Genomic DNA, 57,671 nt, shown 5'->3' on the forward strand with positions numbered 1-57,671 from the left:
ACAGCTATTTTTATTAAATGGTAAAATGACCATTTCAAATAGTAACCCTTCTGGTTTATGCATTACTATTATCATTCCTATGAAAGGAGACGATTCCTATAAACATTTTATTAATAGATGATCATGCTTTGTTTGCTAAAAGCTTGGAAATAGCCTTAGAAGATTATCCTGAAATAGATGAATTCCGTTCATTACAAAATGTTGAAAATGTCGTTACAATTATCAACCAGTTTAAACCAGATATTATTTTATTAGATATTAATTTAAGCAATATAAGTAGTGAAGATGGTTTAGAAATAGCAAAAATAATATTGGATAGTAAATGTGATACAAAAATTGTTATATTAACCGGTTATGATTTACCTGTTTACCAGTATGAAGCTCAAAAACTAGGTGTAAGTGGTTTTATTAATAAAAATATTTTACCTGAAGTATTGGTGAAAGTACTGCACGATATTAATAAAGGCGCATCTCATTTTCCAACCCCTACAGAAACAATTGAAGAATTGACTCATAGTGAAAAACAAATTTTACAATTACTATGCGATGGCTATAAGCGCAAAGAAATCGCTTCTATGTTATACGCTAGCGAACGTACAATTTCTAATCACATTCAACACATATTTGATAAATTAAATGTTTCATCTTCCTTGGAAGCTGTCACAAAGGGAATAAAGTTAGGTTATATTCAGCCAAATTATTAAACATAGAAAATGAACATATAAAAGAAAGAGCCTACTCGTATGAATTGGCTCTTTCTCTTTTACAATATCTACAAAAATATGATTAAGCGAATAAAAAATCACTTCCAAACAACACCTCGCCTCTCATATTCCATTCGATATTCAACAGCGGCTGCAATTTTAGAACTTGCGAACTTTTCCGTAATCCAAAGTCCTAAATCAATTCCTGAAGTAACTCCTCTTGCAGTTATAATATCGCCTTGATCCACAATTCTGTAAGGAAGAAGTTCCGCTCCATATTTACTCATTTCACTCTGCGCCAAATGATGCATTGTTGCCTTTTTATCATTCAATATACAGGACGCGGCTAGTAGCATACCTCCTGTACAAACTCCCGCAACAATCGTTCCTTCATTGTGCATCTCTTTAATCATTTTAGTCAAAGTACCAAGCCCTGCTTGTTTTCGTGCTCCATGCTCTGCTTTATGATTCCAGCCACCACCAGGTACAATTAACAAATCTGGACGATTATTCATTCGTAAAAAATCATGTGATTTAACTGTAACTCCAAACGAAGTAGTAACTTCTTGTTTTCGTTCACTTGAAACGAATTCAACCGTAAATGGAGCTCCTTCTTCTATTGCTCTTTTCAGTACTTCAAAAGGTGCAAAAGAGACGAGCTCTCCGAATCCATCAAACAAAACAATTTGTATTTTCATTTTTAGAACACCTCATATGGTTTCTTATTTGAATCCCAAATTAGGAGAATACATGTTATATACAAATTAATAATGAAGATAGTCTTTCTCCCCTCACTCTATAAACTTCCAAATGTTCTTCTAATTCCCTCTCATCACTTATTACACTTAGCGTTTTCTTCACAAAATTCCAATTCAAACTACCAGATAGCCAAAGTAATGAAGATAGTCTTTTATAATCATTTGATGTTACAATATTATGAGCCTTATATCCTTCTAAAAATTCACTAGCAACACTTGAACATACTTCATGCGAATGTATTCCTTCTGTTCGAGAATACCACTTTAGTAAAAAGGCTAGTCCTTCAATACGATCAACATATCCAATCGATTCGACATCTACAATTCCTTTTACCTGCTCACTTGAGTCCCATAAAACATTCAAAGGATTTAAATCTGTCTGTACGATAAACTTTAATTCACTCGTATATGCACACTCTATATGATATGTAGCTAGATTTATATACTCCCGTAATTCTTTGCATGCACTTGCCTTACTTTCTAACATATGAATAAACTGGGCATACCCATCCAAATGTGATTTCTTTTGAAAAATCGAGCTTTGAAATGCGCAAGATATGTCATGAATCTTTCTTGATTCCTTTCCAAAGGCTTTTGCGATAGCTTCTGTACAATGTGTAATATGTTCTCCCTCAATCCAATTAGACAAGACAAATCGGTATTGTTCCTCATTCCAAGCGACAAGTGTAAATGGCTCTCCTGCCCTATTCTTATTTATCTGCATAAAAGGAATTCCATGTTCGCGTACATAATACGTAAACCATACTTGCTCTATCAGTTGTTCGTTTGATAACGCTCCAAAAGCTGGATTGATTGTTCGCTTGCTATTTATAAATCTTGCGGAATATCGCTTTCCATTTACGATAATTTTATAGTGTAAATCTGTATGCCAACTATTATTATGTAATTCTTCTTCCACTGCTAATGTATGAATTTCTTTAAAATAATTTATTAATACGTCTTTTATTATGTGTTTCATCCTATTCTCCTTACATGTAAAAATCCTCGATGATAGGTTTGTAAAATACACTTAATTTACTCAAAAGGAAAATAATATCCTACGTAATTAAACACATTTGTAAACCCTACATTTTCCACAACTGCGATAGAAGACTTGTTCAATTCCATACAGTCCCAATATGGAGTAATGTCATTCTCCAAACAATCTTTCACAAAACTATGAGCTATCGTTTGAGCTAATTTTCTCCCCTGGTGCTCTTCTATTGTTTCAATATCTATACAGTGTATATTTTCAAATACAAATCCTGAAAAACAAACACTCACAATTAGATCACCATAAACAATGCAATAACCGATTCCTTCATTGAAAAAACAATCTGGTGAAGACCAAAACTCTAAAATTTTTGATTGTAAAAAATCAATGTTCTTAAATGTGTTATTATTATTTTCATAGAGAGCTTTACTCATTTTTAGCACAGTATATCCCTGTTCAAATTTAGGCTCATGATGATTTTTATAATCCTCTTTTCTTAGCATATACACTCTTTGATTCCAACTCTTTAAGTTACGGTGCTGAAATATTCTTTCAATTGTTTTGTTCCACTTTGAATGATTACCGATTCCTTCAAAACAATTTAGTCCAACCTTTTTCGCCTCAGGTTTTATTACATTATTAATAAGATGATTCATTTCTTTATTAAACTCTTCATTTTCAGCATTTCCAATAAAAAAGAAGCCATCATTATTGCCTAACCAAATAAGCCCCGAATTAGGGGAAGATATGTTATCTACAAATATACGACCAGGATTCACCCCTGCAATTACAGCTTTGACTTCTAATTGACCTCGTTCATTTATTAAACTACTACATTTATAAAAATCATTCTTGCTTAATTCAGAAATCATAAGTTAAACCACCTTTCCTAAACCAATCTATTCTAACTTTATCATTCCGTCAGAATATTCTCTATTTAATTTAGTGTTTTTTGTAAATCAATGTAGTCTATGTATAAAAAGAGTCAATCTCCTATGCAACAGAAGATTGACTCTTTCCTTTATTTATAAAAATTGTTTCATACATTGAAGCTCAGACTACTCTTTTTCCTACCAGATCATCAAATCCCAAATAAACATGTGAGGGTATAGTTGGGAACATATAATCGGTATGACGAAAAAGAGCACCTATTATTACATCATCCTTATTTAAAACTCAACCAAGCATCCGCCCAGTCCGCATGATCATTTCCGTTACCGTTACCTGCATCATCAACGACTAGTTTTAATTCTTTTTTACCTGTAAGGTCAACATCAACAAATTTTGCTGGCGTATTATAGTACATTGTACCGCTATTAAATACTTCGGCCCCATCAAGTAGCACTTTAAATACGACTGAACCGCCTTTACCACCAGGCTCCTGGTCGATTCCTACGTATGAATGAAATCGTTTGTAAGTTGAATTTGATATGTCGTACGTAATTTCTGACTTCGAATGCGTTCCGATTCCTTTTTTGTACGTAATCGGCCCTGTCGTTCCGAGTAATGAAATTGGATTTTTGTCGGTACTTTTATCCTTTTGAACCGTTGCCCAGCCAGCAGTTGCTTTTACCCATGAAATGTCACTAAGGTAGATGCCGCCGGAAGCAACTTGCACTTTCGTTGATGTTACCACCGCATTCCCCAATTTTACAGAAACTTCAACTTCTTTTACTCCTTTAAACTGGGATGGTGGCGTGATAACAAACGAATATGTTTCCTCTCCTCCTGCCGATAATTGAAAGTCTGTCGCTAATGGCTGTGCATTCCAGCCTTCTGGTAATTGTAATTCAATTTTTCCAGGTGTAACTTTTTCCTTTATTTCATTTTGGACCTTTACCTTTAATGTAGTCGAACCACCTTCACTACTAATTGGATATGGGTCAACATTTGCCGAAATTAGCTTTACTGCTGGCGTTACTTCTATTTGATTGGATTTACTAATCGTCCCGCTATCTGTAGTTACCTCCGCTTCAATGGAATACTTATTAGCAACTACATCAATAGGGACAGATAAATCTGCCTCAATTGTTTTCGATTTCCCTGGTTCAACGCCTTCAAAAGCTACTTGAATTGGCTTCACATTCCAGCTCTCTGGAGCCTTTACAACCACTTCTCCAGATGAAGATTTCAACGTACCAAAGTTTGATAAGTTTGCCTTTACCTTAACTGTATTTCCTGCTGTTACACTGCTGGGAGATTCTAGATCGAAACTAAGCATAGACTCAATTTTATACTTTTTACCTGCTTCCGTTTTAAATGAAATCGTATCGCCATCCTTCGTAAATGGCACCGGTGTATTCGTACCGACTCTTGTCACAGTAAACGATGTATTGAATATCGGACTTTTTAACTTTACATCGTTTCCATGATCAGAAGTCACCTGAATAACTGTAGGCGTGCCATTTTTCCAATCCGCATCAATCGTAAATGCACCGCGTGCTCTTAATCCTTTATAAGAACCGTCTTTCCAAGCCTTCGGAAGTGCAGGCAATAGTTGAATGGAGTCGGTATGGCTTTGAATTAACATTTCAGCAATTCCTGATGTTGCGCCAAAATTCCCATCAATTTGAAACGGCGGATGGGTATCAAATAAGTTGCTGAGCGTACTTCCAGTAAGTTGCCCTTGCAGGATTTTATACGCATGGTCACCATCTAACAAACGTGCCCATAAGTTAATTTTATTCGCTTTACTCCAGCCTGTTCCCTCGTCACCACGATGGTTTAAAGTAACTTTAGCTGCCTCTAGCCATTCTGGTGTATTGTGATTAATCATACTTCCCGGATATAGCGCAACTAACTGGGATATATGCCTATGCGTTTCGCCAGGGTCATCTATATCGTCCTTCCACTCTTGCACCTGACCATATCTACCAATTTGAATTGGCGGGAATAATTTATCCCTTTTCGCCTTTAACTCATCCCGAAATACATTATCAACCTGTAAAACTTCACTCGCTTCAATTACATTAGAGAACAATTCATATACTAACTGTTGGTCAAAGGCACATCCATTAGAAATGCCACCAAGCTCTGGAGACCAGCACGGAGAAACAACTAACTTCTTATTTTGATCTTCTACTAAAAACTTACTATGAAACACTGCCGCTTCTTTCAGTATCGGATAAATCTTTTCTTGTAAGTATTGTTTATCATCCGTAAACTTGTAATGCTCCCAAAGGTTTTGACCAATAAAGGCATTCGCACTAGGTGCCCATCCCCAGCCTAATCCCCATCCAGGCGCAGTAAATCCAAATGGATTATTCATCGTGTTAACGGTCCACCCGCCGCCTGTAACACCAAAATGTTTTTCTGCTGAAACCCTTCCCGGTTCTCTCAATGAATCAACATAATCCATTAATGGCTCAGCTGTTTCAGATAGATTTGTCACTTCTGCAGGCCAATAATTCATTTGCAAATTAATATTAAAATGATAATCACTTTCCCACGGTGGTGTGTTCGAATTATTCCATACTCCTTGTAAATTTGCAGGAAGCGTTCCTGGTCTTGAAGAAGAAATAAGCAAATATCTTCCATATTGGAAGAATAGTTCTTCTAAATACTTACTGTTTTCTTTACTGTAAGATGCTAGTAATTCATTTGTTGGAACGGATGGTTTTTCTCCTCCTAAATTTAAAGAAACACGATTAAATAAAGAGTAATAGTCTTTTATATGTGTATATTTTAAAACCTCATAACTCTTGTTAGAAATAGCGGACATAATTTTTTCAACCTTTTGATGTGGATCTTCCCCCTTATAACTCGGGTACTTATTTTCATAATCAGTAGCTGCAGTCATAATAATTGTTAAACTATCTGCATTTGCTACTTTAATTTTCCCATTCTCTGCTGTTAATGTACCGCCTTCATTTAGTACTTTAAATTCCGATTCATATTTCATTCCATTATTCGCTATTTGTCCTTTTATCGTGATTTTGTTATCTTTGGACGTTACTTGCCCTCCCTGTGCACTCGTTGGTCTAACATCTAATGAAAGCTGTTTCGATTCACTAGCAGTTAAACGCATGACCATAACGCGATCAGGGTAACTTGCAAAATATTCCCTATTATATTGAACACCTTTATAGTTATAGGACACCGTAGAAATTCCCTCATTTAAATTTAATTCCCTGCGATAATTGGAAAATGAAGACCCATCTGGCATATTAAAATCTAAGTATATGTCCCCGAAATTTTGATAGGAACCAAAGCCTTTTTGGAGACCTGTGAGAAATTGCGTAGATTCCCTTTCTGCTCCTGATTTATCACCTTTTGATAACTTTTCTCTAATGCTACCTAAGTGACTCGCTGCCCCATCACGATTCCCGTACGTATACTCACTTGTACTGCTTGGTCCGCCAGTCCAAAGCGTTTTTTCATTAAACTGAATACGTTCTTGTTGGACTCCACCAAAGACCATTCCACCCATATAGCCATTACCGATTGGCAATGCTTGTTTTTCCCAATCTTTTGCTGGCTCATTGTACCAAAGTGATAGTTTCTTTCCCTCTGGTTTTGGATTTTCAATCGTAATAGGTGCTGTTGCTTTTGCTTTACTAAACTCTCCAGTGCTTCCTAAAGAAAATAATAAAGTACTAAAAAGCAATCCCCCTGTTAATACGTTTCTCAGTTTCAAATTTCCATCCCCTTTTGAAAAGCGAATGTAAAATGTCCCCTTCTGCACATTGACTTCTTTTATTCTCTCCTTGAAATTCGCTATTCTTTTATATGGAAGTATAAGAGGCAAAAAACATTTTCCTCTTATACTTCTTTTGAAATACCTTTTCACAAACGTAATAGTTATCTAGTAAATGCTGCTGTTACACCACCATCAACTGTAATCATACATCCCGTTGTTTTATCTGCCTTTGAGGAGGCAAAGAAAGCAATCGATTCAGCAATATCCCTCGAATAAATATTAACTAATAATGTTGTACGTTTACGGTAATGTTCCTCTAATTGATCAGGTTCGATACCATATGCTGCGGCACGTTCTTCGCGCCACTTTGAACCCCAAATAGCTGATCCTTGCAACACCGCATCGGGAAGAACTGAATTTACACGTATGCCATACTCACCGCCTTCAGCTGCAATACATCTCGCTAAATGCGTTTCGAGTGCTTTTACAGAACTGTATGCCGAAGCATTTTTTCCGGCATATACAGAATTTTTCGAGCCGACAAATACCATATTCCCGCCAATGCCTTGCTGTTTCATTTGCTTGAACGCTTCACGTGCCACTAAAAAGTAGCCTGTTCCAAGTACGTTCATATTTAAATTCCATTCTTGAAGTGTCGTTTCATCAAATGGACTAGACGTCGCAAGTCCTGCATTATTCACGATACTATCAACGCCTCCGTAAGTAAGAGCTGCCTTTTCAAATGCCGCCTTTACTTCTTCTTCTTTTGTTACATCCATTTTCACAGCAGTAGCGCGACCTTCGCCGTACTTCTCGTTAATTTCAGCCGCAACTTTTTCTGCCCCTTCAAAATTCAAGTCAGCAAGCACGACATGCGCACCTTCTGAAACGAGGCAGCGTCCCGTTTCACTTCCAATTCCGCCAGCACCACCTGTAATAAAAACAACTTTGCGAGAAAATTCCGCTTCAGCCGGTGCTAACGATAATTTATACAGCTCTAGCGGCCAGTACTCCACATTGTAAGATTCATTTTCATTTAAAGAAACGAAACGTCCGAGCGTTGTAGCACCTTTCATTACCGAAATTGCCCTATGATACAGCGCACCACTTACTTTTGACATTGCCACATTTTTACCGGTATTCACCATACCGATACCAGGAATTAAAATAACGCGAGGTGCAGATTCAAACATTTTGTCTCCTTCGTATTTGTTACGTTCAAAGTAAGCTTTATACTCATCTTTAAAGTTTGTAACACCAGATTTAATACTCTCTATTAATCCGTCTACGTTTTTTGTTTGCGGATCCCAATCAATATAAAGAGGACTGCGCTTTGTATGAACTAAATGATCCGGACAAGCTGCTCCAACTTGCGAAAGCTCTCGTGCATCGTGGCTGTTTACAAATTGAAGTACTTCATCTGTATCATCATAAGATAATAACATTTTCTTTTCGTCGCTAACTGCCCCGCGAATAATCGGCATTACTTTTGCAAGAATGCTTCTACGCTCTTCTACTGAGAGTGTTTCGTATTTTTCACCTCCGAATACAGTATTTTCATTCACTCGTTCATTGATGTATTGTTCTGCCTCATTAATAACTGCAATTGTTCTTTCATAGCTTTCCTTCGCCGTATCTCCCCAAACGACTAGGCCATGTTTTTCCATTAACACGAGTTCAGCATTTGGATTATTTTTCACACCTTCTGCAATCATTTTAGATAACGTAAATCCAGGACGCACATACGGAACCCAAACGAAACGATTGCCGTAAATCTCCTCCGCAATTTGTCTTCCATTATGTGCGCAGCAAAGACTAATAATGGCATCTGGATGTGTATGATCCACATGTTTAAACGGTAAAAATGCGTGTAATAATGTTTCGATAGATGCACGTGGATGCTTACTGTCAATCATACAATGAGCTAAATACTCTACCATTTCTTCATCTGACATTTCTTCACGCTCCATTAATAAGCGAATGTCTTCCATTCTTAAACCTGTAAAATTTTGTGCTTTCATCGTTGCTAAATCGGATCCACTTCCCTTAACCCACATCACTTCTATATTGCGGCCGCGGAAATCTTTTTCAAATGTCTTTACCGATGTGTTTCCGCCTCCCCAATTACATACAGCACGGTCTGTTCCAATTACATTTGAACGATATACTAATTCGTCTACTCCTTGCGATAATTGTGATGCCTTTGTTTCATTCCATAAACTGTTAACCATCTTTTTACCCCCGTTGTTTTTTTATTGTTCTATTATTTCGGATACGAAAATAGTGTGTATCCGTATGTTCAAGAGTTTCCTATTACTTGCGATTTTTTTAAACACTACAATTGTTACACTTTCATTCCAATGCGAAAAAATATGCTCTATAGTAACCCCCCGACGTACGATCAGGGGGATTTTTCACTTACTGATATAATGGACCAAAGTTTTGGCAGGCACGGTAATCTGCAGCTTCTGGATCTTTTGTTCCGAACATCCCCCATGCACTCGGTCTGAAGATGTCCTCTTCTTTGACGTTATGCATATTCACAGGAATTCGGAGCATGGAAGCAAGAGTAATTAAATCACTGCCAATGTGGCCGTAGCTTATTACACAGTGATTAGCACCCCAATTATTCATTACTGTGTAAACATCTTGAAAGGCACCTTCTCCCGTTAAATTTGGCACAAACCAAGTTGTTGGCCAAGTTGGATCTGTTCTCCCATCCAATACGTCGTGAACCTCTTCTGGTATTTCAACCGTATAGCCTTCTGCAATTTGTAAAACTGGTCCTAATCCTTTCACGAGGTTGAGACGAGCTGCTGTTACAGGCATATTTCCTTTTGTTAAGAAATCGCTCGAGAACCCGCCCCCGCGGAAATATCCTGTTGAAGCTGGTCGCCAGGAAGTAGCTGCCAAACATTTTTGCGCTTCTTCCTCTGTAATTTCCCAAAATGGTTTTATAGCAGGCTTTCCATCTTTCGTTTGTTGTCCTGTCCCGTCAAGTGCAGCTGAACCGGAGTTAATCATATGAATAAATCCATTTGCCGCCAATCCTTCAGGTTTATGTCCTGTCACGCGTTCTACTGCCTCTGGGCTCCAATACGTTCTTACATCTGCAAAAACTTGAGCTGTATTTGTTAATAAATGACCAAATAGCATCGTAACTCCATTTAAACTATCATTTTCAGTAGCCATAATGTATGGCGGGCGAATTCCGTTCCAATCAAATGAGGAATTTAAAATCGTCTCCGTAAAATCACCATTCGGGAAATGATCCGTCCATTGACGCTGGCCTTGGAAACCTGCGGAAATAGCGTTATGCCCTAGCGCTTCTTCACCATAACCAAGTTCCTCTAGTTTCGGATTTCCAACCATGAGATCTCTTGCAATTAACGTCATTTTCACACTAGTTTCCCAGTCTTTATTCTTTTGCTCCCTTGATCGTTGCATCTCTTCCGCATTATTATCTGGACCTTCTGGGCAATACTCCTTCACCCAGTTTAAAGCTCTTTCATATTCTTCCTTATCATAAATCTCTTCATCTATCCTTCTGACAAATTCGGTCATATCAATATATTCATTTCTCATTCCTAAATAATCTTGGAAAAACTCGGGGTTAACGGTACTACCGGCAATCCCCATAGATACAGATCCCATCGAAAGATACGATTTTCCTTTTAAAGTAGCAACGACAAGACCAGACTTTGCAAATTGAAGTAATTTTCCCTGCACATCTTCAGGAATAGATGTATCACTTAAATCTTGCACATCTTTCCCGTATATGCCGAAAGCCGGAATACCCTTTTGATTGTGGGCAGCTAAGACAGCTGCAAGATACACTGCCCCTGGACGTTCTGTTCCATTAAATCCCCATACTGCTTTTGGAATGTCTGGATTCATATCCATCGTTTCAGAACCATAGCACCAGCATGGTGTAACAGTAATAGAAACACCAACTCCCTCTATCGCAAATTTTTCAGCCGCTTTGGCCGCTTCAGCCACACCGCCAATACATGTATCAGCGATGACACATTCTACTGCCTCTCCATTGTAATGACGTAAATTTTCAGTTAATAAATTCGCTACCGATTTTGCAAGATTCATCGTCATATCTTCAAGAGATTCACGTACACCATTTCTTCTGCCATCAATCGTTGGCCTAATTCCAATTTTCGGTAATGTATTATAAAATCTATTATGAACTGTTTTCATTTTAAAGCTCCCTTCTTACTACATTGTTATCGATTATTTCAAGAAAACGGCCGTATGCTTCTTGCCATTCTAATTGATTTTGAGGTTGATAATGTTTAACAGGAAACGAGTTTTCAACAACCTCTCTACCTTCCTTTAAATCCTTTATTTTTCCTAGCGCAATCCATTGCGATAATGCATTTCCAATTGCACTCGCTTCAACCGGCCCCGCTACAACAGGGCGGTTAGTCGCATTTGCGGTAAATTGACAAAACAGATCATTTTGAATACCACCGCCGCCCATGTGGATAACTTCTATTGACTTTCCAGTTAACACTTCCAGCTTCTCTAACACCCATCTGTACTTGAATGAAAGACTCTCCAAAATACAGCGGAGGAAACTTCCTTCCGTTTCAGGCGGCTGTTGACCGCTCTTTATACAGAAATCAAGGATTTGTTTTGGCATATTTTCCGGATTGAAGAAAGAAGGATCATCTGGGTCTATGAAATGTGCAAATGGTTTTGTATTTCGAATGAACGCTGCTTCTTCTTCGTAAGTAAAAAGCTTGCCTTCTTTTGCCCAAGTCCCCCTACATTCTTGAATGAGCCATAATCCCATAATATTTTTAAGTAGCCGAAACTCGCCATCTGCCGTTCCTTCATTTGTAAAGCCCCATTCCAAAGCCTGTTCATTTATTACTGGATCCTTTACTTGGATTCCCATTAAAATCCATGTACCACAACTCATAAAAACAGAATATTCAGACTTTATAGGTAATGCGGCAAGAGCGCAGGCTGTATCATGCCCTGTACCAGCAATAACTTTAACAGGCTTCATGCCAAATTCGTTATGAATGGAAGGAAGCGTCGGTCCGAGAGTTGTTCCTGGCATTACAATATGTGCCATCATTTCTGTAGGCAAGCTCAACTTTGTCATGAGGGCATTATCCCAATTACGCTCGTGAATGTTAAATAACGATGTCGTTGTACTAATCGTATATTCATTCGCCTTTACACCTGAAAATAAATAGCTCAGCAAGTTTGGCGTTAATAATAGCGTTTTTGCCTTTTCCATTAAATTTTGGTTATGCTTTTTTATAGCATGAAGCTGGCAAATCGTATTAATTGCTGCTGGCGTGACTCCCGTTCGAGAGAACAAAACATCCCTCGGAATGACTTCCGTAATTTCTTTTAAGCTATCATTTGTATGCGGATCTCTATAAGAATAAGGATTGCTAAGCAATTCCCCTGTTGCAGAAAGAAGTCCGAAATCAACGCCCCACGTATCGATAGATAAACTTTCGATCGACTTATGACCGTTTCGAATACTTTTCCCTATTCCATTCTTCATTTCTTGGAAGATCCTTAAAATATCCCAATAATAATGACCTGTTGCGTAAATAGGGCGATTGGAGAACCGGTGAACTTCTTCCAGATAAAGGCGTTTCCCATCAAATCCACTTACCATTAAACGCCCATTAGATGCACCTAAATCAAAAGCCCAAACTTTTTCCATTCCTTCACACCCCTCGGAAACACTTCAATTACTCCCCATCTTTTAGTAGTTGTAATCTATATTTCTCAGAAGATAGATTTCTTAATTCGTGACATTCTTCCTCTGTCAAAATTCTTGGCACGCCCACCGTCGATGCAATCGTATATACTTTGGCTGCTTCTTCTAGAATTTGCATGAGAAAATATGCTTCTTTCATTGTTTTACCAACCGTAAGTACCCCGTGATTCCTCATTACGACTACATCATTTTCTTCAATCACATTTGATACAGCAGTAGCCAATACTTCTGTAGTCGGAATCATATATTCAAGATAAGATACGCTTTTGATCATTGCTGGAAAATCTGGGAATAGACTCGGAATGGTATGACCGGTACATGATACACCTACCGAATAACTTGGATGAGCATGTAAAACAGCTGTTATATCAGGACGTTTACGAAAACATTCCAGATGCATTAATATTTCAGAAGATGGTTTTAAATCATCCAATATCTCACCAGTTTCAATATTGACACGTACCCACTCGTGGTCTTCTATCTCTTGCAAATCAAAACCGCTAGGAGAGATATACATCATATTTCCGTCTCTCATACTTAAATTTCCACCTGCTCCTACTACAAGACCCGTTTGGACAATCTTATTTGCATATACTTTCAAATCATTTATTACACTCGACAATAGTATGCACCTCAGTTTCTCTCTTATTTGCACCGCTAGTTTCGCTTTAAATTTTATTGATATAGAACTTCCTTAATTTTTGGATCATCAATGTTCTTTTTATCGTACCAATAGAAACCAGTGTCAATTGTTTTGGATACTTGTTTCCCATCTAGGTTCTCAACAGCTGCTTTAACAGTTTCATAACCAATTCCAATTGGATTTTGCGTAATCGCACCTGCCATTACTCCGCTCTTAATCGCATCAATTTGTAGTTTTCCAGAGTCAAAGCCAACTACTACTACACTCTTTTTGTTCAATTCTTTAACAGCATTTACTACCCCTATCGCAGAACCTTCATTTGTACCGAAAATACCTTTTACATTTGGGTGCGCTTGCATAATTGCCTTAGCAGCGTCAGTCGATTTTAATTGATCGCCGCTACCATATTGAATATCGACAAGTTTGATGTTCGGATACTTTGATTTGATTGTATTTACAAAGCCATCTCGGCGTTCAACACCTGTTTTACTTGTCTGGTCGTGAGCAACTACTGCTACTTCTCCTTTTTCACCAATTAATCCAGCCATTTTCTCAGCTGCAAGAGCTGCTGCCGCTTTATTATCTGTTGCTGCTGTTGCAACAGGTATATCTCCCTCAACACCTGAGTCAAATGCAACAACCGGAATCTTTTTGTTTTTTGCTTGTTCTAATAAAGGAAGAGCTGCCTTAGAGTCTAATGCCGCAAACCCAATCGCATCTGGTTTTTTATCAAGTGTGCTACGGAGCATTTCAACTTGTTTATCCACCTGCGCTTCCGTTTCAGGACCTACAAATGTAATATTCACCTTATACTCATCTGCTGCTTGCTCAGCCCCTTTTTTAACTGCCTGCCAAAACTGATGCTGGAAACCTTTTGAAATAATCGCAACATAGCGCTTGCCGTCATCTTTTGCAGGAGCATCACTATCCTTACTTCCCGTGCTTGCATTATTTGAAGAACACGCTCCCATAAACATTGAGATTGCGAGAATTGATGATAAAACGATGCCCTTTTTTGCTTTTTTCATCCAAAACTCCCCCTATATATTGTTTTATTTAAAAACAGTATCGCAGTTAATTCTTTGCTTTTTTGTTTCGTAACACATCTGCGTAAACTGCCAATAAGATAACCGCTCCAACAACTACTGTTTGCCACTCTTGCGGTACGGAAAGGATTTGAAGACCATTTGTTAACACACTCATAATCAATGCACCGATAACAGTACCAAGAATTGTTCCTTTACCACCACTTAAAGAAGTTCCTCCGATAACGACTGCTGCGATTGCTTCCAATTCATATCCCGCTCCTAAAGCTGGCTGGGCAGAATTTAGACGAGATGCCATTATGATCCCTGCAACACCAGTAAAAACACCTGCAAGCATGTAGATAATGATTTTCCACTTATCAACATTCACTCCTGAAAGCCTAGTTGCTTCTTCATTGCTTCCTAGTGCAAATGTATACCTTCCGATAATCGTTTTATTTAAAATTAAGCTTGCGAAAATAGCCATTCCAAAAAAGATGAAAACAGCATTCGGAATAGCAAAGCCAGGGATAATAGAACCCATCGCAATTTTGTTAAAGCTTGGTATAGAAGTGAAATAAATTGGAGTGGCTTTCGAAATAACAAGTGCCAATCCTTTCGCGATCATCATCATCGCTAACGTTGCAATAAATGGCGGAATCTTCAATTTTGCAATTGCAGCTCCAGAAATTAAACCTACTACGGCACCTATTAAAATACCTCCGAGTACAGCTACCCAAACTGGTAAACCTAAGTTGACAGCAAACACACCTGTCATAACCGAAGACAAGGTTAGTACGGTTCCACAGGATAAATCAATTCCACTTGTAACGATAATCATCGTTGCCCCTAAAGCAAGGATGCCTGTAACAGCTGTTGATAAAAAGATGCCTATAATATTATCAAATTGCAGAAAATTAGCTGAAGCAATTGAAAAAATGACAACAAGTACAATTAAACTTGCAAATGCTAGAAGCTGCTGAAGAGCATTTGTATTCATCCCTTTCCTCATCTTCCCTTTAACTGGAAGTTCGACTACCTTTTGTATTTCCATTCTTGTTCACTCCTTTATCATCCGTTAGTATCCATTACATAATACGTTTTGTTGCAAGAGTCATAATTGCTTCTTGTGATGCTTTTTCATCATTTTTCAATTCTCCTGTTATTTTGCCTTCACACATAACAATCACGCGGTGACTGATCCTTAAAATTTCAGGAAGCTCTGAGGAAATCATAATAATAGATTTTCCTTGCTGTGCTAAATCATGTAGTAACTTATAAATTTCGTCTTTTGCCCCAATATCAATCCCGCGAGTAGGCTCATCAAAGATTAAGATATCTGAATCTCTAGTCAACCACTTGCCTATAACAACTTTTTGCTGATTCCCTCCTGAAAGATTTTTCACTAATTGATTACCTGATGGTGTTTTTATTTTTAACCTCTTAATTAATTCCTCAGATTGTTGATCCACTTTCGATACATGCATCCAGCCGAAAGGTTTCACATAATCTTTCATCGATGCCATTGCAATATTTGTTTTTACATCCATCCCAACTAAAAGGCCAAACTGTTTTCGATCCTCAGATAAATATCCAATCCCATGTTGCACTGCATCGTAAGGATTTTTAATATTCTGTCTTTTTCCTTTAATAAAAATCTCCCCTGAATCTAGTGGGTCTGCCCCAAATATAGCACGGGCTACTTCTGTTCTTCCAGCCCCCATCAATCCAGCAAAGCCAACGATTTCCCCTTTATACAGTTCAAAACTTACATCCTTTATCGTGTTCCCTCTCTTTAAATTTTTTACTTCAAACACCTTTTCTCTCGATCTCTCTTTCATTTCTGGTTTTTGATTGTTATCAATTTTCCTTCCAACCATCATCGAGATAATTTGTTCAATCGTTGCATCCTTTGTATGCATCGTTCCTACATATGTACCGTCTCGCATAATCGATACACGGTCCGTAATTTTCTTTAGCTCTTCCATACGGTGAGAAATATAAACAATTCCTACACCGTCCTCCCGTAATTTCCGAATCATCACAAATAATGCATCGATTTCAGTATCCGTTAAAGCTGCTGTTGGCTCATCCATAATCAATACTTTTGAATCAAAGGATAGAGCCTTAGAGATTTCTACCATTTGTTGTTTCGCAACTGTTAAATTGCCTACCAATTCTCTTGGGTCTAGATGAATGTTTAACCTTTCAAATAGTTTTTTTGCTCTGTTATTTAGTTCTTTTTCATCTAAAAAAAGATTAAATAGCCCTTTAGGTTCTCTTCCAATAAAAATATTTTGGGCAACTGTTAAATGCGGAGCTAAATTAAGTTCCTGATGGATTATACTGATTCCAAGTCTTTGTGCTGCTTTTGTATCGGGAACCTCGATTTCTCTTCCTTCGTATGCAATCGTTCCAGTATCCCTTTGATAAATCCCTGTTAAAATTTTCATTAATGTAGACTTTCCGGCTCCATTCTCGCCTAGGAGCGCGTGAACTTCGCCTTTTTTCAATTCAAACCGCACATTAGAAAGCGCTTGCACCCCAGGGAACGCTTTACTAATTCCATCCATTTTCAGTAGCAATTCACTCATCCTATCACCTACTACCCTATCAATTTTTTATTCAAATACTATATTAGTTTCATCATGCGTTAATCTGTAACCACGCCCTTTTTTAAAATCATATTGGCATAGAGAGCACTTTCACTCGTTGCAACAATTGCATACGCCTTCTTTGCCCTCTCATAAAACGCAAAGCGGTCAATCATCTCAAACCCATCAAAATGAGTATCATATTTTTTAATTGTCGCATCATACGTTTCCCAAATGGAGGGGGATACATGATCCCCCTTTACAACCTTCATTAACGAAACAGAATGATTACTATACGTATCGAGTGGAAAGAATTGCAAAATTGCCTGTAATACTTCAAGAACCCCATGACCTTCACATCGAATGAGCTTCGTCCCGCAAGAGGCAGCAGGGAAATTGCCATCCGCTAAAACAATCTCATCCCCATGCCCCATTTCTAAAAGAACTTTCATTAAATCCGGACTAATTATTTTCGGTATTCCTTTTAGCATTTCTATCTCCCTTCCGATTTTTATCTTAACGAAAATACGTTTCAACTACTTACACTTTGTGCATCTATTAATAACTTTGGTGTAAATATTTCATGAAAGGGACCTTCTTCATTATTTAAGCGTTTCAGTAATATATCGCCTACCCTTTCTCCCATTTCATATGGTTTGTGAGCGACTGATATAATCCCAGGCGCTTGTAATAATTGTGCGGCTTCCACATCACCAAAAGAAGCGATCACGATGTCCTCTGGTACAGAGTAGCCTCTCCTCGTTAATTCAAGAAGAACACCAAATGCCATTTCATTGTTCAAAGATAGAATAGCTGACGGTTTCTCAGTGAAATTAAGAAAATAATCAACTGCTTTCATACCACCTTCTCTTGTGAAAGTGCTATTAAACGTATAGTTTTCATCTTCTTGAATCCCAAACTCTTCTAAAGCTTTCTGAAATCCTTCATAGCGCTCTTTACCTGTACTAACGTTTAACAATCCATTTACAAGACCAATCGACCGATGCCCCTGTTGTAAAAGATAGCTCGTTAATGTATAAGCACTTTCAAAATTACTTTCTACAACCGAATCTAATTTTGAATCTCCAATCTCAACAGTCCGATCAACTAAAACGATTGGTACACCAGCTTGATGAATACTTCTCACTCTTTCTTCACAACCTCCAGCAGTAGCCAATACAATCGCATCCACCCGCTGTTCCACTAATAGTTGCAACAATTTATCCTCTTTTTTAGGATTTTCATGACTGCTACAGAAAATAAGGTTATAGCCCTTTTGCTGTACAATATCTTCAATCGCCTTTGAAATTGTCATGTAATAATGGTTTGTAATATCCGGAATCACAACACCAATCGTGTATGTTTTATCTTGCTTTAAACTTCTAGCAATCGCATTTGGTTGATAATTCAATTTTTTCACAGCTAAATGAACACGATCTTTAATGTCGTCACTTACAAATCCACTTTCGTTTAACACACGAGATACTGTAGCTGTAGACACATTCGCTTCCAATGCAACATCTTTAATTGTAGACTTAGCCATTTCATCACTCTTTCTAAATTTTCAAGAAATCGTTTACTTCAGTTTTGTTTAAACCCTTATTTCATCCATGTAAACGATTACTTAGTAGTTTACATGGATAATAATAATTCAATTTTCAGAATATTTCAAGACTTTTTATAAACATTTTTTTCACAAAAATACACCTATTCATCAGATAACCTGAAAAACGTGAATGGACTCGTTTTTTTTCGTGATTAGATAGGCGTTTATTACACATTCCACTAATGTAATATCGTTCTATTTTGAAGTTTCATAGCACATAAAAAAAGAGCCAACTCATATGAGTTGGCTCTCCCCATTCCCTTGTACTCTATTTAACAATGAAAATCATTGATCTCCCTGATTAGTAATGAATCACTTTTACCATTTGTTGTACTAAATCCTTTTCCGTATGCTGAATTTCGTTTAGTTTATCGTTTAATTCAACATCATCAGTTTGCCACTTACCATTAGAAATTTGTAAAACTAATCCATCCTTTGTAACTAGTTTACTCCTTTCCGATAAGCGAACATTGCTACTTTGCGAATCACATAGTGCTGGAATACTCTCTATAACGACTTTATATATCGGGTTAATATGTTCTGCTCGCAAACTCACACCACTTAACTTTTCTATTAACAGTTGATCCTCATCCTCATAGGAAAATATCATTCTCTTCCCTGTTAATATAGTTGGGTATTTAACAAAATAATATTTCCAGTTTGTTGGATTCCATTTTTGTTCTTGAATTAAATTTCTCAATTTGTTCTCAACACTATCGTCTTCAATTGTTATTAATTTCTCTAGAAAATTTTCATAATGCACTTGTAAATTTGGATCGTAAGTCGTCCATATATATTCTTTTACTGTATCTCCCCCAAATATATACCGAGGTCCTAGATTTGTATAACCAATTTTATGCGCATAGTCTCCAATTGCTAAAAAAGCTCTTGAAACTAAAGATTGGTTTGTACTTAATAACTCTTGCATCACATCATACAATTTTTCAGGATATTTTTTAAAGATTGGTAGTACAACCATTAATGCACCTTTGAAGTATATATTATCCTCTAGCTTATATAACCACTCTTTCAAATCTGGTCTTTCAAGGATCAATTGAACTTTTTCTTGTTCATGTCTTAAACTAGCATCACTAATTTTTGAGAACATTTTTGGCGAAATATCTAAAATTGCTTCATACACTGGTTTTTCCGATTCCACTAAATAATCAATGAAATCAAATATAGTAGGAATTGTATCATAGCGCATGTTTGACGTGAACTTTCCATCTTTTGCTTGTCTAATTCGATTGACTATATTCCGAACAATTCTTAGTAATTCAATTGCATCATCCCTCTTATAAACTTTCGATTGGATGATCGCATATAAATAAATTCGTTCTGGCCATGTAAGGTTATCCTCTTCCACCAAAGCTTTAAAGTAATTTCTTTCATTTGTAAATAAATGAATTTGTTCGTGTATAGAAGAAAACTCGCTTTCAATCTGTTCTGCATCTTTCCATATCGTAAAGATGTCAAAGAGAAACGTAACACTTTCTTCCTCTTTATAAATGGTTTTCAATTCTTTAAAATTAGTATAATCTTTACTAAACGTATTAGGCGCAACTGTACCTATCCTTGAGATTTTGCTTGAAGAAATAAAATTAAATAATCTCAAAAATGGTTTATCTAATGTTTTCGAATCATCTAAATAAGGCCATAAGAAATCTGTCCATTCTTTATCTAATGTAAAAGAAAATTCTTTTGCCTTATCGTTATAACCTAGTACTTCTAATAGTTGTTCAAATTGCGCTCTAAAATTTTCAAAATCGCTTAAAGCTCGGCCGCGGGCATTCATTTTAATATATAATTCTTCACCTGATCCAATATTATTTAAATCTTTAAATGTGAAGAAAATTGGACATTCTTTTCCACATAATACTTCTAATAACCCATCCTCTACTTTATAAAACTCTTCATGAATTTTATCTAGCATTCGAAGCATACCTTCTACTGTAGGGTCAAACTTCCATTTATATTGATACCATTTTTGAGATTCAATCACTTTTGATAAAGGTTTATCATCATATTCAATTGAATTGCGAACTAAATAATATACAAAATCTTTAGCTGTTACCCTCGTTTCATAACTAAATTTTTCTAATATAGACTGCATATCACCACTTTCTTTCATATTCAAATACCAATGTAGCAAAAATAATGTGGTTAATCGTTGTTGACCATCTAGCGGCAGTAAACCCCTATTTCTTTCAATTGTTCCATATATAAAATCAAAATCTAAAGGTCTCCCTTCTAGTAAAGCTCCTTTCATATTTTCTATTAAATTTTCACGTACTAAAGTGGCTTTAGCATCCGTTCGTCCTTGCGCATAATCTCTCTGTATCATCGGAATTACTATTCCATATTTTTCAATTAATTGGGCAAATGTCATTATCAAAGCTGAACCACTCCTTTAGCTTGCAATATCAAATCACTGAATTCAGATTCAATTGCTCTTACATAAGCTTCACCATCTTCAAACGACCATAACTCATATTGCGTTACTTTATCGCTATAATACTTCATAAATGTATTACGAGTCGCTAAAGGAATATAAGCTCCTGATTTATCATAATCTATTAACCGTTTATATTTTACTGGATAGAAGTGATTGCTCAGACTACTATTTGTTCCTTGATCTAGTAATACTAAATTGTCTAAGCCATTGCTTTCACTTAAAAATTCACCTTTTGTTTCTTCCATTACCCTTTGAGAAATTCCATTAAATTTCTCTTCCGTCAACTCTTCTAATGAGACTGTTCTTAAATACTCTACGAGTGTTTTATAACGATCTAATCCTTCTAACAAGTTAATAGTTCCTTCTATCCAAACGCTCCACTGTTCCTTCGTATTTAATCCTTCTGTACTTTGAGCATGAATATGTTCTAAACTCCATTTACTTTCCAAGTAATATTCAAAAGGAAAATACGTATCGACATTCTTTTGCTTTAAAACAGTTAAAATGTTAAACAGTAATAACACTTTTCGGATTTCTGCTTTATCGTGATAATAATCAAGTTCCCTTAAATGAATAGATTCAATTTCTTTTGAAATCCTTTGTTTTAGTACGAGTTTAAAATGTTGTTTATCATCAATACTACTACTTCTATATAAATTAATATATTCAGTGATATTTTTATATTGAGTGAGATAACCTAACAAATGATAACATTCCCTATCTTCATACCATTCTTCAAGTAAAGCAAAATCCGCAATAATTTGGCGCCACACTGCTTGAATATCCTTTTCTTGTAATTTATAAAATGTATAATACGGATCTGGACTATGTGAACTTGCATGATTCGCCGCAATATCAAATAAAAATTCGATTCGATTTATGTAATTTTTCTTCTTGCCTAAAAATCTCCAAAAACGCTCATTTTGTAATCGATGCTCGATTTCATCCCATTGTGTTGAAATCATTGGTCTTTCATAAAAAGACGTTTTCAAAATTAAAGCAGCTTTTAATAACTCAGAATTCGTTAATTCAATCTTTCCACTATTTAATCGACTAAACACCTCACGTACTTCAACATCCTCTCCCACTTCATACCAAATTACTTTCACTTGTTCGCCTAGCATAATAGAAAATTTACTTTTAAAAGTACGCCCATTTTGGCGCTTTTGTTCAAACCATTCTTTTATAACTGTATAAGCCTCTTTAAAAAAGTGATAGTCAATATTTTTAATAGAAGTGTCTTCATTATAATTTTTAGCTATATTTTGAATAAACTCCGCACTATCTGGTCTTGTTGCATAAGTAATTGAAAAAGATTCTTCCTCTAAATATGCATGAATTAATGCAATTGTTGTTAAACGTTGTTGACCGTCTATTACTTCATAACCATCTTCATATTTTCGGATTACTAATGGCTGTAAACAATAAAACATATCTTCTTTTTGATTAAACTCCTTCATAAACTCTTCTAAATCATTTAATAAATTTTGAACTTGATTCTTCCCCCAGCGATAACCTCTTTGATACGAAGGAATAAAATACTGTTTATCTTCAACTAACTCATTGATGGACTTCAATTGAATATCTTCTATCATTACTTCACCTACCAACATAATTTTCCGAATCTTTCAAACAAGTAACTTTAAAATATATCTATCATTTTCATATGTTTTAAAATCACAAAATATCCCATATTTTCATTATACATTGAATAGAAAAAAAGATACTTTTTTATTTTGAAACGCCTAAATTAATTAGTATGTTCTTTCCTAAAAAACTCATAAAAAAGGAGTGGCTAAACCCACTCCTTTTAATGACCGATTCAAAAAATAATGAAACGACCTCAGCCCCATGGAAGATAGAACTAAAGCCGCTTAGGGTGTTTTTATTATTCCCCTTGTCTACTTGACAGGGACGTGTTCACACTAGAAGATTGACTCTTTCCTTTATTTACTCCCCTGTTTCAGAAAATCGCTTTATACGTTCACCAATTTCATCACGAACACGTTGAAATTCGGACCACTCTTTTCCTGCTGGATCATCAAATCCCCAATGAACACGATGCACATCCGGCGGAGTAGATGGGCATACAGCATCTGCATGACTACAAAGCGTAACGACTAAATCAGCACGATTTAAAATGTTTGCATCAATTATATCTGATGTTTGATTTGTTATGTCGATATTTACTTCGTTCATTGCTTTAATAGCATTTGGATTTACTCCATGTGCTTCGATTCCTGCAGAATATACATTCCACTTATCTCCTAAATATTGTTTGCCCCATGCTTCTGCCATTTGGCTTCGGCATGAATTTCCCGTACATAAAAAGTAGATTGTCTTTTTGTTCTCCATGTTGTTTTCCACCTTTATTTTTAAATTTAGACTGATTGATCATTAAAATATTTACGTTTAAACCAAAAAGCGACGTTTACAAGTGCAATCATGACAGGTACTTCAACTAAAGGACCGATAACAGCTGCAAATGCTGCGCCCGAATGAATACCAAACACACCAACTGCTACAGCAATCGCTAACTCGAAATTATTGCTACCTGCTGTAAATGCTAATGTTGTAGTCACCGGATAGTTTGCACCAATCTTTCTTCCCATAAAGAAAGAAACAAAAAACATTACAATAAAATAGATTAATAACGGAATCGCTATTCTTACTACATCTAATGGTACGCTAACAATCATTTCCCCTTTTAAGGAGAACATAACGATGATTGTAAATAGCAATGCAATCAATGTAAGTGGACTAATCTTAGGTATAAAAACCTTTTCATACCACTGTCTTCCTTTTAACTTAACTAGTACAAAGCGCGTCAACATACCTGCTATAAAAGGAATTCCCAAATAAATAAACACTGATTTTGCTACTTCTATCATTGTAATATCGACAATAGCCCCTTCAATCCCTAACCATTCTGGAATGACTGTTACAAATACGTATGCATAAACCGAGAAAAAGAGCATTTGGAATACCGAATTAAAAGCGACTAAACCTGCCGCATATTCTTTATCACCATCAGCTAGATCATTCCAAACAATGACCATTGCAATGCAACGTGCTAACCCAATCATAATGAGACCAACCATGTATTCTGGTTTATCAGGAAGAAAAATAATTGCTAACACAAACATAAGTACCGGACCAATAATCCAGTTTTGTACTAAAGATAGAACTAACACTTTAACATCTTTAAATACTCGGCCCATTTCCTCATAGCGAACTTTTGCTAATGGTGGATACATCATGACAATTAAACCAACAGCAAGCGGAATAGACGTCGTTCCAACCTGTAATGTATTCAGTCCGTCTACTACACTAGGGAATACAAATCCTAAACCAATCCCAACAGCCATCGCTAGAAAAATCCATAGTGTTAAATATCGGTCTAGAAAAGATAAACGTTTCATTTTATTTTCCATCTCCTATTAACAACAAGAATTTTTAGCTACCTCATTTGAAGTCGTGCAACAAGATGACTCTTCTATTTTATGAACATCACTATGTGCTTTCGTATAAAAGAATTCCCACTCATTCCCATCAGGATCCGTTACCCAAAACTTATCTTGAACCGCATAGCAACAAGTCGTATCCATCTCATCACGAGCGAAGAAACCTTCTTTTTCTAATCGTTCTTTATGTAATGTGATTTCTTCAGCTGTATCCACTTGGAAACCGAAATGATTTACCTGATTTCCCTTCACTTCATCTCGTACGTTCAGCGTAAAATTAAGCCCTGGCGTCTCTAATAAAAATTTTGCATAATCCGTTTTCACCTTAACTGGCGATACACCAAATACCTTTTCGTAAAACTCAATAGACTTCTCTAAATTCGTAACATTTATACCAACGTGAACATATCTCATACCTTATTCCTCCTCTTTATATGTCATTGATCAAGTTTTTTTGATTAATAGCGCAAAATTTTAACAACAGCTACCTTTTCCTGTTTTTCTAAAAATACAGCACAATTCTTCTGATAATAAATTATTTACTTCCGCATCATTTAAATCATAATAACTCCACGTACCTTTTGTTTCTTTTACAATTAAACCTGCATCTAATAAAATCTTTAAATGATAGGACAACTTAGATTGCGTCATTTCAAAAATCTCTGTTAAATCACATACACAAGTCTGGCCTCGCTGGCAAAGTTCATACATAATCTCTAATCGCTTTTGATCCGCCAACGCTTTAAACTTTTTCTCATATAACTTAAAATCCTGTGCCACTGTAGTTTCCTCTCCCTTCATCAATTTTTTTTGATATATATAGTATATACGCAGATGAGTTTTATATGCAACTAGTTCATCAAGTTTTTTTGATTTACAAAAAACTTCCTCGCATCCTATCTTTGTTACAATAAAAAAAGACCATAGCTTTTTCAACAATGAAAAACTACAGTTCTTTTTACAACTTGATAGTTATAATCTTCCCCAGTGGTGGAGTCTCTATAACTGTTTTAAATTTTAATTTGACCATTATAGAGTATTACCCCATCACCATCAATCTAAGAAAGACAAATACCCCCAAATGAGAAAAATCAATATAACTCTTCGGCAAATAAAGATAACTCTTGTTTTTTGGTGCATATTCATAAAAAGCACGTCACCCTTTCTCATTAACATAAGAGAATAGTAACGTGCTTTTAATTTCAAAAATAGTCTAAATCCTTAAGTTGATGGTTGTGGGTCGGGACCCCAATAAAAACGGTATCTAAGGTTGCATGAGATGTGTTAGTTCCATTCCAAAGGCCTCAGCCGACGATTAACTCAAGTATCGGTTTCGGATGACTCCCATGTGATGAAGTTCGTGTCCTGCGATGCCGTACGCGAGGGCGCGCGCCGTAATGCTTAGGTTGTTGGCTGTGCCCTTGCGGTTCCACGCCTCCGCTGGTAGCCCGCGCAGCAATGTAATCGTTGATTGTCGTACGGCCCGGTAGTCTTCGGCCAATTGTGCGGTTGTCCAGCTTCCGAAAGGAGGTATGAATAATTCCTGATCGAAACCGGTCAAAGGCGTCTGGTCCCCTCTTGCGAACCGGAGCAGGCGATAGGTCATGACACGTTCCGCGTCTGTAATGTGGCCCACGACTTCTTTCAGCGTCCATTTTCCTTCCGCATACCGATACGCGGCCTGGCTTTCGGTCAACGATGCCAAGAGCTCGGTCATTTGCTTTTCCTGGGCGAGCAGAATGTCGATGATATTACCGTCCGGCACCAAACGGATATATTCGCCGGAGCTCCCAGCGTATTCTTCTTCTGACGGTCTTTGATTCATACGTAGTCACCTCTTTATGTATATATAGAAAATTATAACACTCGTCTATGTCTAATTAATTCGCGAAATGATAACACTTCCCTTCTAATAATTGAGGATAAGCAACTATTTAGTCGGTCGCCACACTATCCTGATTCGTTAGCACAATAAGCAATGATGCATAAAAATTAGAAGTGATACAATGTTTCAAAGTTATTAATGTATATTAGATTATTCCGAAACATACATAAAATACATTTTGTCGAAACTATTAAAAAAGGAGAATTTCTCTAGCTAGAGAATTAATAATTGTGTTACCAATATGTAAAAATCTCAATTTAAAACTAAAGGAGAACAAAATGAGAAAAATCATTGTATCGATGTACCTCTCACTAGATGGTGTCATGGAAGAACCAGCTTGGACTGCTCCATATTTCAATGAAGAAGTAGCAAAATTTCAATCCGATTTACTGTTTGAAAGTGAAGCGCTTCTACTAGGGCGAGTAACCTATCAAGGTTTTGCAGCTGCCTGGCCTTCTATGACTGATGAAGAAGGTTTTGCTGATAAGATGAACAGCATGCCTAAATTTGTTGCCTCAACAACTTTGGAAAAAGCTGAATGGAATGCAAATCTTATCAAGGGTAATATTGTAGAAGAAATATCGAAACTGAAGGAACAACCCGGTCAGGACCTTTTAATCTATGGCAGTGGTGATCTTACACAAACATTAATGCAACATGACCTCATTGATGAATATCACTTTATAGTCAATCCCGTTATCGTAGGAAGCGGAAAGCGTCTCTTTAAAACCGGAAACGATACAAAGGCTTTAAAACTGATCGAAACAATAACGACCAGTTCAGGTGTCGTTATTCTTTCCTATCAGCCGGAGAAAAAAGAATAATTATTGATAAATTATATAAACCAAAAAACTCATCAGAATAAATCCTGTTGAGTTTTTTTATAAGATAATACATATATTAATTTATAAAAATCATACGGGTTAGTACTTTATCAGTCATACCTACATAGGCATCGGATATTCCATATGTTTGTCCTGTTTGGAGAGAGCTCATTAATACCTCCATATCTAGCTGTATATACTCTGTAGCTTTCTTTATTCTTTCATCCTGAAAATAATCAGGTTTGCAATTTTTACAGCCCATACAAAGACAAGGATCCAGAGAGTAATGATAATAATGCCTGTTATCCAATTCTTTGGTTTGCTTGTTATCTGTCTTTCCTCTACCTTTCTTTTACAATCCTCCAACACTTCTTTAGGAATCAGTTTTAATGCCAAGTATACACCTAATGGTACAAGAATCAAATCATCAAGATACCCCAAGATTGGAATGAAGTCTGGGATTAAATCTATAAGACTAAAAGCATACGCAACAACAAGCATTGTAAATAATTTAGCATACCAAGGGACTCTTTCATCTCGATATGCCAAATAAAGTACAAGAAGTTGTTTTTTTTTAGTTTCTAGCCCATTTTTTCATTTTTTGTATGATAGATATTTTTTCTTCTGTTTCTATCGGTTTATTTTGATTCAAATTATTCCTCTCCCATTTTATTACTACGTACACATCTTCTCAGAATTGTTCTTATTAACTGTATAATAATTACATAGCTACTATTGAGTCTAATACTTTATTTTAATAAAAACTATTTATAATATAAAACCTAATGATCAGTCTACATTTTATTAATCAATAAATTAGAAAGATAAGAGATAAGAAACACGTTTAAATCAACTAGGTTTAATCTAATTCAGTTTTTAAATGGGAACAAGCATGTGAGGGAGGGATCCCCAGATTTTCGTTCTGGGGTATTCTTTAATTTTAACCTGATAGACATAGGATATGTGTTGTTTTAAAGAAAATAGAAAAAGCGTATTTTGACTAGATAATCAAAATACACTTTTTTCTTTCTTTATTTATTTTGTAAAAGGTGTATAGGTTTAGCCGATAATGATTGTTTTGCTGCTATCCATACAACAATTATTGTTGTTATAACAGATAAAAGTATGCCTAAAATGGACCAAGTCATATCTATTTTCATCGGCATTTGGAATAAGAAGCGTAAAGTGATACCTGAAAAGGCTAGGGCAATTCCAGCGCCAACTAATCCAGCCGATAGGGAGATAATCGTGTTTTCTAATAAGATAGACTTCATCAAATTACTAGAAGACATACCAACTGTTTTCATAATAGCAACATCTCGTGTCTGTTGCATTAAGCGAATGACAACTTGATTTCCAATTGTAAGAACAGCTGTTAAAAATGCGAACAACGCTACAATTGAGAAGAAAGCACTTTGCATTTGAATAATATACTGAAGACTATCGATTGCTGTAGCGGCAATTGAATATGCCATTGCTGAACCAGGAAGTTTTTCATTTAATTCTGTTAATATAGTATTTGTTTTTTTAGGATCACTATCTAAGGAATAAGTAATTCGGCTTGGTTTCCCATATGTAGCTAATGTTTCAGTTGGAATACGGATGCCAACGGTTTTAACTACACCAGATTTAAAGAAACCTATAATTTCGCAGTTTACTAATTCATTTCCAATTTGAATGTCAACTGTATCACCGACTTTTACACCTAATTTCTTATAGCTGTCCAAAAGAATTGCTTTTTTCCCCTTTGCATCCGATAGAGCTAAATCACGCCCTTCAGATATCATATAGGATCTAGAGTTAAGAGAGGTATCTACCCCTTCTATTGAAATTTTAGTTGAGCTAAAAAATTTATCATCTTTTATATTTTTCATGAATATAGATGCTGCGTCCACTCCGTTAATATTTTGGAGTCTTCCATCTAATTGATAACCTTTTTTCGATCCTTTTATGTCCTTAATAGATTGTAGCTGCTTTTCAACGTTCCCTTCGTCATGAATGGAACTTGTAATAAGGATATTTCCCATTGCCTCTCTTTCCAATTGACCTTGAACTGACTCAATTAAATTGTCTGCAAATACATGACTAGAGACAACAGAAACAACACCAATAGTTAAGGTAACTGCCAATAAACCATTTCGTTTACTTGTAGTAGCCATGTTGTGTAAAGCAAGAAAGAGGCTTTGTGGCATTATGCTTTTCATGGCGCCAATTAATCTGAATAATAAAGAATATATAAACCCTATAAATCGGACAAAAGTAAAAATAAATAACAGAACTGCAGTTGTAAGTAAAAGAGCAAGAAACCACTTAAAGACTGCGTTGCCATTTGTATTTGTTGTGAAAGCTATATTGTAAACATAAATAGAAAGAATGCCACAAGTAAATATAAAAAGTTGAAATTTCTTTTTAAATGGTAAAGCATAATTCACACTTGTGTTCTCAGTATCACGTAACATTTGAAGTGGTGATACACACATTCCACTTTTTACTGGTATCCAAGAAGCTAAGAAGGTTACAATTAATCCCACAATAATTGTTGTAAAAATTACGGACCATGAAATTCCCCAATGTAGCGGTAGTGAAAGCACGTCTGCTAGATAGGACGTCAGCCAAACACTAGCTAATAAGCCGAGTACAATCCCACCAACTGTTCCGAGAATCGCTAGCCATAATGCTTCTAATAGAAAATATCGAATAATATATTTAGTTTTCATTCCTACGGACTTCATAACAGCGATATCATGCGTACGTGAAGCAATAATGACTTTCATTGTATTAGAAGTAGTAATAGCGGCAATTCCAAGAGCTAATATACTGAAAAGCTGAAGAAATGGTAACAACATCCGTAAATCTTTCTGTTTCTCTAGCTCCTTATCCTGAACATCTATTACACTACTTTGTGGTAATTGTTTTTGAATATTCTTTTTAAAAGAAGAGATATTAACATTTTCATTTAATAAGATTAATGCTTCATTAATTGTGCCTGCAGGTACATTTAAAAGCTGCTGTGCTTGATCTAAATGTAAATAGGCAGTTCCAAAAATTGAAGCATCGCCATAGGATTCTTGGACACCTTCTACTAAACCACTAATTTTATAAGAGGTCATTGCCCCAGTAGAACGGTTAGGAATCTCAACTCTATCTCCTACTTTGACTTGCAAACGGTCAGCTGTATTTTTGGAAAGTAGTAGTTCATCTTTATGTAAAGTACGAATATTAGGAAACAGATTATCACCAAAGAAAGGATAGTGGTTCGTTTCAATTCCCTTTACAATTAAACTTGTTGTTTTCCGATCAGATTTGACCATACTTTGACCTAATAAAGAAGTTGTGAGCGCTTTCTGTTCTTCTTTAGGAATGGAAGAAATAAGAGTTTCGCGATCCATCGGTTTTAAATAGGATTGAACTGACACATCCCCTCCTAAAAGAATTTTAGAGGATTCGTGAATAGATCGCGGAACCAGCTCTACCAACATAGACATAGAAAAGAAACTAGCTACTCCTATTAAAATACTGAACACAGTAAAAAAAGTTCTTAAACGATTACGTGCTAAACTACGTAGTGCAGATTTTAGTAGCATGGTGTTATGCCACCTTCTTGCTCACTAGATTTTGTATGGTCGTTAAAGGTTTCTTGAACGAGGAGGCCATCTTCCATTTTTAAAACACGATCTGAAAGTTTTGCCACATGCGTATCATGTGTAGCAATAATAAACGTCATCTGGAGTTGGTCACGTAGTTGAAAAATTAAGTCCAAAATATTTTTTCCTGTTTTGGAATCTAAGTTCCCAGTTGGTTCATCAGCAATAACAATGGCTGGATTATTTACTAATGCACGAGCAATTGCTACACGCTGTTGTTGACCTCCAGATAGCTGGCTTGGTAAATGATGATATCGTTCTTTCATCCCAACAAGGTCCAACATCTCCCTAGACTTTGTTATCATTTCTTTTTGGCTTCTTACTCCAGCGCACATAAGTGCCATCATAACATTTTCTTGAGCGGTCATTGTTGTGATTAAATTATACGATTGAAAAACAAAACCAATCTTTTTTGCACGGAAATCAGCTAGCTTTTCTTCTGACATGGAGGTAATATCTTGTTGTTCAATAATAATACGTCCTTCGGTAGGGGTATCCAATGATCCCAGTATTCCAAGTAGTGTGGATTTTCCGCTTCCACTAGGACCAATAATACTAACAATCTCTCCAGAATAAAATTTAGTGCTAAGCCCTTTTAAAATTTGAATTGTTCCTGCTTCGGTTTCATAAGCTTTCTTGATTTTTTCTACTTGAAGGATGGTTTGTTTGTTTATCATCCTTTTCCCTCCCGGCCCTTTTAAATTTTAATGTAAAGACAACTATTGTTCTAATTAAAACTATAATTATTACAATAATGGCACCTTTTGCATTTCCCCATGTGAACGAATCTAGCGATGTGAATAAATAGATGGTATATCGAAGAATGAACCAGATAGCAGTGATAACTGAACAAAAATATATACTAGCATATGTAAGAAATGCTATTTTATAGTGCCTGTTCATCCTCTTAATTGTATCATTAAATTGCTTTCGATAATCAGGCTTGAAAAAAAAGTATCCCAGGAGACCACTTTTCACCAATTGGAAGGTTCTAGTATGCAAGTTTGCAATTCCTAGAATGTCAGTAAGAACCCAAAAACCGTCATATTGTAAAAATGGATATAAGTTATATAGAACTGTAATGAGTATGAATTGATTTGCTACAAAAAATTCCTGGAATCCTGAAATAAAATAACACAACTCAAATAATATAAATATCCATAATTCAAAGTAAATTCCGCCCAGGTCAATAACTACTCTTTGTCGTCTAGGCAATCGCCAGGTATCACTTAAATCAACAAATAAAACAGGCCGCATCATATAAAGACCCATTCCGACGTCTTTAGGTTGTATTTTATATCGATAAGCAGCAACTATATGACCAAGTTCATGGATAATAATAGAAAATAATAGCAGCAAAATTGCAATAGTAAATTTATAAACGGATCCAAATGTGTTTGATATATTTTCAGTATTAGCCTGAAAAAAATAATGTATTAGACTTATACTGAAGAAAATACTAAATAAAACAAATACGCCCCGAAAGAATAAGAATTCGAAATATTTGGATGCCTTTTTTAAGTAAGAAGCGTGGAATATTGCTATTCTAAATGTAATTGCAGAGTGATGAGATGCTTTTTTTTCAGAACCAACTAAAACCCCTTTTGGTAATAGATGTTCATTTATCAGTTCTGTTAACTCATTTATAGTAATATTGCCATCGTGATTCGTTTGTACCATTGTACATATATCTCCTATGGATGTGGTTCCATCCATATAATTGAATAAATTTCTCAGTGATTCAGTGACTTTTAATTGTAATCCGTTATCAAATTTTATTAAATAACGAGGCCCCTCCTCCCAAACATCCATATTATAAACTTCGTATGGAATTAACTTTGGAAAGATATTTTGCGATGCTGTCAAATTGATCACATCCTTTAAGAGAAAGTAACCCCACAATGGTGAAGGTATTTGTGGAGTTATATCTTTTTATTTAATTAGTTCTAAAAAGGCAGTTTCATTTTTCTTAATATAAGTCGAAATGGTTTGATGTGAATCATTACAGTAAGGTTTATTAATGGCACCATTTCGCATTAAATTAGCATAAGCACATCCTCCACCACAAAATAGTGAGATACTACAACTACTACACTGTTCGGAGTCAGTAATATCTTGATCCCAAATAGCATGCTTATCAGCATCTAAATTGTATTCAGGAAAAAAGGAACCCACTGCAGTTTCTGGCTTACCTACGGCCTCAGGACAAGCGTATATTAAACCTTCTGCACCAAATGCATAGAAACGCTGTTCTCTCGCACTACATTCTTTAAAATAAGGTAAACTATGCATGACAGAAGAGCAGGAATCAAGTTCACTTACCTTCTCCCAGTCAAAAGTTCGTATGGCTTGACGGATTCTAGAAGTACGAATGTTAAGGTCTGTACCCAGTTTTGCGTTAAATTTATCCATAAATTCTTCTAAATCTCCGAAAATATTATAAATTTCGGCGAGTAATTCATGCTCTGGAAGGTGATTTGGTAGATTATCTCCGTAATGATCAGTAACAGGAGATACCTGCCAACCAAAATTAGGATAAGTATTCCAATGTTGATCTTCGATAAAGGTTGCTAATTCTTTTACATATGCAAGATTATCTTTATTCACATTAGTACGTAAGCCTACTGCGAAACCACGCTCTAATGCCAGTGAAATATTAGCAGCAATTATCACAACAAATTGAGCAGTTGAAGCATTTCATTTCATCCCTGTTTTCAAGTGTTTCCATTTGATCAGCTAACTTTGTCCAAAGCTGTTCATTGTCATTAACTGAACGGATTTTAAAAGATTTTTTTTCCATTTTTAAATCCCCCTCTATTATAGTTGCTTTGTTTTCATATAAAATAAAATGAAAGTGGATTCTGATATAAAATAGCTTTATGAAAATAAGTTGATAAACATTGAAAATTACTTTGCTATACCAGAAAACTTCCATTATTTGGAGCCGGCTCAATAATTATAATAAATGGAATCATATGTAATTAGAAACTTCAAAATTCGGAATATTTCGTGACAGATTTTTCAGATATTAAAGTATAGAAATGGTGTTATAAAGCTCACAAACATTCAAAAATACATACATAAAGAAATTCGTTCTCCTGAAAGAATAAGAGTAACCTGAACTATCTACAGAAGGGACGGATTGTATGATAACCTTTTTTTCATGAGTTTTGTGGTTTATCATTTGTGCCTCATATTTCTACTTTTTCACGTGTAGGTGCTTGGTTTCGAGAAGAAGGCATTCCTCTGCTTCACGAACAGGTACTAAAAGAAATGCATCGTGATTGATTCCTTGTGCTTTAATTAAAAGTACCGCCACTGTACCTACAAAACAACAATTGTGTGATAATTATCCATCATTATATTGTTATCCCCATAGCAAAGTATCATTTCATTCTACTATGAAGCATTCCTCCTCTTTTTTTAATAGAAAAAGAGAGTCCCTTTATAGGCACTCTCTTTTATGTATATCCTCTATGTTTAATCGATTACGATTTCATGCATATTTAGCATGTTTAACTTTTCTTTATAAAAACTCAGTACTTTTTGAGCATGTTGTATAGTCATTAATCTATCTTAAACAGTAAGTGATTCAAAATACGGATAAACGAATATCTGTAGCATAACCATTTAGCTGCACGTACTGTTCTAAAATCAATGAGGATTCCTCATCTAATTTCCGACACGATTTGTGCAGCATTAAAAGGTTATGAGTTTTTGGGACTGTTCTACCGTTTAGTGCAATCTTATGTTCCATAGTTACGGTACGACTAGCACGTTCTAGAAACTCTTCTGGCCCATACACTAAAAAATCAACTGGTGTTTCCATAACATCGTAAATACCCCAATTGATACGATTAATGACTCCCCTTTTTCTTGCTCCTACACCTTCTACAACAATACAGAGATCAAATTCACTGTCTTCATTTGGTGTGCCATATGCATGAGAGCCAAAAAGGATGATTTTTTGGACAGAAGACACAGTTTCACAAATCTTTTGAACCAATAGGTCCAATTCCCTTTGTACTTCTTCGTTAATCCGAATCACTCCTCGGATAAAGTAATTATATTGACGTTTAAGTATATTATACATGCGTTGCTCTTCTCCTTCCTATTACATATTTATTTTTATATTGTTCTCTTGTTTCCCAACGTTCTGCAATGCTTGATAACATTCGTATACCTGCTTAAAATCCTGTAAGAATCCATCATCAGAGATACTATGAAATCCTTTGAAGTTCTTTCTACACCAATATAAGAGATCAAATTCATCCTTAGCTAAAAAAGAATCTGGATTGAAATGAATAAATGCCTCTGCTATACAAGCCAGAAGCAATGGTATCATTTCAGCATCCTCTTTTGATAAATCCAGTACAGATACAACGGGGTATACTGCTTATATTGATAGTATTGTGGCGGTACCCCACATCCATCAACTTGAAGGCTTTATAATGCCCCTAAAACAAAAAAATTACGCATTTTCACCTGGAGATGCCCATTTTCTCGTTTTGGGGTATTTGCTTTTCTTAGATTGATTGGCATGGGGCGGGACCCCAAACAGTACGATTTTATTTCAAAGACACAACGATCTTACTACACACTTTTTATTTATCCCACACTCTCATCTGCTAGTATTACTATTTTTTATTACTAATGTTGCCGTTTCACTCGGATGGCTAAGAGGAAAATGATGGCCATATGGAACAAAATCAACCTTACCAAGATGCGATGGAGCAGAATAGCCTCTGTCATACTCCCCCCAAATAATGTGAAGATTATACTTTGTTACTTCATTGAAATCACCTTGATCGTTTTTCAGTAGTAAACTGTTAAGCTGAACCGTAGTATTTAAAATTCTAGGGGAAGTAAAACTGTTACTTATTTTTTCAATATAATGTTCAGGGATACTCTCCATACTTTCAAACAAACCATTACTTAATAAATAACGCTCTATCAAATTAGTAGTTGCTAATTTTAATGTCCATTTGTTCATAAATTGAGGAACATTTAGCGATTTAGCATTTTTTTTAGCAACAGGTGGCTGAAGTAAAGTGATTGCATACTTCTCATCTATGTACTCTCGTACCATTGCTTCCAGAAGAATAAATGCACCGAATGAATGGCCAATTAGATGTGCACCATTCGTAGCTTTTTCCAATAACTTTTTCACTACCTTCAAATAGATAGCTAGAAGATTTTTCTCTCGTTTAAAAGGAGAACGTCCCAAACCTGGAAGATCCAAAATCCATACAGGTTGACCAGTTTTTTCATGAAGCTCTTGTGCTAAAGGAAATAAATCCTCTCCATCACTCAACAAACCATGTAATAATATAAACGGTTTACCCTCTCCTTGTAATTGGTAAAGGGTATTGTTATCGCATAATGTTCGTTTAAATAAATGATTATGCTGGCCATTTTGATACATCATTCGATAATCCAGATCAGCTACTACGGCAGGGAAAAATTTCATTACACTCGTCTTCTTAAACCAATCTCCTCCCATAATTTTTTTCGCTGAAACATTTGAAAATTTTTGTTTTGTAATAAAATTCAGTCCATCAGAAGGAATTTTTGTTATTTTACTTCCTCCACTATTCATAATTGCTTTCATAAGTGGCATTGGGACAGAGATTTTTGGTGCCCTCATATTCATACTTTCCGCCATACTACTTAATAACTCAGCAATGTTTTGATCGTGCTGTTTGTCTTCAACAAGTGTATATGTTTGAATAGTCGGTTGCTCCAATCTCAAAACCTGCACAATAAACTTCGCAAGCCCATCGTTTGAAATAAGTGGTAACCTATATCCCTTACCTCCAGGAATCACTGGCATGAGCCCTCTTCGCATACTCATCACAAGCAAACCTAATCCTGCTATCTGCTCTGTACTCCCTGTTTTACTACTACCGACTACAGTTGGCGGATTAATTACAGAAAGCGGATAACCTACTGTTGATGCCTGCTGACGGATATAAAGATCTGCTAAAAATTTTGTTCTTTCATATGGATTTTTTATTTTTAAATAATTGTTTCCTTCTTTAAACACATCAATTGCAATCTTGCTATTTTTATCATCAAAGGGACTCATATAACCTACAACATGAATAAATTGTTGCAAACCCTTCAATTGATGAATACTTTTAGCTAATTCACTAATATGTTTGGCGCCATTTAAAAATACGGAAGCTGCCTCTTTACTTGTCGCTTGAATATCCATGGGGCCTCCTGCGTGAATAATCACATCCGTTTTCAATACCCTCTTCTTATCTTCAACACTTAGACCTAAATCTATTTTCGTCAAATCACCTTCAATAAAGTGTATAACTTCCTTTTTTAAGATGCCTCTTTCTTGAAAAATGCGTATGGCTTTACTTTTCGACCTTACTAAAAGAAGAATTTTAACATCCTCTTTGGCTAATTCTTTCACTAATTGCTTTCCAATAAAGCCTGTTCCACCAGTTAAAAATACTGTTCTCATATAAGATCCCCCTTTTAGTACTACTTAGTACTAATTTGATGTAAAAAAAATGCTTCTTTTATCGAAGCAATTTTAAAAAATGATCTGCTGTTTTCGTGATTACAGTTGCATCCTTCAATGTTTCTGAAATAAATAACGCCCCTTCAAGATTTGTAATAAAAAGTGACGCAACCTCATCAATATGAATCGTATTTCTGAATTCTCCATTCTCTACCCCTTGTTTAAGTAATAGAGAAACTTTCTTTTGTAATCCTGTAAAAAAAAGACCTATTTTTTCTTTTATTTGCGTGGCCTGTGTAGGACTTTGAATATAAAGAGTAATAAATGGACAGCTCCCCTTATACTCTCTCGACTGAACTCCTTGTGATAATTGCTTTAAAAACAGTTGGATACGATCTTCAACTAAAAATTGGTTCTGAGAAAGTACGTCATCAATTGCAGATTGATACATTTCAATCCAATAATCAACGACCCCTTCTAATAATACTTCCTTATTAGAAAAGTGATAATACACATTAGACTTTGAAACTTTGCTTACACGTACTAATTCATCCATACTTGTATAAGCAAACCCTTTTTCTAAAAATAATGTTGCAGCTACTTCAATCACACGTTTTTGATTCATTAATTTTATCTTTGTCATAACTAGAACTATATAGTACTAATTTAAACATTGCAAGTATTTATGTTAATTTTCAAAAAAATTTAATTAAAAAATTCCACTAACATTGATTTTACTGCAAAAAAATCTTATTTTAAATAAAGTTTAACTGCCCCCCGAAATTGTTCATTCACTATCGTCTAATAGAGGTCACCATACATACCCATCAACTTAAAAAAAAGAAATGCCCCAAAACAAATAAATGAGCGACTTCTCAGAATAACTATCTGTAGAGAAAGAAAATTTTAATTTAGGGGGATATGAAAATATTAGCTTGATGGTGATGGGGTGCTCCTCCATAAAAAGAAATTTTAAACATCTTAATCTGCCTTTCCTTTATGTAAATATGGGAATAACGAAATTACCCCAAGGATAGCTAAACAAGCTCCAATCCATAGCGGAGATACAAAACCATATCCTTTACTGATCCCAAGACCACCTAGTGACGAACCAATAACAATACCTAGCGTAATAAAAGAACTATGAACGGTATTTATCATTATTCCATTACTAGCTGTTTTCATCACCCTCGCAACCATAGCTGGATTCAATGCTACACCAGTTAAACCAATAAAAATTGTAGAAATCACTGCAATGTATTTATTCTCTGCACTTAAAGCAAATAAAGACAACGCTATGATTAATATAATTAATCCACCCATAAGTATTTTCATTGTAAATTTATCAGCAAACTTGCCGATTATTATATTTCCAATTACCGTCGCACTACCATAGAGAGCAAGTAAATATGGAATACTTGCACTTGAAAAGCCTGTGACATTTGTAAAGATCGGAGTGAAATAACTAAATGCTGCAAACGTACCACCAATAATGAACATACTTGTTACGTACGCTGCCCAAAGATGAATATTCTTAAATCGCAGAAGTTCGTCTTTCCAATTTAATTGCTCTTTATTTGAAGATGATGGTAACAACCATTGAATCATAAGCCCTGATACTAGCACAAGAACAGAAACAGCCCCAAAACTAATACGCCAGCCAAAAGATTGGGAAATAACGGTTGTTATAGGTAAACCTAATACAGTTGCGAACATTAAACCTGCAAGTACAATTGATGCGGCTTTTCCCCTTGAATCAGAGTGAACCAATGTCGCAGAAAAGGAAATCGCAACTCCAAAAGCTGAAGCTGAAGCAATACCAGTTATAATACGTGAAATCATCATAATATCATAGTTCCAAGCAATAGCTCCGAGCGATTGACCAATTAAAAATACGAACATTAAAAACAATAATGCTTGTTTGCTGCGCATTCGTAAAAGAATTGCAGTTAAAATGGGACCTCCTATTACCATTGCTCCTGCATAAGCTGAAATTAAATACCCAATAGATGATACAGAAACATGGAATGCAAGAGCAAGTTCATTCATCATACCTGCAACCATAAATTCTGATGTAGTCATACAAAAGATTGCTAAAGCTAATAAATAAATAATCGATGGCATAAAAACACTCCTTATTCATTATTGTAATGATCGGTACAAAAATAGTGCGAAAAAAGAGCGCACTAAGCGCCACAAATAGACTCCACTGTTCCTTTGATAACTTGTTCAGACAACATCCGATTTTGCATCGATACATTAAGAACACGGAATCCGTAATAACTGCTTAAAAGCAGACTAGCTAATTCCTCAGCTGATTGCTTCTTTGAAATTTCACCTGTTTGCAATCCTTCCTCCATCACTGTTTCAATAGCTTGTTTAAGAAGTTCAACATGCTTCGAGAAAATTTCTTGTACCATTAAATCGTTTTTAGCACGTTCTATACTGGCATTAATCAATAAACATCCTTTTTGATCAATATTCTCAAAGTCTTCTTTCAATGCCCATTCAAAAAAATTACTTAATCGTTCTTTAACTGGAATTGGAGTATGTAACAATTTCCTTTGTTCCTTAATCCCAATTTCATGGTAGCGTTCTAATACTTGTTTATACAGTTCATGTTTACTACCGAAAGTATTGTATAAACTTCCTTTTCCAAGTCCTGTATCACTGCATAAATCTTGTGTAGAACACCCTTCATATCCTCTTAACCAAAATGTTTTCATTGCAACATCTACAATTGAGGAATAATCAAACTCTCGAGGTCTGCCGCGTTTATTCAATCGTATCCTCCTCTCATTTTAAAGATAACATGAATAGAATACTCTTTTTTGTACCACGCGGTCAATAATTTATTTTATTGTTACTGTAAAATTAAATTTGACTATTTTAGATTATGAATAATTAAAAATAGCCCCCTTATTCAAGTTGCCTAGCGAAAAAATCACGTTTGAATAGGCTTTTTTAGCATCCCTATCCCTATCTTTCTATACATCACCAGATATGAAACGAGGATCGTTTCATATCTAGTAATTTACTTGGTTGGCTTAATAGGTATGGAGTAGTGCCCCTATAAACAAAATCCTCCAGAAACATCTAATACCTGCCCCGTTACCCAGCGGCTATCAGAAGAAGCAAGAAATACTACTGCATCTGCAATATCTTCAACTTGCCCAATTCGACCGAACACAGATGAATTCGTAGCAAAATTTCGTATTTCTGGATCATCTAGCAATTTCGCATTGATATCTGTCTTCGTATATCCAGGCATAATTGTATTCACAGTTATCCCTCTTTCTCCAAGATGTTTAGCTAGAGGCAGTGTCATCGTATTTAATGCACCTTTACTTAAGCCGTATGCAATGGACCCTGTAAAACCAAGTCTTACTTCAGCTGATGAAATGTTAATAATGCGCCCTTCTGCTCGTAGTAACGGTAATGTTTGCTGAATTAAAAAGAATGGCGCCTTAATATTTACGGCCATAATTTCATCAAAAACTTCTTCTGTCGTATTTTCAATCGTCCCTTGTGTACCTATCCCTGCATTGTTTACTAAAATATCAATCTCTGATGTACCAACTCTTATTTGTAATTCATTCTTTAATTGTTCTACTAGCTTTTTGACATTATCAATTGAATTGAGATCTGCTTCAATTAAGAACGCCTTTCCTCCATTAGATTCAATCTCACGAATTGTTTCATCTGCAGCTGCTTTATTTCGACCGTAGTGAATTGCCACTAATGCACCGTCGTTTGCCAATCTCATCGCAATCGCACGACCAATTCCGCGACTCGCCCCTGTTACTAACGCTACTTTCCCATCAAGATTCTTCATTTTTTCCATCCTTCCTAAATTTACGTTTGATAAAAACCTATACTTATATTTTTATGTAAAAACCAATTATTTTAAATATAGATTTATAGGTAATTTAGCTCGTTCACTTATGATATTATAGTTATAGTTTGTGATTCACTTTAAAAAATAAAATAAGGAGGCTACACAATGCAAAATGCAGTAAAACTAGATGAAATCGACCATAAAATAATGAACTTGTTGTATGAAAATGCAAGAATTTCTGTTTCAGAAATAGGACGAATTATATCCATGACGCAACCTGCTGTAAAGGAGCGTATGAATAAACTTGAAGATCAAGGAGTTATAGCGGCTTACCGAACGAAATTTGAACCTTCTAAAATTAATAAAAACATTCAAGCATTCATCATGTTTAAAACGAGCCAATGCTCTGATTTTATCCAATATTGTAATGCCGCTCCTGAAGTAACAGATTTATATCGAATTAGCGGGGAATTTAATTATATGATGAAGGTCATGAGCGATTCGATGGATTCTCTCGCTGCATTTTTAGACTCTTTAATGCAATTCGGCTTATCGTCTCCTTTAATTGTTTTAAAGAGTGAGTTTGAGGAAAAATTGTCGTTCTAATAAAGTGATAGGCACCAGCTTTCCAAAAAAGAAAAAGGAGTGGATCATCCACTCCTTTCAATCACCTATCCCTGATTCCTCTGCGCCTCTCTAAACTCCTCCTTCACCTTCTCTAACAACCCTTCTTCTGTAATTAATCGATACGCCGTATTTGCTAATGCTTTTGCCGATGTAATTAATGCTTTATCCCCTAATTCTGAACGCGCTGCTTCTCTAAATTCATTCGTATGTGCAATTAAGTCATCTGGGCCGATTTTAATGTACGGGTGAATGGTTGGTACGACTTGACTTACGTTTCCTGCGTCAGTTGAGCCGATGCCGAGTCTTTCTTTACGGTTTACATCCTCACCTAGTAATTCCAGTTCTTCGGCTACGATATCGTTATATGTTTTTGTTACGAGTAGTTCATCGATTTCATTTTGGAATTGATGGATTTTTACTTTTGTGCCTGTTGCTAGTGCTGCCCCTTGTGCGATATTTTTTACTTTTTCTGTTACTTCCGCACATCTTTTTCTCGTTGCAGCACGGATGAAGAATCTTGCTGCGGCGTAGTCAGGAATAATGTTAGGTGCTTTTCCGCCTTCTGTAATCACGCCATGAATTTTCACGTCTGACGGAAGTTGTTGGCGAAGTGCGTTAATACTGTTGTACAGCTGAATCACCGCGTCTAATGCGTTAATCCCTTCTTCAGGTGATGCTGCGGCGTGAGCTGTTTTTCCGTAAAAATGAAAATCAAGTGGATCGACTGCTAGTGAAGGACTTGTTGTCGCTGTTTTTCCGCTCGGATGAATCATAAGCGCTGCATCAATATTATTAAACAAACCTGCCTTTACATAACTCGATTTTGCGCTACCGTTCGGTCCTCCTTCTTCAGCTGGTGTTCCGAACACAACAACTTCCCCGCCAATTTCTTCAAGCGTTTCTGATAATGCAATTGCTGCTGCAACGCTAATTGTGCCAATTAAATTGTGACCACACGCATGGCCAAGTCCTGGTAAAGCGTCATACTCAGCTAAAAATGCGATTGCTGGTCCTTGTTTCCCTGAACTTTTTCGCGCAATAAATCCCGTTTCATGTCCAGCTATATTGTGCTGCAACTGAAATCCTGCACTACCTAGCAATAAACTTAACGTTCTAGATGCATAAAACTCTTGGTTACCAATCTCCGGATTCCCATGAATATCATGACTTGTTTCTATGTACTTTTCCTTATTTCTTTCGATACTCTCTTCAATTTTTTTTCTTTGTGACGCTACTCCTGTCGCTCCCATTTTTCTTCCTCCTTTTATTTTCACGTAAAAAAGCCTCTTTCTAAAAGATAGAAAGAGGCTTCTGTATATACAGTCAAATTGAGCTTCTTTCTTATCTTTCAAGTTACCTTGCTGGAATTGGCACAGTATTCATAACGAATCCGCTGCCGAGGTATCATAGGGCCAGTCCCTCCACCTCTCGTGATAAGAATTTTCATAAAATTATATTAAATTACATTCATTCTAAGTTCATTTCAAATAAAAGTCAAGGAATTCCTATCCGAATTTACCGAATATCTAAAAACCCTTTTAATACACCAATGGTTTCTGGTGCTTGCAGTCTTGCACATACGTACGGAAATTCTGTACTACCTTCAAACATCATTTGAGATGTAAGGGGTGCGCCTGCCCAAAAGATTTCATCATCGATTACTAGGAACGGGAATGCTTTATTTTGTCTTTGTAACTTTACATTTTTCAGTGGAACTGGTCCATCACTATACACCGTTATTTGCGCATTTGTACGCATTAACGCTTGCCATACTCGTTTATCTACTTGTTTCGTACTTGGAAGTGAAATAATGATTTTTCGTTTTGCTGCTAAAATATCTTTTAATACCCCTTTCGTTTCCTCAAGATTCATTTCCATAAACCAGCGTAATCGTTTCGATATTTTCCGTTCCCACAATTGTCTTGATGTCGTGCGATCATACACATCTCCGTGGCGTTCTATATGAGCCGTTAATTGTGACAACGCTTGTTTTCTCGATAAATTTTTGCGCATATAGTGGCAATCTGATAATTGAATAAACTTCCCTCTCGCTCTTGTCACTGCTACATTGACGAGGCGATGGTTTTTATGGTCAAAGAATAATACGCCAGGTCGTTCTTGCGGATAACTATCTACTGTATCAAAAATCATCATATCTCTTTCAGATCCTTGGAACTTATGAACTGTCGCTGCTAAAACAGGTATGTTTTGGTATTTCGTTCTCTGTAACATTTCTCTAATACACGTTGATAAAAAGCGAGACTGCGCTCTGTAAGGCGTCACAACACCAATGGATTGCACACCATCTAACAGTCCGATTAACATCATTTGCATTGCTACTAAACCAGACATAATGTTAAAACGAGATCCTGAAGCAGCGTCTTTTAACGAAAAAGCTCCCATTTGGCTCGTATCAAATAAAACACTCGCTTCATTTGCGAACGGTTGTAGTTTCGCAAGTTCTTTACGCTCGGAAACAGACGGATGATCGTATACTCTATTTTTATAAATAAACGAATTCGTAAACTTCGATATATCCGCATGCATACGTCTTTGTTCCTGCAACATAAACAGGTTCGGATGTGCTTCTGATTTATTAACAGACTCCACAATCCCGGCATGGTAAAACATATCTTCGCCAAGCCATTTTCGAACGAGTTCATGGTTTGCCATCGCAATTGGAGGTAACTGTAAAAAGTCACCACAAACGACGATACGTTTTCCAAGTGAAGCAGCTAATGCAATTTGCGGAACAAACGCCATACTCACTTCATCTACGACAACTAAATCAAATGTACGCTCATAAATAAGTGAATCAATAGCACATTTCGATAAAGTCGCACCAATCACTTTCGCATTTTCAATATATTCTTTTTCTACTTCTTTAATTTTCGCTTTTTGCTTTCGAAGATCACTTTCTATCTCTTGTATACGCTTCTTATCAGCAGATGTTGCTTTATACGATAAAATCTTTTCACGAAGCTCTTGTCGTGTCTCTTCTAAATAGAGTCTCTCCTCACCCCAAGACCCGTTCGTCGTTTCAACTAACTTCGACGCAAGTAACGTTTCATGATTTCGTATATGTTCGTGTTGACTATAACCGTAACGAACAATTTCACCAGGCGTCCATTTCTTTTTCTTTTCAATTTGCTTTGTTACTTCACTCATTAATACGTCCACTGCTGCATTACTATGAGCTAACACAAGTACCGACTTTCCTTTTTGATAATGAGCCGAAATAATACGTGATAAATTGTAAGACTTCCCTGTTCCAGGTGGTCCCCATACGTACGTTGTCGGATTATAAAACGAGCGATACGCCAATTCATTTTTCGGATTTTTCATCTTCTCAATATGTTTCGGACTACTCGTCCCATCAACAAGACGCTTTATACGATTACGTTTCAGCTTATCTTTACGCGCTTCCTTCAACCTCTCTTGCAGTTGCTCTAAAAGCTGCCACGGTTCACTGTACAAAACAGCTTCTCGTATTTCACCTTGTATATAATCATTTAATTTCAGTTCTATTTCTAATCCATGTACAGATAATACTTCTCCTGTCGCTTCCTCACCATCGAACTCAATTCGAATCGGTGAACCTTCAGGCAAGCTTACTTCCGAAATAAGCTGAAATACGTATACTGTACTTTCATAATCTGTATATAAAAAACGACCGTTCATGATAGAAATTTTACTACCACCTATCGTTTTCCAATGTTTAATTTCATACGCTAATGCATAATGCCACTCTTTCATCGTTTCCGATAATGAAGGAGTTTGAGTAGGTGTATTCATCGTATAATCTCCTTCCTTCTCCCCAAACATACTTTCTCACTATACCATATAACACGCTAAAATTTGTAAGGTTTTTATCTTGCTTATTTTCTTAATTTTCAATAACATATTGTATATAATTTTCAGAAAGAAGGAATCTACATGCCAGTTAGAAGAATCGAACACGTTGGACTTATGGTTGCAAACCTAGAAACATCTATCGCATTTTATGAAGAAGTAGTTGGCTTACAACTCATTAAGAGAATGGGACACCCGAATCCAGACTTAAAACTCGCTTTTTTAGGTGTGGAAGAATCGAAGGAAACGATACTGGAACTCATTGAAGGTTACAACTCCTCTCTTCCGGCAGAAGGAAAAGTACATCACATTTGCTTTAAGGTAGATTCATTAAAAGAAGAAATCAAAAGACTCAAGAAACATGGCGTAACATTTTTACTAGGAGAAGAAATCGAAACATTACCGGATGGAACACGTTACCTATTCTTTGCGGGTCCTGATGGGGAATGGATTGAGTTTTTTGAGACGGAGAGATAAAGTAAAACTTTAATCAACCCACAAATAGCGGGGGATCATAACTTTATGATCCACAAAAGGAGTAGAAACTGATGAATACAGTTTTTATTATCGTTTTTTGGGTACTTATACTATTTCCACTTCTTTATATAATACTGATAAAGAAGTGGAATATAAAAGTAGCTGCTTTATTTGTTGGAAGGGTTCTATTAAGCATTGTCTATTTCATAAATGGAATGATGTTAGGACTGCAACGAAATTGGGTAGAACCTCCTTATGAAACAGAATGGGATTTCTTTGTAAAGTCTTTACTAAACGGAAAAACTGATGCACTTATGCACTTGTTACTTCTAATTATTATCATTACTTTGGATTTAGTTGTTACATTTTATTATATTAATAAAAAGAAATAGGATATCCACTCCTATTTCTTTTTTAATGGGTAGCACCACATGCCCATCAAGCTACTATTTTGATGTCCCCAAAAACTAAAAATTTATCTCTTCAAAGTTAGTTGTCTATGAAAATTGAGTTCATTTTTTGTCTTTGGATATTTGCTTTACTTAGCTTGATAGCAATGTGATTATACCTCTTATAAATGTTTTAAAAATCTTTCAAATAGTTCTAACTTGCACAATGCTTCCCGTTAATATAATACGCTGATTCTGTGAAAACCGTAAATACAACCTCTACTTCTGAAAGTCCAAAATCCATTATATATGTAGTAATGGCCTTGGCAAATCGATCACGAATTTCCTGTCCACGCTCAAACCATTTCACTTCTATAAGAGGAAACGCTTCTATTTCTTCTCCATTGAATACAAACGTAGAACTTGGTAGTTCCAAGGTAAAATTATCCGTACCACACTCACAGATATGTGCGAGCTCTTCTACTAATGGCTTGCTTATGCTTTTTAATTGTTCAGTAGTAATTCCACGAAACACAACATGTGGCATGTTAATCCCTCCTTTACATAGCTTTATACTTGCTCACATCATAACACAATTTATTTTGCTGCACTAACCTTTATTGGTACATTATTCTTAGTTACTAAATAATAGTTTTGTTCATAATTTTGCAACAAGTATACATTACAATTACTTTAGCAAATTAAAATAAATTTGCATTTCTTGTGCCCCTTACCTCCCAGTAAGGGGCGTACCCTTTTACAAATCATTATTTCAATACAATTTTCAAAGTACTTTTACATCAATTTCACAAATTCAAGAACTCTCATATGTTACATCCTTTTCCAAAGAACTATATGCTGATACACGAATCCCTATCTATATAGGGATTTTTTGTGCAAGTCCCCTCACCATCAATTTAAGAATAAAAAAAGAAGGGGATTATCCCCCCTCCTTTTACGCTTGCTCCGACTTTCAAAATTATTTCGTATACCCACGATTCAGTTCCGTTAACTTTTCATTGATGTTAAAAATTCTTACTCTAATATCTTTAACACCAGCTGCTTCAAGTCTGTTCTTGTGCATTTCCGCGTATTTTTCAGCATCTTGTTTTTCTTCAAATACATAGATGCCTCCAGCTTCTTTTGTTTCTTCATTCTCAGTCCATATTTTCCAGTGGAATCCTTCTTCTTCGTTAATACTTTTTGCTAAATCCCAAAATCCTTTTTCCATTTCTTCACCAAAAGGACCTTCAAACGGAAAATCAACTTGTAATAAATATGCCATCTTTGCTCACTCCTATTTTTAATATAAAACTCTTACCATTTCTTTTACTAATTATAATTTTTTTGATTCTAACGATGATACTGTTTACATTCGTATTGCTATTATTCCACCACTAATTTGAAAATCATACTATTTATAAAATACCCACAAAACGGTAGCAATTTAAACGCAAACAGTTTTAAGTTATGTTTAAAAAATATGATACAAACTTATCCCTAAACTAAGAACAAACAAAACAAGCGCAGGTATTGCTTTCTTAAAGGGATCTCTCGCTAGTACAATTAGAGTTAATGCAGCTGCCAGCATCGTACCGCCTAACAACAATCCTGCTAATAAAGCTACTGTTGGAATCCAAATTCCTATTAACATTCCAATCGCTCCTACGATCTCAAAAGCTCCAGTTAAGAAATTAAAAAACGAAGGTAAACCAAATCGCTTAAACTCATCTGCCATTTTCCCAGATATAATTTTCGTACCTGTCATTAAAAAGAACAGAAATAATACAACTTTTACTACATTGATTAATATTAAAATAGCAATCACATCTTTCTTATTTATTTGATACATTTACATGCTATAGCATATATAATATGAAATTTTGACTGGTACTAGGAAAAAACGTGATCCTGAATCGAATCTCATACAAAATAAAGATATCTCCACCATTCCTTAAAACAAAATTATATGCTATAGCATATATAATACATAAAATAAAGTTTGTTCCTTATGAATAGCATCAATAAGGAACAAGTATTAATAGCGTGTATCATACAATTTGTTTAATAATGATTGTAATACTTTAATCTCTTCTTCGCTCAAATTACTCGTAACGAAATGGTGAGCGTCTGTCACTACAGGCAAGATTGTTTTCTTTAACTCGTCACCTTTTTCAGTTAAAAACAGGTTGTGTGAACGTCGATCTTGCTCATTCAAATCCTTCTTTACAATCCCTTTTCTCTCCATTGACTGTATCATTCTTACGACAGTAGTTTGATCTTTATCAATCGCTTCTGCTAACTCTTTTTGAGTAGTGGCCCTTTGGCTACAAAGAACACTAATAATCCCCCACTGCTCTGGCGTAACTCCGAAAGGCTTTAATTTCTTCGTAAAATAATTCGTCATTTTCACATCGGTACGATGAACAAGATAGCCTATTAAATCATGTAAGTTCATATATCACCTCTATAAATTAATATATAAAAGAGTATAGCATACCAGTCAATTATTCACAGTTAATGTATTCATTTTATTAATTATATGCTATGGCATATATATTATAGTATGTCATTTTAATTGTCAAATGAATTACCTATTTCTCTACAGTATCAGTCCAACTTACTAAAAAAAACAAAATCCCGCATTCAATGAAAATACGGGATTTTTACAAATGAGTTATTCACTTATTCAAAAGAAGTTCATTCGTTACATATTACTTATTTAATTAAGAAACATTCATATACCAGCCCAAACATCTTTTCCATATCGCCCTTCATCTTGCAAACGATCTAACCAATTCCTTGCTTCTTGTTCACTAACTTCATGAATTTCTTGATAGGCTTGACAAAGGGTATCTTCTACGTCAGGAGCCATTTTACTTCCATCACCACATATATAAAGATGGGCCCCATTATCTAATAACGAAATTAAATGGATTCTATCTTCTTTTATTACATGCTGTACATATGTTTTAGGATGTCCTTCTAAGCGAGAAAAAGCTGTGTGTAAAGAGATTAATCCCTCTCTTTCATCATTTTCTAATTCTGTACGATAGAGATAATCCTTTTCAGGATGACGACAACCAAAGTATAGATGTGCTTCTCCTACCTTCATACCTTTTTGCTTTTGAACACGACGCGCTTGTAAGAATCCACGGAATGGTGCAATTCCAGTGCCTGGTCCAACCATGATAATTGGTGTTTCTGGATTTTCAGGTAATTGAAAGTTTGATTGTGGCGTTCGAATGAAACAGATAATCTCATCTTTATTATGACGCTGAGCTAAATAATTAGAAGCGACTCCTTCATATGTTCCTTCCCCACTCCATGCAGGCGCATTTACAACACCAACCGTAATGCTCAGACGATCCTGGGCAACAAGTGGAGAACTTGAGATAGAATAGTAACGCGGTTTGAGCGCCGGAAGAAGTTCTAAAAAGCGTTCAAATCGGATTTCACAAGCCTCATACTTTTCAAGAAGATCTAACATTGAAATACGTTTCTTTAATATTTGTTCTTGATAAACTCCCTCTTCCAATAATGATTCCAATTCCTTTTTATGAGGAGGGCATACTGTGAATGTCACCATTTCTCGTATTTGTGCACGAGTAGCTGCTTCTTGCACTTCGACACTATAACTAAGAAGGTCATATAAACGAACAGGACTGTCTAAAGGTATGTGATTTACACTGCGCCCACTTGCACTTAAAATGACTTGATCCTTCCCGTTTAATCCAAAGCGTTTTAAAATTCGGTTGACATTTTTCTCACTATTAATTGGTAGTACCCCAAGGTGGTCTCCTTCTTTATATGTAGCGCCTTCTGGCAATGATATCTCAATATGTCGCGTACTTCTTTCACTGCTAGATGATTGAAGTTCACGATTTTCTAATATAGATGCATAAACTGCTTCATATGTTCGCGCAAGAGGAGATCCTCCAAGACGGCTGACAAATTGCAGGCTCAAAGTACTGCGTTCTTTCTCCATGTTTTTGTTAAGTTCCAATCCAAATGACTTCATCGCATCAGACCACATACTTTGTTTCCATTGCTCGAGCTGTTCCTCAAAATCACCACTTGCATCTGCTTCTCCGCGTTTAGAAAACCTTGTTGCTCCTTTTTGAGCCATTTGCTCATCAATGTATCTTGGAATTCGCTGATAAGTACTAGCCCAATTATGATCTCCACAACCAAAAACTGCGTATTGAACACCTTTTAGCTCATCTGGTTTTAATTCTTCCAACCATTGCACAAACTGTCCTGCATTACTTGGCGGTTTTCCATTATAAGAAGAAGTTACAATAAGAACCGCTCCTTCTTTCGGCAAACTTCCAATTCGATCGTTAAGAGCTGCCACTTCCGTTTGAACACCTTCTAAACTAGCTGTATCCGCTAGTTCTCTTGCAATACCTTCTGCTACCCCTGTATCCGAGCCATACAGAACAAGAAGTGAAAGATTATCGGCTCCAATAATGGAAGGAGTCTTCTGAACTTGCTGCTTGGTTTCATGGTTTTTCAGTTTCTCCTCTGTAGGCGCCAGAACAGTAGTATGGCTAATAGTTTGATTTCGAGGTACAATCCTAATTTTAAAATCACCAGGTTTTAGCGTTAATGTTTGTTTTACGTCCAGCTGATAGTCTTCATAATCGATGAATTCAAAATGTTGAAGAAGCATTCCCATTACGAGTGTGGCTTCATGAAGTGCAAACTGCATACCGATACATGCCCTCTGACCATTTCCAAATGGTTTATAAGCATGATGAGGAACCTTATCCAGCTCTTCAAATCGTTCAGGTTGGAATTCTTCCACATTGTCTCCCCACGCGTCTTTATCCCTATGTAGCTGTGGAATAAGAACAGAGATACGATCTTCGCCTTTCTTAATTGGGTATTTTCCACCAATTACTGTATCTTCTTTTGCATAGAGACTGAATGCTGGAGCAGTCGGCCATAGACGTAGTGATTCATTTAAAATCATCCGTATATACTTAAGCTTCATAACTTGTTGGTATGTTGGAGTGGGATCTGTTAAAACACGGTCTACTTCTTCATAGGCTTTTTTCAATTTATCCGGATTCTTTAATAAAAAATAGATTGCAAAAGATAACAATCCACTTGTTGTTTCATGCCCAGCTATTAAAAAAGTGATAATTTGAAAACGAATATTTTCATCATCTAATTTTTCACCCGTTTCCGGATCCTGCACATGTAACATACGGGAAAGTAAATCATTTTCTTCCTGATTCCCACTACTTTTACGTTCAGCAATAATATTATCTACTAAAGAAAACATAGATTGAATATCATGCTGAAATTGACGTTTCGTTCTCCACATGAGTTTATCTTCTATATCCAGCCGCTGCAATTGGTGCATCGCCTCATCTAGAGCACGGGTCATGCTAGTGATAAAAGGATGAGAGGTCTCACGATAAAAGCTATTAAATCGGTAATTAAAACCACATAGACCAATTGTATCTAATGTAAGGCGAGTCATATCCCCTGGGACATCTACATTTTCATTCGGATTCAGTCTTGCCCATTTTTGAACGAGTTGCACGGCAATATCGACCATCATAGCATGATAATCTTTCATTGCCCGTTGACTGAATGTAGGCATCAAAATATTATGAGCTTTTTTCCAGTTAGGCTCGTCAGTCTCGCTTGTAAATAGTCCGTCTCCAGCAAAAGCACGAACCTTTGCTAAAGCACCCTCTATACTTTTATCAAATCTTGTTTCATCACAAACTTCCACTACCAGTTCATGTCCAGAAACGACAATGATCGTATCACTTAAAGTTTGAATTTGAAAAATAGGACCATACTCTTCTGCCAGCTTAATAAACGATAGAGTCGGTTTATCTTTATCGATTAATGGGAGATTCCCCAGCGGTCCATATGTTTTCGGCTGAGGAATGGCAGATACTTTTTTATCCATTACAAACACCCTTTCAAAAAGCATGAAATAAAGTGAAACTTTAATCAGTGGGGGTTTTGTTCATCCCCCACTGATTATCAGCCCTCACTAACCGGGCTTTTACGGGCAGTTGATTCCCCACCTAACTTCTTTGCTTCCGCTGAATTTTGAGGTGGGGTTTTACTGCCCGGCAAATAGCGAGATAAAATATCCCATTTAATAAAAAGAAGATAGCGATGAATCTCCTGGGATAAAAATATGTAATTGATTATCTTTTTTATCATTTCCCTAACTATTCACGATTATGATATTACTTATAAGGTTGGTAATCTAAACCGTCTATTGACATTAGATTTATACCTTGCAGAAAAAATAATATATTACAATGAGGCGTATTATTATAATGTTTATTAGAAATTGAGAGCTAAAGATTGTAGTATTAGGGAAACCAGTAGTTTCTCATGTCAATTCAAACAAATACGATAAGCAAGTATACTCTGTTGCTAATGAAAAAGGATTTGATATTCATATCAAATCCTTTTTCATTCTGTGTAATTATTTCACTTTTTCTTTCATCTCTTTTCCCCTTTTAGTAGAAATCATCATCTCGAGTTTTATTTTGCTCTATCGATTTAACCTCTCGACAGCTTCCGCGCTTGTATCTACACGTTTAACGAAAAAAACTAATAGTAGCGCAACAACATTCATGCCAAGCGCTACATAGAATGAATGCTGAATTCCGGATAACAAAGCCTTCTGCGTTACCATTGCCTTCGTAGCTTCTGTGAAGGTTGTTGGATCTACATGAGCCATTAAACTTTCAGCTTTTGTTTTTGTTACAGAATTCATAATCGTAACAAGAATAGCAGTACCAATTGAACCGGACACTTGTTGAGCTGTATTATTAACAGCTGTACCGTGCGGATTTAAGCGAGTTGGCAATTGATTAAGGCCATTTGTCATAAGTGGCATCATCACCATCGCCATCCCAAACATCCGCAATGTGTAAATAAGGATAATATGTGTGTGACTAGAATCGAGTTGCAGATTTGCCAACATATAAGTTGAAACAGCTGTAATGGAAAGTCCTACTATACCAAGAAGCCGAGGGCCATACTTATCAAATAGTTTACCTGTAATGGGTGACATAACTCCCATTATTACCGCACCTGGAAGCATCATCAGCCCAGAGCTCAGCGGCGAAATACCACGGACATTTTGTACATAAGCCGGTGTTAAAATCATCCCCGAAAACATAGCCACCGCATTAACAATTGCAATTACAGACGCAAGTGCAAACATTGGGTACTTGTAAACACGTAAATCCAACAACGGTTCATTCATTTTTAATTGACGGATAATGAAAGCAATTAGGGCAATAGCGCCTATGATTAAGGTTGTTAAGACAACTTTATTCGTCCACCCATCTGAGCTTGCAGAACTAAACCCATATAACAGACCGCCAAAGCCGACAGAAGATAATAGTAATGAGAGATAATCAAGTTTTGCATTTTTGTTTTGTCTCATGACATTTTCCGATTTCCAAATCCCTAACAGTAAGCTAATGATTGCTAGCGGTAAAATCATTTCAAAAAGCAAACGCCAGTCATAATACTCTACAATATAACCTGATAATGTTGGTCCAATGGCCGGAGCTGTAATCATAACTAACCCAAAAATCCCCATTGCCGTTCCCCTTTTTTCTCTCGGAAAGCTTACTAGCATAATATTCATTAACAAAGGTCCCATCACTGAAGAACCTGCTGCTTGCACCATCCGGCCAGTAAGTAATAAACCGAAGTTCGGTGCTATAGCCGCTAAGGCCGTACCAAGAATAAAAATCACCATAGATGTAATGAATAAGCTCCTATTGGAGAATCGGGTTATTAAAAATGCTGATGCCGGAATTAATATACCACTTACAAGCATATAGCCTGTAGAAAGCCACTGGATCGTTGAATAATCTTGAATTTCTAAATCCTTCATTATTGATGGCAAGGCCACATTTAAAAGCGAGTTATTTAGAAATGAAACAAATGCCCCAATAAAAAGGATTACAAGCATTACATATGGTGGTTTTCTTTTATGTAACGTTTCACTCATATATTTATTTGCCCCTTCATTATCAATTCCATTGATTAATTTAACTCGTTTGCATATTTGCACGAGAATTTATTACCCTTGCAGTATTTTGCCAAACTCTTCGAATGGATATTCTCTTTTTAGCAATTCTACTTACCCAACTTAAGATTTTGAATGAATATGTAAATACGTTTGTTAACCGAAATTACATTAGGCTACAATAAACAAAAGAAGCGACTGAAAATACCCTTCTAAAATAAAGTGAAACTTTAATCAGTGGGGGTTTTGTTCACCCCCACTGATTATTAGTTAAACCAATCGGACTTTTGCAGGTAGCCCACAACAAACAGCGGGATAAACCAACAAGTCCACACACCCATTCCTTTAAATACAGGCTTGGAAATCTAGTTATGTAACCATCCATAAAAAGGAATATTACATAGGCTAAGTCTAACATTACATTTTTAAAGTAAGGGGAATAAGCTTATGCACCAATATTGGTATGTGAATTCCAAGGAAAACGAGGAACAATATAATAACCAAAATTCAATGTCATCATTATATTCACAGCCCCAAATAAATAAAGCTGATGAAGTGAGTGGTTTGAAGATTTGTGAGGATTGGAGTTGTCGCTTCTATCCAATTGGTTGGGATTCACCAGCCAATTATACGACTTTCACTCCCGAGCCTCCTCCCTTCTCTTTTGGTCAGCCAATCCATTATGCAGGGATGATGCCCCAAGGACATCCTGCTAATTGGACTCCATTACCAAGCCACGCAGGTTTTAATTATCAAAAACCTCCCATCCCCTGGGCCCAACCATTCAATCATACAGGGATGTTTGCACAAGGACATCTTGCCGCTTTACTATCACCGCCAGCTAAAGCTTTTAAATTCAGTAACAATAACTGGGGTATTTTCGGAAACTCTCCAGGATGGGGAGGACAGGTAAGCCCCATGGGATGGGGCAATAACGGAGGTTACGGTCAGCCAGGAATGCTTGGAAACTTACTTACAGTAGGAAAAGGCACTATGAATGGAATTGGAATGCTTAGTAGTCTAATGGGTATGGGGAAGTTCTTCTTTTAGTGAATTAGAACGAGAGGATAGGTCCATAGCCTAGACTTAAAAACCAGTTCCTTTTCTCCATTGATTTCATCTACTTATACATGCTTCTAATACTCCCTTCAAGTTCGTTTCCTCGTCTTTCAAATTATAAAAACATCTATTTTGTATCTGATAAATCAATAGAGGTGTAGTAGCACCAACAAAATGCAAAACCCGGTTCCTTTACGAAAGAACCGGGTTTTTTAATTTTAATTTATTTGAAAAGTAGTCAAATCTTTTTTTCATTATTTAACACTTTGAACACGGCCAATTTGTCCATCTTGTAATCGAACTTTAATGCCGTATGTATGTGTTTCACTATGTGTTAAAATGTCTTTCACAACGCCACTTACAGTTTTACTATAATCATTATCCAATTGAATAACTACATGTGAACCAACTGAAATTTGTGATCTTGTTGGTTTCCCACCTGTTGCTTGTGTCGGTTTTTCTTGTTTTTGTGTTCTCTCCTGTTGTGTAGATTGCTGTTGCTGAGCTTTCTTCTCTTCTTGCTTGCGTTTTTCTTCAGCGACTCTTTGTTGCTCTTCTTGCTTACGTTTTTCTTCTTCCGCTTTTTGTTGCTCTTCTTGCTTACGTTTTTCTTCTTCTACTTTTTGTTGCTCTTCTTGTTTACGCTTCTCTTCTTCTGCTCTTTGTTGCTCTTCTTGTTTACGCTTCTCTTCTTCTGCTCTTTGTTGCTCTTCTTGTTTATTCTTTTCTTCCTCTGCTACTTTTTTGTCTTCATCCACTTTTTGCTCATCTGGTGCGCCCTTTAATTTTTCTTCATTACCTTTACAAGCACTTAAAGCAATTACACATAAACTCATAAGTGCAAATAATAACAATTTCTTTGACATTTAAAAATCCTCCTATTTATACATTACAAATCAATAACTTTCATAGCATAACAAAAATACAATCCTTTCTTTGTCAAAATTTGTCGTATATATTTATTTTCTACTAAGACACTGACACTGCAATAAAAATGGAGATTATTATATCGATTCGTGCAAAAAATACGCTCGCCTGCTAGTCAAGTATACTTAATTCATGAAAACCTTCATCTATTTAGTGAAACCATTGAAAAAACATTAATAATCCCAAATATTTTAATTAACATAATTTATCACTTACAAACAATAGAAAAGGATCTTTCAATTGAAGATCCTTTTCTATCGCTCATCTAACTAAATAAATGGGTTAATTGCATAACGCTCTTCTAACTTTCCTTGCGAAGCTTAGTGGATCATCAACGTCTTCAATATTAACGTAAATCAAATTTGGTTCATCACATAACCACTCATTGTGTATAGATGAAACGATTATTCCTTGTTTAATAATCGTAGCAACAAATCCAGTGACTTCCTTTTGTAAGAGCGCTACCCGACCTAGACATAATGCCCGTCCAGTTTTTTGATTTCTTGATTCGAATGAGAAAGAACTTGTTACCCTAAAACGTTTCCCTAAGATTGTTGCCTTTATTTCATCCCGGTTTATCGTTGCCACGCATTTTCCACCGGCAAATCCTTCTTGGCCACCGATAATTCTTGCAAACTGTTGACAAATTAATTCATCATTACACGCCATACCTTTCATCATCCCCCCTTTTACTATTAGGTTATGAATGAATACAAAGCTCTGAAACGGTAATGAATCTATTCTATTATAAAAAAAGATGCTGGGAATCTTTTAAAGAGCATAAAAAATACACCCTAAGATGCCACCCTCCGACTTGAGAATCATATCTATGTATGAAAAAAATTTAGAAAAGGCCAATACAAAAGAGAAAGTTCTAACTGTAATGTATAGAGTGCTTACGATATTAAGAATCCCGTTATATTACTTTCTGATTAGTCTCGTTAAAGCCATCCCAATAAATCCAGCACCCATCCCTATTAGCCATCCAGCATG

49 protein-coding genes, 5 pseudogenes and 1 riboswitch (2 of these 55 cut by a window edge) are annotated in these 57,671 nt (G+C 36.0%); of the genes and pseudogenes, 8 read left to right on the plus strand and 46 right to left on the minus strand.

Features of this window, described 5'->3' with window-relative positions:
* Positions 1 to 121, plus strand: the 3' end of a protein-coding gene (locus NLJ82_RS14930) for an ATP-binding protein (RefSeq protein WP_000761141.1). The gene continues 1,469 nt to the left of window position 1, outside the view; only the last 121 of its 1,590 coding nucleotides appear in the window; its start codon lies off the left edge, out of view; it ends in the stop codon at positions 119 to 121.
* A complete protein-coding gene (locus tag NLJ82_RS14935; RefSeq protein WP_136800478.1) occupies positions 99 to 704 on the plus strand; it encodes a response regulator transcription factor in 606 nt (201 codons plus the stop codon). Before NLJ82_RS14930 ends, NLJ82_RS14935 begins: the two co-directional genes overlap by 23 nt.
* Before the next feature lie 98 nt (positions 705 to 802).
* Here the strand turns inward: NLJ82_RS14935 and NLJ82_RS14940 are convergent, their stop codons facing one another.
* The 20 genes from NLJ82_RS14940 to NLJ82_RS15035 all read right to left on the minus strand — a co-directional run bounded on the left by NLJ82_RS14940 (position 803) and on the right by NLJ82_RS15035 (position 26,468).
* The gene (locus NLJ82_RS14940) at positions 803 to 1,402 is read right to left on the minus strand and encodes a DJ-1/PfpI family protein (RefSeq protein WP_000701563.1); all 600 of its coding nucleotides are present in this window, start codon (positions 1,400 to 1,402) and stop codon (positions 803 to 805) included.
* Positions 1,403 to 1,457: 55 nt separating this feature from the next.
* Positions 1,458 to 2,441 carry a phosphotransferase gene (locus NLJ82_RS14945; protein ID WP_000680481.1) on the minus strand — a complete coding sequence of 328 codons (984 nt, stop codon included), beginning with the start codon at positions 2,439 to 2,441 and terminating at the stop codon, positions 1,458 to 1,460.
* 56 nt (positions 2,442 to 2,497) lie between these two features.
* Entirely contained in the window at positions 2,498 to 3,328 is an 831-nt protein-coding gene (locus NLJ82_RS14950; protein ID WP_000622598.1) for a GNAT family N-acetyltransferase, read from the minus strand.
* A gap of 293 nt (positions 3,329 to 3,621) precedes the next feature.
* Complete coding sequence (locus NLJ82_RS14955; protein ID WP_041185225.1) at positions 3,622 to 7,092, minus strand: glycosyl hydrolase family 95 catalytic domain-containing protein; 3,471 nt, start codon at positions 7,090 to 7,092, stop codon at positions 3,622 to 3,624.
* Between the two features lie 164 nt (positions 7,093 to 7,256).
* On the minus strand, positions 7,257 to 9,326 hold the full coding sequence (locus NLJ82_RS14960) for a bifunctional rhamnulose-1-phosphate aldolase/short-chain dehydrogenase (protein ID WP_000248239.1): 2,070 nt from the start codon (positions 9,324 to 9,326) through the stop codon (positions 7,257 to 7,259).
* 187 nt (positions 9,327 to 9,513) lie between these two features.
* A complete protein-coding gene (locus NLJ82_RS14965) occupies positions 9,514 to 11,304 on the minus strand; it encodes an L-fucose isomerase (protein WP_000859475.1) in 1,791 nt (596 codons plus the stop codon).
* A gap of 1 nt (position 11,305) precedes the next feature.
* Positions 11,306 to 12,799 carry a rhamnulokinase gene (locus NLJ82_RS14970; RefSeq protein WP_000416989.1) on the minus strand — a complete coding sequence of 498 codons (1,494 nt, stop codon included), beginning with the start codon at positions 12,797 to 12,799 and terminating at the stop codon, positions 11,306 to 11,308.
* Between the two features lie 28 nt (positions 12,800 to 12,827).
* Positions 12,828 to 13,478, minus strand: a complete 651-nt coding sequence (locus tag NLJ82_RS14975; RefSeq protein WP_000100000.1) for a class II aldolase/adducin family protein — start codon at positions 13,476 to 13,478, stop codon at positions 12,828 to 12,830.
* 53 nt (positions 13,479 to 13,531) lie between these two features.
* Positions 13,532 to 14,527 carry an ABC transporter substrate-binding protein gene (locus NLJ82_RS14980; RefSeq protein WP_000709393.1) on the minus strand — a complete coding sequence of 332 codons (996 nt, stop codon included), beginning with the start codon at positions 14,525 to 14,527 and terminating at the stop codon, positions 13,532 to 13,534.
* 46 nt (positions 14,528 to 14,573) lie between these two features.
* Entirely contained in the window at positions 14,574 to 15,578 is a 1,005-nt protein-coding gene (locus NLJ82_RS14985) for an ABC transporter permease (protein WP_000405465.1), read from the minus strand.
* Between the two features lie 34 nt (positions 15,579 to 15,612).
* Positions 15,613 to 17,118, minus strand: coding sequence for a sugar ABC transporter ATP-binding protein (locus NLJ82_RS14990; RefSeq protein ID WP_001292577.1), 1,506 nt, complete (start codon positions 17,116 to 17,118; stop codon positions 15,613 to 15,615).
* Between the two features lie 59 nt (positions 17,119 to 17,177).
* Positions 17,178 to 17,609 carry an L-fucose mutarotase gene (gene fucU / locus NLJ82_RS14995; RefSeq protein WP_000911706.1) on the minus strand — a complete coding sequence of 144 codons (432 nt, stop codon included), beginning with the start codon at positions 17,607 to 17,609 and terminating at the stop codon, positions 17,178 to 17,180.
* Positions 17,610 to 17,650: 41 nt separating this feature from the next.
* The gene (locus NLJ82_RS15000; RefSeq protein WP_001140123.1) at positions 17,651 to 18,661 is read right to left on the minus strand and encodes a LacI family DNA-binding transcriptional regulator; all 1,011 of its coding nucleotides are present in this window, start codon (positions 18,659 to 18,661) and stop codon (positions 17,651 to 17,653) included.
* Positions 18,662 to 19,025: 364 nt separating this feature from the next.
* Complete coding sequence (locus NLJ82_RS15005; RefSeq protein WP_001997769.1) at positions 19,026 to 21,113, minus strand: DUF262 domain-containing protein; 2,088 nt, start codon at positions 21,111 to 21,113, stop codon at positions 19,026 to 19,028.
* Positions 21,114 to 21,115: 2 nt separating this feature from the next.
* Positions 21,116 to 22,774, minus strand: coding sequence for a DUF262 domain-containing protein (locus NLJ82_RS15010; protein WP_000568710.1), 1,659 nt, complete (start codon positions 22,772 to 22,774; stop codon positions 21,116 to 21,118).
* A gap of 355 nt (positions 22,775 to 23,129) precedes the next feature.
* Entirely contained in the window at positions 23,130 to 23,534 is a 405-nt protein-coding gene (gene arsC, locus NLJ82_RS15015; protein WP_000428345.1) for an arsenate reductase (thioredoxin), read from the minus strand.
* 26 nt (positions 23,535 to 23,560) lie between these two features.
* On the minus strand, positions 23,561 to 24,601 hold the full coding sequence (gene arsB, locus NLJ82_RS15020; protein WP_000826568.1) for an ACR3 family arsenite efflux transporter: 1,041 nt from the start codon (positions 24,599 to 24,601) through the stop codon (positions 23,561 to 23,563).
* 18 nt (positions 24,602 to 24,619) lie between these two features.
* Positions 24,620 to 25,057 carry an ArsI/CadI family heavy metal resistance metalloenzyme gene (locus tag NLJ82_RS15025; RefSeq protein ID WP_001271015.1) on the minus strand — a complete coding sequence of 146 codons (438 nt, stop codon included), beginning with the start codon at positions 25,055 to 25,057 and terminating at the stop codon, positions 24,620 to 24,622.
* Between the two features lie 60 nt (positions 25,058 to 25,117).
* Positions 25,118 to 25,444, minus strand: a complete 327-nt coding sequence (arsR, locus tag NLJ82_RS15030; protein WP_002000155.1) for an arsenical resistance operon transcriptional regulator ArsR — start codon at positions 25,442 to 25,444, stop codon at positions 25,118 to 25,120.
* 514 nt (positions 25,445 to 25,958) lie between these two features.
* Positions 25,959 to 26,468 carry a DinB family protein gene (locus NLJ82_RS15035; protein WP_001076314.1) on the minus strand — a complete coding sequence of 170 codons (510 nt, stop codon included), beginning with the start codon at positions 26,466 to 26,468 and terminating at the stop codon, positions 25,959 to 25,961.
* 338 nt (positions 26,469 to 26,806) lie between these two features.
* Between NLJ82_RS15035 and NLJ82_RS15040 the strand changes: the two genes are divergently transcribed.
* Positions 26,807 to 27,352: a dihydrofolate reductase family protein gene (locus tag NLJ82_RS15040; protein ID WP_001226443.1), complete on the plus strand. Its 546-nt coding sequence runs from the start codon at positions 26,807 to 26,809 to the stop codon at positions 27,350 to 27,352.
* An 88-nt stretch (positions 27,353 to 27,440) separates the two neighbouring features.
* Here NLJ82_RS15040 and NLJ82_RS15045 read toward each other — a convergent pair.
* The 7 genes and pseudogenes from NLJ82_RS15045 to NLJ82_RS15075 form a co-directional block, all read right to left on the minus strand.
* Positions 27,441 to 27,605, minus strand: a pseudogene (locus NLJ82_RS15045) (IS4 family transposase); the annotation flags it as partial.
* Positions 27,566 to 27,853 carry a YkvA family protein gene (locus NLJ82_RS15050; protein WP_000961941.1) on the minus strand — a complete coding sequence of 96 codons (288 nt, stop codon included), beginning with the start codon at positions 27,851 to 27,853 and terminating at the stop codon, positions 27,566 to 27,568. The pseudogene NLJ82_RS15045 and the gene NLJ82_RS15050, both read right to left, overlap by 40 nt.
* Positions 27,854 to 28,383: 530 nt before the next feature.
* Positions 28,384 to 30,936: an ABC transporter permease gene (locus tag NLJ82_RS15055; RefSeq protein WP_000925105.1), complete on the minus strand. Its 2,553-nt coding sequence runs from the start codon at positions 30,934 to 30,936 to the stop codon at positions 28,384 to 28,386.
* A complete protein-coding gene (locus tag NLJ82_RS15060) occupies positions 30,927 to 31,673 on the minus strand; it encodes an ABC transporter ATP-binding protein (RefSeq protein WP_000608860.1) in 747 nt (248 codons plus the stop codon). The genes NLJ82_RS15055 and NLJ82_RS15060 overlap by 10 nt, the downstream gene beginning before the upstream one ends.
* A complete protein-coding gene (locus NLJ82_RS15065) occupies positions 31,621 to 32,862 on the minus strand; it encodes a zinc metalloprotease (RefSeq protein ID WP_000127304.1) in 1,242 nt (413 codons plus the stop codon). Before NLJ82_RS15065 ends, NLJ82_RS15060 begins: the two co-directional genes overlap by 53 nt.
* 66 nt (positions 32,863 to 32,928) lie before the next feature.
* Complete coding sequence (locus NLJ82_RS15070; RefSeq protein WP_000582268.1) at positions 32,929 to 33,669, minus strand: SPASM domain-containing protein; 741 nt, start codon at positions 33,667 to 33,669, stop codon at positions 32,929 to 32,931.
* A complete protein-coding gene (locus tag NLJ82_RS15075; RefSeq protein ID WP_000412663.1) occupies positions 33,653 to 33,796 on the minus strand; it encodes a hypothetical protein in 144 nt (47 codons plus the stop codon). The genes NLJ82_RS15070 and NLJ82_RS15075 overlap by 17 nt, the downstream gene beginning before the upstream one ends.
* 353 nt (positions 33,797 to 34,149) lie before the next feature.
* On the opposite strand from NLJ82_RS15075, the pseudogene NLJ82_RS15080 reads away from it, so the two are divergent.
* A pseudogene (locus tag NLJ82_RS15080) lies at positions 34,150 to 34,313 on the plus strand (ISNCY family transposase); the annotation flags it as partial.
* A 163-nt stretch (positions 34,314 to 34,476) separates the two neighbouring features.
* On the opposite strand, the pseudogene NLJ82_RS28915 reads toward NLJ82_RS15080, so the two are convergent.
* From NLJ82_RS28915 to NLJ82_RS15120, 8 genes and pseudogenes are all read right to left on the minus strand, one after another.
* Positions 34,477 to 34,741: pseudogene (locus NLJ82_RS28915) on the minus strand (HEPN domain-containing protein); the annotation flags it as partial.
* Positions 34,718 to 35,089: pseudogene (locus tag NLJ82_RS15090) on the minus strand (nucleotidyltransferase domain-containing protein); the annotation flags it as partial. The pseudogenes NLJ82_RS28915 and NLJ82_RS15090, both read right to left, overlap by 24 nt.
* Positions 35,090 to 35,110: 21 nt before the next feature.
* Positions 35,111 to 35,424 (minus strand): annotated as a pseudogene (locus NLJ82_RS15095) (hypothetical protein); the annotation flags it as partial.
* Between the two features lie 193 nt (positions 35,425 to 35,617).
* Entirely contained in the window at positions 35,618 to 37,474 is a 1,857-nt protein-coding gene (locus NLJ82_RS15100) for an alpha/beta fold hydrolase (protein ID WP_001261131.1), read from the minus strand.
* A 58-nt stretch (positions 37,475 to 37,532) separates the two neighbouring features.
* Positions 37,533 to 38,099: a TetR/AcrR family transcriptional regulator gene (locus tag NLJ82_RS15105; protein WP_001072322.1), complete on the minus strand. Its 567-nt coding sequence runs from the start codon at positions 38,097 to 38,099 to the stop codon at positions 37,533 to 37,535.
* 356 nt (positions 38,100 to 38,455) lie between these two features.
* Positions 38,456 to 39,598 carry an MFS transporter gene (locus NLJ82_RS15110; protein ID WP_001139225.1) on the minus strand — a complete coding sequence of 381 codons (1,143 nt, stop codon included), beginning with the start codon at positions 39,596 to 39,598 and terminating at the stop codon, positions 38,456 to 38,458.
* A gap of 62 nt (positions 39,599 to 39,660) precedes the next feature.
* Positions 39,661 to 40,257, minus strand: a complete 597-nt coding sequence (locus tag NLJ82_RS15115) for a TetR/AcrR family transcriptional regulator (protein ID WP_001042188.1) — start codon at positions 40,255 to 40,257, stop codon at positions 39,661 to 39,663.
* A 287-nt stretch (positions 40,258 to 40,544) separates the two neighbouring features.
* On the minus strand, positions 40,545 to 41,309 hold the full coding sequence (locus tag NLJ82_RS15120; RefSeq protein WP_000792656.1) for an SDR family oxidoreductase: 765 nt from the start codon (positions 41,307 to 41,309) through the stop codon (positions 40,545 to 40,547).
* A gap of 168 nt (positions 41,310 to 41,477) precedes the next feature.
* Between NLJ82_RS15120 and NLJ82_RS15125 the strand changes: the two genes are divergently transcribed.
* Positions 41,478 to 41,918, plus strand: a complete 441-nt coding sequence (locus NLJ82_RS15125; RefSeq protein ID WP_001178573.1) for an Lrp/AsnC family transcriptional regulator — start codon at positions 41,478 to 41,480, stop codon at positions 41,916 to 41,918.
* 65 nt (positions 41,919 to 41,983) lie between these two features.
* Here the strand turns inward: NLJ82_RS15125 and NLJ82_RS15130 are convergent, their stop codons facing one another.
* Both NLJ82_RS15130 and NLJ82_RS15135 read right to left on the minus strand, forming a co-directional pair.
* Positions 41,984 to 43,189 carry a M20 family metallopeptidase gene (locus NLJ82_RS15130; protein WP_000501333.1) on the minus strand — a complete coding sequence of 402 codons (1,206 nt, stop codon included), beginning with the start codon at positions 43,187 to 43,189 and terminating at the stop codon, positions 41,984 to 41,986.
* Positions 43,190 to 43,277: 88 nt separating this feature from the next.
* A riboswitch (SAM riboswitch) is annotated at positions 43,278 to 43,379 on the minus strand.
* Between the two features lie 75 nt (positions 43,380 to 43,454).
* Positions 43,455 to 45,764 (minus strand): AAA domain-containing protein, encoded by a 2,310-nt coding sequence (locus NLJ82_RS15135; protein ID WP_002028025.1) that lies wholly within the window; start codon positions 45,762 to 45,764, stop codon positions 43,455 to 43,457.
* Positions 45,765 to 45,875: 111 nt separating this feature from the next.
* On the opposite strand from NLJ82_RS15135, the gene NLJ82_RS15140 reads away from it, so the two are divergent.
* Together NLJ82_RS15140 and NLJ82_RS15145 are read left to right on the plus strand one after the other, a co-directional pair.
* On the plus strand, positions 45,876 to 46,268 hold the full coding sequence (locus NLJ82_RS15140) for a VOC family protein (protein WP_001145277.1): 393 nt from the start codon (positions 45,876 to 45,878) through the stop codon (positions 46,266 to 46,268).
* A 71-nt stretch (positions 46,269 to 46,339) separates the two neighbouring features.
* Positions 46,340 to 46,660, plus strand: a complete 321-nt coding sequence (locus tag NLJ82_RS15145; protein ID WP_001098764.1) for a hypothetical protein — start codon at positions 46,340 to 46,342, stop codon at positions 46,658 to 46,660.
* 211 nt (positions 46,661 to 46,871) lie between these two features.
* Here NLJ82_RS15145 and NLJ82_RS15150 read toward each other — a convergent pair whose 3' ends face one another.
* The 6 genes from NLJ82_RS15150 to NLJ82_RS15175 form a co-directional block, all read right to left on the minus strand.
* Positions 46,872 to 47,204 carry a DUF1904 family protein gene (locus tag NLJ82_RS15150; protein WP_001120977.1) on the minus strand — a complete coding sequence of 111 codons (333 nt, stop codon included), beginning with the start codon at positions 47,202 to 47,204 and terminating at the stop codon, positions 46,872 to 46,874.
* Between the two features lie 432 nt (positions 47,205 to 47,636).
* A complete protein-coding gene (locus NLJ82_RS15155) occupies positions 47,637 to 47,942 on the minus strand; it encodes a monooxygenase (protein ID WP_000323755.1) in 306 nt (101 codons plus the stop codon).
* Positions 47,943 to 48,131: 189 nt separating this feature from the next.
* A complete protein-coding gene (locus tag NLJ82_RS15160; RefSeq protein WP_000284352.1) occupies positions 48,132 to 48,509 on the minus strand; it encodes a DoxX family protein in 378 nt (125 codons plus the stop codon).
* Between the two features lie 186 nt (positions 48,510 to 48,695).
* Positions 48,696 to 49,115 carry a MarR family winged helix-turn-helix transcriptional regulator gene (locus tag NLJ82_RS15165; RefSeq protein ID WP_001048555.1) on the minus strand — a complete coding sequence of 140 codons (420 nt, stop codon included), beginning with the start codon at positions 49,113 to 49,115 and terminating at the stop codon, positions 48,696 to 48,698.
* 279 nt (positions 49,116 to 49,394) lie between these two features.
* A complete protein-coding gene (gene cypD / locus NLJ82_RS15170) occupies positions 49,395 to 52,592 on the minus strand; it encodes a bifunctional P-450/NADPH--P450 reductase (RefSeq protein ID WP_000359070.1) in 3,198 nt (1,065 codons plus the stop codon).
* A gap of 603 nt (positions 52,593 to 53,195) precedes the next feature.
* The gene (locus NLJ82_RS15175; RefSeq protein WP_000005134.1) at positions 53,196 to 54,674 is read right to left on the minus strand and encodes a DHA2 family efflux MFS transporter permease subunit; all 1,479 of its coding nucleotides are present in this window, start codon (positions 54,672 to 54,674) and stop codon (positions 53,196 to 53,198) included.
* 465 nt (positions 54,675 to 55,139) lie between these two features.
* Between NLJ82_RS15175 and NLJ82_RS15180 the strand changes: the two genes are divergently transcribed.
* Positions 55,140 to 55,742: a hypothetical protein gene (locus tag NLJ82_RS15180; protein WP_000554440.1), complete on the plus strand. Its 603-nt coding sequence runs from the start codon at positions 55,140 to 55,142 to the stop codon at positions 55,740 to 55,742.
* A 263-nt stretch (positions 55,743 to 56,005) separates the two neighbouring features.
* Here NLJ82_RS15180 and NLJ82_RS15185 read toward each other — a convergent pair whose 3' ends face one another.
* The 3 genes from NLJ82_RS15185 to NLJ82_RS15195 all read right to left on the minus strand — a co-directional run.
* Positions 56,006 to 56,617, minus strand: coding sequence for a YwbE family protein (locus NLJ82_RS15185; RefSeq protein ID WP_000038569.1), 612 nt, complete (start codon positions 56,615 to 56,617; stop codon positions 56,006 to 56,008).
* Between the two features lie 343 nt (positions 56,618 to 56,960).
* Entirely contained in the window at positions 56,961 to 57,359 is a 399-nt protein-coding gene (locus NLJ82_RS15190) for a DUF1259 domain-containing protein (protein ID WP_002028021.1), read from the minus strand.
* A gap of 240 nt (positions 57,360 to 57,599) precedes the next feature.
* Positions 57,600 to 57,671, minus strand: the 3' portion of a protein-coding gene (locus tag NLJ82_RS15195; RefSeq protein WP_000442360.1) for a hypothetical protein. The gene runs 90 nt beyond the window's last position; 72 of the gene's 162 nt are visible here — the last part of the coding sequence; its start codon lies beyond the right edge, outside the window; the stop codon is at positions 57,600 to 57,602.

The sequence above is a fragment of the Bacillus paranthracis genome, from assembly GCF_024296885.1.
Taxonomy (GTDB): Bacteria; Bacillota; Bacilli; order Bacillales; family Bacillaceae_G; genus Bacillus_A; species Bacillus_A paranthracis.

What these genes read in the sequence shown, in the direction of transcription:
- NLJ82_RS14940 (WP_000701563.1), bottom strand. Translation starts at nt 1,402, where the DNA reads ATGAAAATACAAATTGTTTTGTTTGATGGATTCGGAGAGCTCGTCTCT.
- NLJ82_RS14945 (WP_000680481.1), bottom strand. Translation starts at nt 2,441, where the DNA reads ATGAAACACATAATAAAAGACGTATTAATAAATTATTTTAAAGAAATT.
- NLJ82_RS14950 (WP_000622598.1), bottom strand. Translation starts at nt 3,328, where the DNA reads ATGATTTCTGAATTAAGCAAGAATGATTTTTATAAATGTAGTAGTTTA.
- NLJ82_RS14960 (WP_000248239.1), bottom strand. Translation starts at nt 9,326, where the DNA reads ATGGTTAACAGTTTATGGAATGAAACAAAGGCATCACAATTATCGCAA.
- NLJ82_RS14965 (WP_000859475.1), bottom strand. Translation starts at nt 11,304, where the DNA reads ATGAAAACAGTTCATAATAGATTTTATAATACATTACCGAAAATTGGA.
- NLJ82_RS14970 (WP_000416989.1), bottom strand. Translation starts at nt 12,799, where the DNA reads ATGGAAAAAGTTTGGGCTTTTGATTTAGGTGCATCTAATGGGCGTTTA.
- NLJ82_RS14980 (WP_000709393.1), bottom strand. Translation starts at nt 14,527, where the DNA reads ATGAAAAAAGCAAAAAAGGGCATCGTTTTATCATCAATTCTCGCAATC.
- NLJ82_RS14985 (WP_000405465.1), bottom strand. Translation starts at nt 15,578, where the DNA reads ATGGAAATACAAAAGGTAGTCGAACTTCCAGTTAAAGGGAAGATGAGG.
- NLJ82_RS14990 (WP_001292577.1), bottom strand. Translation starts at nt 17,118, where the DNA reads ATGAGTGAATTGCTACTGAAAATGGATGGAATTAGTAAAGCGTTCCCT.
- fucU (WP_000911706.1), bottom strand. Translation starts at nt 17,609, where the DNA reads ATGCTAAAAGGAATACCGAAAATAATTAGTCCGGATTTAATGAAAGTT.
- NLJ82_RS15000 (WP_001140123.1), bottom strand. Translation starts at nt 18,661, where the DNA reads ATGGCTAAGTCTACAATTAAAGATGTTGCATTGGAAGCGAATGTGTCT.
- NLJ82_RS15005 (WP_001997769.1), bottom strand. Translation starts at nt 21,113, where the DNA reads ATGACATTTGCCCAATTAATTGAAAAATATGGAATAGTAATTCCGATG.
- NLJ82_RS15010 (WP_000568710.1), bottom strand. Translation starts at nt 22,774, where the DNA reads ATGATAGAAGATATTCAATTGAAGTCCATCAATGAGTTAGTTGAAGAT.
- arsC (WP_000428345.1), bottom strand. Translation starts at nt 23,534, where the DNA reads ATGGAGAACAAAAAGACAATCTACTTTTTATGTACGGGAAATTCATGC.
- arsB (WP_000826568.1), bottom strand. Translation starts at nt 24,601, where the DNA reads ATGAAACGTTTATCTTTTCTAGACCGATATTTAACACTATGGATTTTT.
- NLJ82_RS15025 (WP_001271015.1), bottom strand. Translation starts at nt 25,057, where the DNA reads ATGAGATATGTTCACGTTGGTATAAATGTTACGAATTTAGAGAAGTCT.
- arsR (WP_002000155.1), bottom strand. Translation starts at nt 25,444, where the DNA reads ATGAAGGGAGAGGAAACTACAGTGGCACAGGATTTTAAGTTATATGAG.
- NLJ82_RS15035 (WP_001076314.1), bottom strand. Translation starts at nt 26,468, where the DNA reads ATGAATCAAAGACCGTCAGAAGAAGAATACGCTGGGAGCTCCGGCGAA.
- NLJ82_RS15040 (WP_001226443.1), top strand. Translation starts at nt 26,807, where the DNA reads ATGAGAAAAATCATTGTATCGATGTACCTCTCACTAGATGGTGTCATG.
- NLJ82_RS15050 (WP_000961941.1), bottom strand. Translation starts at nt 27,853, where the DNA reads ATGCTTGTTGTTGCGTATGCTTTTAGTCTTATAGATTTAATCCCAGAC.
- NLJ82_RS15055 (WP_000925105.1), bottom strand. Translation starts at nt 30,936, where the DNA reads ATGCTACTAAAATCTGCACTACGTAGTTTAGCACGTAATCGTTTAAGA.
- NLJ82_RS15060 (WP_000608860.1), bottom strand. Translation starts at nt 31,673, where the DNA reads ATGATAAACAAACAAACCATCCTTCAAGTAGAAAAAATCAAGAAAGCT.
- NLJ82_RS15075 (WP_000412663.1), bottom strand. Translation starts at nt 33,796, where the DNA reads ATGGAAAAAAAATCTTTTAAAATCCGTTCAGTTAATGACAATGAACAG.
- NLJ82_RS15100 (WP_001261131.1), bottom strand. Translation starts at nt 37,474, where the DNA reads ATGAGAACAGTATTTTTAACTGGTGGAACAGGCTTTATTGGAAAGCAA.
- NLJ82_RS15105 (WP_001072322.1), bottom strand. Translation starts at nt 38,099, where the DNA reads ATGAATCAAAAACGTGTGATTGAAGTAGCTGCAACATTATTTTTAGAA.
- NLJ82_RS15110 (WP_001139225.1), bottom strand. Translation starts at nt 39,598, where the DNA reads ATGCCATCGATTATTTATTTATTAGCTTTAGCAATCTTTTGTATGACT.
- NLJ82_RS15120 (WP_000792656.1), bottom strand. Translation starts at nt 41,309, where the DNA reads ATGAAGAATCTTGATGGGAAAGTAGCGTTAGTAACAGGGGCGAGTCGC.
- NLJ82_RS15125 (WP_001178573.1), top strand. Translation starts at nt 41,478, where the DNA reads ATGCAAAATGCAGTAAAACTAGATGAAATCGACCATAAAATAATGAAC.
- NLJ82_RS15130 (WP_000501333.1), bottom strand. Translation starts at nt 43,189, where the DNA reads ATGGGAGCGACAGGAGTAGCGTCACAAAGAAAAAAAATTGAAGAGAGT.
- NLJ82_RS15135 (WP_002028025.1), bottom strand. Translation starts at nt 45,764, where the DNA reads ATGTTTGGGGAGAAGGAAGGAGATTATACGATGAATACACCTACTCAA.
- NLJ82_RS15140 (WP_001145277.1), top strand. Translation starts at nt 45,876, where the DNA reads ATGCCAGTTAGAAGAATCGAACACGTTGGACTTATGGTTGCAAACCTA.
- NLJ82_RS15145 (WP_001098764.1), top strand. Translation starts at nt 46,340, where the DNA reads ATGAATACAGTTTTTATTATCGTTTTTTGGGTACTTATACTATTTCCA.
- NLJ82_RS15150 (WP_001120977.1), bottom strand. Translation starts at nt 47,204, where the DNA reads ATGCCACATGTTGTGTTTCGTGGAATTACTACTGAACAATTAAAAAGC.
- NLJ82_RS15155 (WP_000323755.1), bottom strand. Translation starts at nt 47,942, where the DNA reads ATGGCATATTTATTACAAGTTGATTTTCCGTTTGAAGGTCCTTTTGGT.
- NLJ82_RS15160 (WP_000284352.1), bottom strand. Translation starts at nt 48,509, where the DNA reads ATGTATCAAATAAATAAGAAAGATGTGATTGCTATTTTAATATTAATC.
- NLJ82_RS15165 (WP_001048555.1), bottom strand. Translation starts at nt 49,115, where the DNA reads ATGAACTTACATGATTTAATAGGCTATCTTGTTCATCGTACCGATGTG.
- cypD (WP_000359070.1), bottom strand. Translation starts at nt 52,592, where the DNA reads ATGGATAAAAAAGTATCTGCCATTCCTCAGCCGAAAACATATGGACCG.
- NLJ82_RS15175 (WP_000005134.1), bottom strand. Translation starts at nt 54,674, where the DNA reads ATGAGTGAAACGTTACATAAAAGAAAACCACCATATGTAATGCTTGTA.
- NLJ82_RS15180 (WP_000554440.1), top strand. Translation starts at nt 55,140, where the DNA reads ATGCACCAATATTGGTATGTGAATTCCAAGGAAAACGAGGAACAATAT.
- NLJ82_RS15185 (WP_000038569.1), bottom strand. Translation starts at nt 56,617, where the DNA reads ATGTCAAAGAAATTGTTATTATTTGCACTTATGAGTTTATGTGTAATT.
- NLJ82_RS15190 (WP_002028021.1), bottom strand. Translation starts at nt 57,359, where the DNA reads ATGATGAAAGGTATGGCGTGTAATGATGAATTAATTTGTCAACAGTTT.